Raw genomic sequence first — 57671 nt, forward strand, 5'->3', positions numbered from 1 at the left:
ACAAAACTGTAAGAATGCATGAATGTTTGTAAGAAAGTTCGATGTTTTCCTTTTTCCTTTTTTATTAAAGTGAAAAAGAAGAAAGCGATGTCATAAGAGGTTGATATTTTAGTTGAGTACAATAACTCAAATTATTCATGTAATGAAGGTATATGGCAAATAGTAAAACACCTTACTAAAAAGGAGGGATTTGAAAATGTCTTTTTCTCAATTCAATATTGATATTTTTCGAGCAATTAATGATTTAGGTAAACAATATTCTTTCCTAAACTCAGCCATGGTATTTTTGGCAGAATATATGGTATATATTTTGAGTTTAATTATTATAGCTTATTGGTTTACTGGGTCCAGAAAAAGTAGGATGATGGTTATTCAAGCGATGGTTGCTTTTGTAATTGCTGAGGTGATTGGAAAAATAGCAGGGGAATTTCATTTGAATTATCAACCGTTTGCAGTATTACCTCATGTTAATAAACTTGTCGACCATACTGTAGATAATTCATTTCCTAGTGACCATACGATTCTCTTTTTTTCGATTTGTTTTTCGTTTTGGCTTGTGCGTAATAAGACTAGATGGTTATGGCTTATACTTGCATTTTGTGTAGCGATCTCTCGTATTTGGGTAGGGGTTCATTATCCTTTCGATGTTGCAATAGGGGCTTTAATAGGATGTATTTCAGCGTTACTTTCGTATTGGTTAGTACCTAAATTTTCTTTTATCAAGCAATTGCTTACTCTATATGAAAGAGTAGAGAAACATGTTTTACCATCTAAAAACAAATCAAAGGGATTTTGAGTATAGCCCTTTCTCATCCTCATTACTATTCTCCACAAGTTGAATAGGTCGAGTCTTTTGAATTAACAAATAGCATTACTTTAAATCGTATTGGAGGTCATTTTAAAGGAAGAACTGTTTTACACTGAAAAGGTGGAAATCATAATAAAGGTATTTTGCTAACAAGTAATATCATTCAAGTGGTTTCCGACTGTCAGTGGGTTAGTTTCATGTACAGTTATCCAAATCTGATTCCACTTCCTGCTAGTGAAACCAGCATTACTGACACGTACAAGTTATCAACAATCTTTATGTTGTAAGAATCTTAGCATACGAATGTTGGTACTACTCCCTCACAATTTAAGGCATGTCATTGGGGAAGTTTTGGGAGTTCAATCGATTCTGAATAAAATTGATAGTATCAATTGCAATTTTTTTACGTTTAAGGACAATCCCAGCATGCCCACATGTATAAATATATCGCGTAGGTCTTTCCCAGGATTCCCACAAATAGTCCGTATCCTCAGAATGCACATATAGATCGTGCTTGCCTGAAATTAATAAAATATTTTCTTTTTTTACTTTTGGTAATGCTTGACTCGGTTCAGTGATTTTCCAATAAGCTATTAAATCATCATACGTAACACCATGATGTTCCAAGTCTTCTCTAATAAATTTACCTGGATTTGTCTTCCAAATTGAATAAGAGAGTCGATTCGCGTAGAAAATGGATGCTAACACATCAATTTCTGGTTCAACAAGAGATGTTAAGTTAGTAATAACTCCACCTAAACTGATTCCTATTAAAATCAAGGGACCATTTTTATTTGCTTTAATCCATTTGATCAAAGTTCGTAAATCAGCTACCGCTTGTCTAGTTGCTTCTACAGTTCGTTCAATATTGGCACTTACCATGTACTCTCCACTGAATAAGGATTGGTTGGGTTTTCTTTCAAAATGATAGGGTAGAGTGAAATAATACATATTCCACTTCAAGTTGGTCATATGGTCGTGAAATATTTTTTTTACACGTTCGTTAGAATCCATTCTCCAACCGTGAACAAAGATGACATGAGGTGCATCTGCATTTTTATGTAAAAATAATTCCCCAGTTACAGAGTCGTTGCGTGAATCACCAGATTGAACCGAGCTTTTATATTTGAATTGTCCCACCATGTATTCCTTTTCCTGCTTTGAATTCTTAATGTTAAAATGAATATTAGATGGTTGTACTTTATAAAAAAATTCTATGTCCTTTATATCTAGTGAGGTGTTAGAAAGAGAAGTATACTGAAACTCGACACTTCTTTTTTTGTGCAAATCATACAAGGCATATCGATCAATGAGCTTTGAAAAAATCAAATTAACCTCCTCCAAAATACATATTGTCTAAAAGATGGACAATATTTATGCTGTAAATTAATTGTAAAATATTCTCTTTTCCTAATAGTAGATGCTTGAATTATAAAACAGGTAAGGAATTTGTATATTATATTATAAAGCTATCAATAAAATAAAAATATAAATAATTTTTACTAAAATCTAAAAAGCAAGTTAATATTCTCATTCATAAAAGAGAACATTAACTTGCTTATTTTCGTATCAAAAGGTACACCTTTTGAAGTGACGTAATTTATATGAAAGACAATGTGTCAATTTGTATATTTAATACAGTGATAGTTACCATAATTTTCGAAGCCTATAGTTAATTTACCTTACAATATACGTCTTTTTGGTATATAAATAGCTATATTCATTAGAGAAAGAGTTTTAATCCTTCATGAGAATCTTTAAAACCTAATTTCTTATAAAATTGTAAAGCCTCTTGTCGTTCTTTATCTGTTGTTAACTGTACTAAATGACATCCCCGTAATTTAGCACGTTGAATAGCCCATTCAATAAGTTTACTTCCTATACCTTTACCACGTTTTGATGAGGCTGTCCGTACACCCTCGATTGTAGCTCTCCAACCCCCTTGACGTGCAATGTAAGGCGTAAATGTAATTTGTTGAAGACCAATAATCTCTGTCCCATCACATGCTACGATTAATTCGTTATTTGGATCACAATCAATAGCATGAAATGCTCTTATATAACTATCAGGAAGTGGTGTTTCATAGCGTTCTCTTTTATTTCCTAAAACATCATCAGCAAGCATTTGTACAATTTTATCTAAATCATCTACAGTTGCAACCCTAAATGTTATAGTTTCTGTCACTATCAAAAAACCTCCTTAACGTATGCACTTGTTACTTTTATTTTACCTGTTTAAATACAATAGGTTAAATTATAAAATATTATGAGTCTCTATAACTTTTTCTTATAGATAGCATAAAAGCCTAACTTATAAAATTATAAGTTAGGCTTTTTAACACAATATTATTATTAGAAAACCCGACCAACTTCAATAAAACTCCATATTCTTTAATGGATTTTTATATTTAACAAACACACATAGAATCATTCAAATAGGTTGCTTTTTATTTGTTGTATAGAAATTACGTAATAAGCATGGATTTGTATGCTCTCATTCAATGCTATCTAAAGCCATACCTCCTTGCCAAAATTCAAAAACGATTGCGTTTTTGAATTTGTGTTTCATTTTTTCTTGACCAGGTCATTGAATACACATAAACTCCTTATATCTCTAGATAAACTACCGATTAGCTCCATATAGACTCTAGATAACCTATATAGAATACAAGTTATCAAGGAGGTAAGAAAAAAATGAACTTTATGAAACGAGCAATTCTCAGTATGAAAAAAAGAGTAGGAACATCATTAATTTTGATGGCAGTCTTCCTAATTGTTACAAATTTAGTGTTGGCAGGATTTACAATCCAAAATGCATCAAAAAAAGCTGCGGATGCAGCAAGAAAAAAACTAGGTGCAGATGTTACTTTAAGTCTTGATTTTGACAAATTAGGTCAACAAGCTCGGGAAACTGGAGAGATGCCTAATCCACCAAAGCTCAACACGAAAGAAGCAGATCAATTAGCGAAGTCAGAGTATGTAAAAGACTATAATTACATAAGCAATACTTTCGGAATTTCTGATGGCCTTAAACTAGTAGGAGCTTCAGAAGGAGAAGAAGAAGGAAAAGGTAAAGCGGGAATGGCGGCTGTACGAGGCGGTTCAAGCTCCGGTACAGAAATAGATATGAATGCTTCTTTTATGATTGAGGGAGTTCGCAAGACTGCATTACAAGAAAGCTTTAAGAACGGAAAAAGTAAAATCATTGATGGGAAACCAATTACAGAACAGATGAAAGATCAGAATGTAGCTTTAATGGAAAAACGATTAGCGGAACTAAACAATTTAAAAGTAGGAGACAAAGTTAAAGTGCAATCAGGGGATAAGAAGGAAAACCTCGAGGTTGAAATTATCGGTATTTACGAAACGAATGAGCAAGCAATGGGTCAACAGGCCCCACCTATAATGGATCCAGCTAATAAACTTTATATGCCGCATTCAACTATGAAAAAACTAGAAGTAGATCAAGGTATAAGTAGCATTCAAGTCGTGTATTTCTTGAAAGATCCACAAAACATTGAAGCATTTAAAATAGAAGCGAAAAAATCTGATATTGATTTTAATTATTACAAATTAGATGCACATGATTCGTTGTACAAACAAATGATTGGGCCTATCGAAAATATCTCATCTACTTCTCAAATGATTATTTATATTGTATCAATTGCAGGTGCGATTATATTAGGGTTAATCATTATGTTATCGATTAAAACACGTCGTAAGGAAATGGGGATTCTATTGTCCATTGGAGAGAAAAAGTGGAAGCTGATGGCGCAGTTCGTAGTAGAAGTAGTATGTATCGCTATTTTAGCATTTGGATTATCCATAACAACAGGAACTAAAGTTTCTCAATATATAGGGGATAATTTACTTTCAAATGAAGTTGCTACAGCAAGCGAAGAAAGAGACACCCCGCAAAATGGTACTGTAATGATGTCTGGACCTGGTGGAACTGTACAAAATCAAAAAGAGGATCCGATTGATAAAATTGATGTAAGTGTAACAGGAGAAGATGTAGGGAAAATGGGGGGGATTGGACTAGCTATTGCTATATTAGCAACGCTTCTTCCAGCATTATCTATTCTACGCCTGAATCCAAAACAAATTCTTTTAAAAGATGAATAAGGAGGCTCGATATGGAGACGATTTTACAATTTAAAAACTTAGATTATTATTATGAAAGTAACGGAAAAAAAGTAGCGATACTAGAAAATGTTAACTTTTCTTTTCAAAAAGGACATTTCTACACGATTCTAGGACCATCCGGATCTGGTAAAACCACTACTCTTAGCTTAGGTTGCGGGCTAGATATACCTAAAAATGGTTATGTACTGTTTAATGGAAAGGATATTCGAAAAATTGGTTTGGATCGGTACCGTAATCAAAATGTATCGGTAATTTTCCAATCTTATAATTTGATTACCTATATGACTGCTCTTCAAAATGTCTTAACAGCAATGGAAATTACAGGTGTTAAAGTGCAAAATAAAACGGCAAGGGCGTTAGAATTATTAGAGAAAGTAGGACTTACAGAAGTAGAAGCGAAACGAAATGTTCTGCAACTTAGTGGCGGGCAACAGCAGCGTGTAGCAATCGCTCGAGCGTTATCTTGTAATGTTGATTTACTGATTGCGGATGAGCCGACAGGAAACCTCGACGAAGAAACGGCAATGGATATAATAGAACTGTTTCAAGAACTTGCACATAAAGAAAATAAATGTATTATTGTTGTGACGCACTCACAGGAAGTTGCTAAAAAATCAGATCGGACAGTTTATTTAAGTAAGAAGAAGTTGGTAGTAAACGAAATTTAATATAAACACCCTAGTTTTTTAATTCACAAAATTTTCGAAATCAGTTTCTTCAAATGGTTATATTTGATATACAATATAACCAAGTCATAATCAAAATGGTCTCCCTGTATTGAATGTTAAGATAGTTTGTTATTCCCTTTTTAACAATTTTTGAAAAAGAACTTGTAGTATATTCTACAGGTTCTTTTTGTTATGATCGGTTTACTATATCATTGAAGAATTGCATATAAAAAACGGGACAGTATCTAGATGTGTGATCTAAATACTGTCCCGTTTAACTGTTTATCTGTATAGTTATTGAAGAATTAAACCTACAATCATAATTAAACTAAATATTATCATCCAACCAAACGCACAATAGCCGAAAATTCTAATCCATTTAGGTAATTGATTCATGTTAACTTTATTTGTGGGAACTCCTTGCATAGAAAACATCATTTTTTGATCTTTATCTCTATTATTTTGTTGTTCATACATAATATCATCACCCTTCTAGAACGATTGGATTTATAGTATATCAGCCTGGAGATAACTAAGCACAGAATATTCGACAATTATAGTGAATTAATCTGTCTTCCAGTGCTGCATACTAAATTTCAAAAAAACTAAAATTTGATTACTCAAAAGCTATATATACTAAAGTATTTGCTCATTTAAAACATAGTAAACCTTTTAACAAGAGATGCTTATTATTTGGTATTGAATAATTTATTTAAATTCAATGATACTTTTTAGCGTTTAGATACGTATATGTCTTTCAGACTATATGTACCGTAAAGTAGGAGCAGCTTACATTCATGACTATTATTATTTATTCGTTACTTTTAAAGAATCTAACACTATTTTAGTTGCGTCTGCAATAAGCTTATCATCGTATTTCGCATCCTCTTTAGCATGATTAGAAAGTATCGCAAGAATAATTGGCTTTTTATTTGGTGGCCAAATGATTGCGATATCATTCCTTGTTCCATAAGACCCAGAGCCAGTCTTATCGGCTACTTCCCATTCTCCTGGAACTCCAGCACGAATTAAGTTGTCCCCCGTAGTATTTCTTTTCATCAAATCTATTAAAAAGTTCCGTTTCTCAATTGAAAGTATATCGCCTAGAGCGTAAGCTTGAAGACTAGTAGCTAATGCCTTTGGGGTACTAGTATCACGAGTGTCTCCTGGCTGCACTTCGTTTAATTCTGGTTCAAAACGTTCAGGGCTTGTAACAGTATCTCCTATGTCTCTCAGTGATTTTTTGAATTCACTTGGCCCACCTAATTGCTTAAGAATAAGATTTTGTGCAGTATTATCGCTATATCGAATGGAAGCATCCGCAAGCTCTTTCAAAGTCATACCTGTATCTACATATTTTTCAGTAATTGGATTGTAATTCACAAGATCTTTGCTAGTATACTTAATTCTTTGATCTAAATCTTCTATTGATTTCTTTTGTAACAGTGCTCCAACAGCAAGGGCTTTGTGGGTAGATGCGTATGCAAACCGTTCATCTGAACGATAAGTAACAGTTTGATTCGTACCTGTGTCCAATGCATAAATACCAAGTTTAGCATCATATTCTTTTTCAAGTGTAACAAAAGAATGATTACTTGTATTTTCTTGTTTGGTTTGTTTCGGTGGTTCGGATTGAATATTACTATTGGAACAGCCTATAAGCGTTACACATGAAAGTAATACTACAGGTAACATCTTTTTATAATGCGAAATGTGAAAAAACTTCTTTGAAACTATCATACATTTTCTACCTCTTTCAAGAATTTATGGATTTTGTTTAGGTATTTTACATACCGATACAACTAACAAATGTACCAGATAGCACTCCTCATGTGTTTCTTGCATTACAAAATGAGAGAACTACCAAAAGCACCTTTTTTATACGTAATAGACAATCTAAGTAACACATTTGTTCCATTTATGATTAAAGTTTTTAATATATCCATTAACTTTGTTTTTAAGCATCGCAAAATCCATTTTTTTGAACTTCACTTAATTTAATATGGATTTAGATTGAGTTTTCCTTGTAACGGGAATTCCAATTGGATAGCGCATATATAACAACCTCGTTTCGGATAGAATAAGTAATAACAACTACTGATTTCATTTTAAGTGAGGTGTTATACGATACATACGACAAAACAAAAAAGACTTGTGGTGCAAAGTATAACTACATTTAGTCTACTAATAACGACTATCTTTACACCCATGCTTATTTACATTCTTTATGGATTACAGATTTCGAAAGGCTTTGAGGGATACTGGCCATCAATCTTGTTTTATACAACTTATATGACGGGTGTGTTTATCTGGATACCTATTGTGAATAAGGCTGGGATTCACCGCTCCTTATATTGGACTGTTTCTATTCTGATAGTATCATTACTTAGTGTTACTTTTTTTGGATGGAGTTCAAGATGGCTAGAAATAAGTGCGTTAGTTTCTGGTTTTGCAGTTAGTACAATTTCTACCATGACGAGTACTTTATTGTTTCTACATGTGGAAGGCGGGGGAAAGGTTTATAATAAAAATCAACAAGCGATTATTATTGGTATCGTTTTTCTTTTACTAATAATCGTATTGTTAGCGATTAGTTTTCTATCGCCGCCGCTGATAACATGCATATATGGGATTTGTTTAATCAGCATCCTTTTTGCTATAAAAAAAATGCCGAAAATAGAGTTAGCCAAAGGGCTTTTACCTATCTCTATCGTATCGGTAGTAGGAAAGTTTCTTTTTGTCTCAATGCTTATTCTTTTGATACGAACAAGTCGTAACATAAATAATGAACAATATATTTTCTGTTTTTTTCTACTTTCTATAGCGCTTATTTGTTTCATGTTTTTGAGTTTGTTGAAAGGAAAGTTCTTTCATAAACTTTCATCTTCTTTACCAATTCGCTTAAAGGCAGAATCATTTTTACTTGGATTAGGAAATGGATATTTATTTTTGATAGGTATTTTTTATAGTTTTACTTTCTATAACATGTTAACCTGTATTTTCATTGTAGTTGGACCATACCTATTAGGGATTTTGATGTCCATATTTTTAGATATCAAAGCTGCTAAGAAAGTTAATCCAATCCATTTGTTTTTAGTAAGTACTTTAATCATGATATTCGGGTTTTATTCTCCAATATTTATAGTCCTTAGCGTTACATTTGGGAGCTATGCCATTAATAGTATCTCTTCTCAAAATAATATGAAAGTATATATGGTGAATGCTACACATAGAGAGCTTTCTTTACTCATTTACACAACATGGAGAAATATGGGGAATATATTTTTACAATTTTTTATATTGATTGTGATTGTGGGAGTAGGGGTATTTTACGATGTCGAATGGTCGCAACTTTTCCAAACAATTGTTGGGAAGAGTCAAATGCAGATTGAAGGGTTATCCGTACAACGATTGATGTTTATGTTAGCAATTTGCTGTTGGCTTGGCATGGTGGGCTTAGGTATGTGGATTGGTAAAAAAGCTAATCACAATATTGCTTAAAAAGTAACTCGAAAAATATCAATACTAAAACTACAACAAACAAACTCGTCCTACTAAGAGGGGAGTTTGTTTGTTTTTTGTTTAGATAATGGAATGTTCATGCAAAATTGTACATTATGTTCCATATTATTTATAGAATATTTTATATCTAGCGTTTCAAGAATTTGTTTAACAATATATAGCCCCAAACCACTTCCTCCAGTATTTCGATTCCTTGATTTTTCAATTCGATAAAATGGTTTGAAAATTTGTTGTATATCCTCTTCTTTAATATTGACACCTGTATTCATAATTTGCATTTTGATTTGACCTTGTTTAGAATCCTCACTTAACTTTATATAGACTTTTTCATTATGTGGTGAATACATAACCGCATTATGGATAATATTTTTACATGCTTTTTCAAAAAGAACACGATCTGTATAAACAGAAAGATTAGAATCAATTTCTTTTGTTATTTGGATGCTTTTTTGAGAAGCAAAAAATTCGAGATCTTTTGTGATTGTATCTATTAATTTCGAAAGATTAACTTCTTCTACTTTTAGTTTAAAGGTGTGTTGTTCTAATTTCGACATGCTTAAAATTTCACGAACTAATTGTTCCATACTTTCAATAATTTGATGATTTTTCTTTAAATATTGATCACGATTTTGATAAGGGCCAATATTGTATATCATCCCTTCTAAGTATCCTTTCATTACAGTAAGAGGGGTCTTTAATTCATGTGCTACAATCGCAAAAAACTCTCTGCGTTTTGTTTCTATTTCTCGTTCTTTTTCAATATCATTTTTTAATTGTTGATTTGCTTTTTGTAAATCAAACATAGCTTGTTGTAAGTTAATAGACATGTCATTCAAACTATTAGATAATTCTCCTAACTCATCTGTAGAGCGAACCTCAATTTTTTCGGAGAAATCTAAATTTGCCATCTTTTGTGCACCTTCATTAATATAAATAAGTGGTTTTGTAATAAACCTGGAATAGAAATAAGCACTCCCTACACCAATTACGAGTACAATGATACTAATATAGGGGAGAAAGCGTACTAAAACCTGTGAAGCTTCATCAATTGGTTGAAATGTAGCAAATACTATAAGCGTTAAACTACCATCTTGGAATTGAATTGGTTGCGTAACGTTATATGAATTGCTAAGGGTACCTGCATTATCGAACCGTGTCGCTCTAGTAACTACTGTTGTTTGCGAACCATTTTGAGTAAAAGAAAATGAAGGAGAGTATTTAATTATTCCCTCATTATTTTGAAGATAAAGCATCGCATTATTTTTTTTGGCATATTCATCAAAAAGTGGTATCGCATCTTGAAACGTAAGATCTTTAGACTTATCAATGATTTCTTTTATCCCTGTTTGAAGTTGATCTGTTTTGTATTGCTCATAAAACGTAGGGAGAAAGAAGTATAAAGTTAAATAAATCAATACTGCAAAGGATAACAAAATGAGAGAGGTAGTCATAAAGAGTTTATAAGTAATTTGCTTCATCTTCATGATTTTTACAATTCTATTCATCAATTTTATAACCAATACCCTTTATTGTTTTAATGTAAGGGATAGCTAATTTTTTACGTAAGTTTTTAATATGTGTATCAATTATTCGTGTTTCTCCAAAATAATCGTATCCCCAAACTTTTTCTACGATATTTTCTCTTGTAAGTACTTTTCTCTCATTTTGAAATAGTAGTTGTAGAATTTCAAACTCTTTTGTCGTTAATAAAATTTCAACGTCATTTACATACACTTTATATGCATCAACATCGACACGCACTTCTTTAAAAACCAAATGATTATTTACATTGTTATCATAACTTCTTCTCAGTACAGCTTCGACTCGTCTAATCAAAACATGAAATGAAAAGGGTTTTGTAATATAATCATCGATTCCAAGATCAAAACCTTTCATTTGATCTTCCTCTTCTTCCAATGCAGTTAGCATAATAATTGGTACGTTTGACTGACTTCGAATCATCTTGGAAACTTCAAATCCATTAAGATTGGGCATCATCACATCTAGAAGGATTAAATCAAAGGATTGCTTATTAAACTGTGTCATACCCTCTAATCCATCTGATGCAACTACAACTGTATACTGTTGTGTCATTAAAAATTGTTTAATTAATTCCTGAATTTCTTGATCGTCCTCTACCACGAGAATATGATAGTTCCTCATAATATCACCTCTGGTAGTCATTATAGCCTTACTATCTGGAGTTTATGTGGAGATGAATTAGGAGACTTCACAGGACGGTTATTGTGTTAGCTCCACGTTCAATAAGATGAACGATTAATATTTAAGAAAAACTAATGTATAATAATGTAAATCGGGTGTGATTTCTTAAATTGTATGAAAATATACTTTTACTTCTTTACCAAGAGGGGAAAAGGAAATGAATTTCAATATAAAAGAAGCTACTGGAATTCTAAAGCGTGTGCCACAAACTTTGGAGTTTTTTTATCTAGTTTATCCGGCTAATGGCTACATTGTAGTAAAGAGGAAGGAACTTGAAATACATTCGAAGTAGTTGAGCATTTAATTGATCCGGAGAAAAACAACTGGATTCTAAAGCTAGAATTAATTCTCCGGGAAGGTGAAAATAAATCCTTTACTCTGTTTGATCGTTATTCTCACCTAAATAACAACTCTCTTGGTAAACCAAAAGTTTAAAGATATGAATTAGGGATTATTTATATAATGCGAGAAAGGTTGTGAAATTATTTGAGGGGTTATAAAGCGATGCTATTTGATTTAGATGATACGTTACTTGATAGGGATAAGGCAGTAGATAAATTGTTTTTCATTATTTTAGAGAAGTTTTATGGGGATGTTAAACAACATGCAGTAAGAAACGAAATGTTACAGAAATTTAAGGAATATGATAAAAAAAGCTATGGTCATAGTGATAAAGTAAAGGTTTTGGAATCGTTTTTTGATGAATTCCCACCGAAATATAGATTACCACGCAATTACATTCAAGACTTTTGGAATAATAATTTCCCAAAATGTTTTTCTATAAACCAAAAAACTATTAATATCATAAATACTATAAAGGCACATATTAAAGTTGGAATTATAACAAATGGCTCAACTCAGAGGCAAAAAGCAAAAATAATTAACACGAATTTGAATCGTTATTTTGATACAATCATTATTTCTGAAGAAGCGGGATTTAGTAAACCTGACAAACGCATATTTGAATTAGCATTAAATAAGCTAAATGTACAATCAGAAGATGTACTATTTGTTGGAGATGACTTAGAAAAAGATATTGCTGGTTGTCAAAATGCAAATATAAAGGGCATATGGTTCAATCCTAATATGATTAAGAATAATACCGACACTAAACCATATGCCGAGATTACTTCTTTTGATAATTTATTAAGTTATTGTGGAGAGATAAATTTTCAAAAATAGTAAAAAAATAGATTACCCTTAATTTCATTGACCGTATGAGAAGTTTTGAAACAATATTTATTTACGATGAAATAGAGGTTATTGAGCCAGGGGCAAATCATTTATGTGTGTTAATGAAGATCTACACAGCATGTTTAATATATACTTTATAAATTATAGAGGGGTGAGACTATGGAAATAAAGAAAGTAGTAATTGGCGGAATAAATATTGCCGTCGTCAGAAACGATACAGTATTAATATCCGACGTTCAATCTGCATTAGATCTCATGGCAACAGTTCAATATGAAGCGGATTCAAAGCGGATTGCTATCAATAAATCATTAATAAGTGAAAGTTTCTTTGACTTAAAAACACGTCTTGCGGGTGATATTCTTCAAAAGTTTATTAATTACAGCGTGAAAATTGCTATTATCGGGGATTTTTCTATGCACAATAGTAAAAGCCTAAAAGATTTCATTTATGAATGTAATAAAGGTAAGGATATTTTTTTCTTAGCAACTGAGCAACAAGCAATTGAAAAATTAAGCTCATTGAAATAAAGATATAAAATGTAATTCGAAAGAGGCATCCGTGATGGTGCCTCTTATTTGTATTTTTATATAAAAATGTTTTTCAAATTTAAATTTTGTACCGGTACAGTAACTGCAAATGTACATTGTTACAATATCCCTTCAAATTTACAATCAGCATATATTATTTTAACTTATAACTTATTAAGGGGTGCTGAATATGACAAAGTTACAAGATCAACTCTTTACAAGATTAAACCTTGAAAAACGTACTGAAATAAAATTTGAAGAATTAAGTACAATACTCTTTGTATTTGCCCACACAATCCCGTTTGAGAATTTAGATGTAATAGCAAGTACTGCGAATACAATTTCTATGAAAAACTTACAAGAGAAAATTTTAACTAGTTCTCGAGGTGGGCTTTGTTATGAATTAAATACTCTTTTTTACTATTTTTTAAAAGATAGTGGTTATGATGTACAACTCGCACTAGGTACCGTATATAAAAATGATATAAACGCTTGGGCACTTGAAGATGGGCATATAACAATTATTTTAAATTACGAAAACGTAAGGTACTTAATTGATGTAGGTATTGCTTCATTAGTACCTCTTGTGCCAGTACCGTTTACTGGCGAACTAATTTCTTCTAAAAACGGTTCGTATCGAGTAAGACAAAAAGATACGAGTAAAGGAAACTATGTTCTAGAAAGAATAGATGTTGATGGAGAATGGAAAGTTTGTCATGCTTTTTATAAACATATTATTGATGAGACAGTAGTAAACGATGTTCAAAGAAGAGTGATAGAAGATGAGAAATCTATTTTCAATAAAGGACCCATTGCAGTAAAATTGACGAACTTTGGCCATGTCTCATTAACGAATACTAGTTTAACTGAAATTATTTATGGAGAAAAAACGAAGCGTGAAATTACAGAAAATCAATATAAAGAGCTTTTATATACTTTATTTGCTATTGAGTTGTGAATATAAAAATAGCCGGTTCTTATTCAGAAGCGGCTATTTTTATTATTTTTGGTTTAAATGGTTTTCGTCTAATATGTTTCGGAAACTGCGGTATAGTTAACGTTTTTAACGTTTCCTCAGCTTCTTCATATGTATGAAAGACTGGCTCTTTTCCATTATCTCCTTGCAAAACTAGCCCTTCATCTCGGATTACATACGGCATAAAACCACTCCTTATAGTAAAAACTTATGGTCTATTGAAACAGAATGATACGATTTCAAGTTTAATTTTCTTAATAGATATAATACACTAGAACAGTATAAAAAATATATAAAATGAATATTGAATGTAAAGGAAGATTATCATGTCAGTTATTGATAAATTAAAACTTAATAAGTATACGAATATGGTGGTTATTAACGAACCAAACGATTATGAAGTATTTGGAGATAAACCAACTACATTTTCTAAAGAGCATGATGCTGTTTTTATTTTTGTAGAAACGCTTGATGAGATGGTAGAGCATACAAATTTCATTATTAAAAATGAAGAGTTGTTACTTGAGAAAGGTTATGTATTTTTTGCGTATCCGAAAAAAGGTAATTCTCGTTATAGTACTTTTATTCATCGTGATGAAATGTTTCCAGCTTTAAATGTTGGAGAAGATGGGTATGTAGGAAAGAGCGATATTAAATTTGCGCGAATGGTAAGTATGGATGACGTCTTCACTGTTGTAGGCTTAAAGCGTGAGAAGAAAAAAGCGACGAAAACACCTGCAATGAGCCAATGTGTAGCTGATTATGCAGATCGAATTCAAGATGTTGAAGCTTTATTAGCTAATCATCCAAATGAACTTACGTTTTATCAAAGTTTAACACCTGGATACCAAAAAGATTGGGCGCGTAATTTATTTTCTGTAAAACAAGAAAAAACACGTGAAAAACGTCTTGAGAAAATGATTGAAATCCTTTCACAAGGATATAAAACAATTGAATTATTCCGTAAGAAAAAAAATAATGATTAGGAACGTCACAATGATGCAACAATTAATTGCGATGAGTACATTGAAAAAAGTATTCCTTCCATTATACTAAGGAATGTTCTTATATTTATATAATTAGTAAAAAAGAAAAGGTGTTTAAAATGAAATCGTATATTGTAGTTGGAGCTGGAATTTTAGGAGCATCTACTGCTTATCATCTTGCTAAGGCTGGCGCGAACGTTACTATCGTGGATCGTCAACAAGTAGGTCAAGCAACAGATGCCGCAGCAGGTATTGTCTGTCCATGGCTTTCGCAACGTCGTAATAAAGCATGGTATAAAATCGTTAAAGGCGGTGCACGTTACTATTCTTCGTTAATTCAGCAATTAGAAGAAGAAGGTGAAACGGATACAGGTTACAACCGTGTAGGTGCAATTAGTTTACATACTGATGAGAAAAAACTAGATCAAATGGAAGAGCGAGCGTATAAACGCCGTGAAGATGCACCAGAGATTGGTGAAATTACGCGTTTATCAGCTGAAGAAACGAAAAAATTATTCCCGGCATTATCAGAAGAATATAGTTCTGTTCATATTAGTGGCGCTGCACGAGTAAATGGAAGATTATTACGCAACGCATTAATAAGCGCTGCGAAAAAGCATGGTGCAACTTTCATAAAAGGTGATGCAGTATTAGTCCGTGAAGGGAATCATATTACGGGCGTTAAAGTAAATGATGAAACAATTGTAGCGGAAAAGGTAATGGTAACTGCAGGCGCATGGGCGAACGAAATATTAAATCCATTAGGTGTTAATTTCTTAGTTACGTTCCAAAAAGGACAAATTGTTCATTTACAAATGGAAAATACAGCAACAGAAAATATGCCAGTTGTTATGCCGCCGAACGATCAATATATTTTAACATTTGACAATGGCCATGTCGTAATTGGTGCAACGCATGAGAATGATACTGGTTTCGATCACCGTGTAACAGCTGGTGGTTTACATGAAGTATTCCATAAAGCGTTAACAGTAGCGCCTGGTTTAGAAGATGGTACAATGGTTGAAACAAGAGTTGGCTTTAGACCGTTTACACCAGGGTTCTTACCTGTTATTGGACCACTACCTAATTTTGAAGGCATACTCATTGCGAACGGATTAGGTGCTTCAGGATTAACAGCAGGTCCATACTTAGGATCAGAACTTGCGAAACTTGCGTTAGGGCAACCGATTGAATTAGATTTAAATGATTATGATGTTGCTGGGGCAATGGAATAGTAATAAACAAAAAGATTAGGAGTGATTTCCTAATCTTTTTGTTATGTTATTTGGGCGTAACTAAGTATTTTGAGAGGTAGGAGTTCTTTTAAACAAGGTGTACCACTACATCGCAATCAAGCTAAGAAAATAGATAACCCACAAAACGAAAAATTTTTGCCTTTTATAGCAACGAAGTGCATTTTTATCGTTTGAGGTATTAGAGAAGAAAGGTGGATTCGTTCAATATAGAGGCGAAAATACATATCAGAAATATAAACAATAGCCTCAAAAACTGGAGGCTATTCAATTTCACAATCTATTATGAGCAATTACAATAGTTAAGCTCTTTAAAGTCTGTCCCATCGCTGTATTCGTAAAATGATGAATAACACCAAAAACCTCAATTTGATGGATATTAACGAACTGTATCACAAATGAAATTAAAGCGATAGGCGGGATCCAAATTAAAGTTTTTTAAACCTAATTGGACTTACCATTAAGAAAGCGAGGATCAATGTAATCCATGCATTACTATATGAAAACAACCCCATACCAGCCAATGGTAATCCAGCAGCTGGAATAGGTAATCCCTTAAAATATCCAATGGTTGGTTTTATACTAAATTTAGCTAATCTTAAAGCACCCATTGTTGGGAAAAGGATAAATGCCAAAGAAGTTAAAATAGATGGTGTTGCTATCGAATGAAATAAAAGTGCAGGAGCAACTCCGAAACTAACAATATCCGCTAAGGAATCTAATTGTACACCAAACTCACTGTTCACTTTTAATTTTCTCGCAATTCTTCCATCAAGGAGATCTAAAACAGCTGAAAAGAAAATAAAAATGGAGGCTACTTCCAAATAGTCACTCATATTCATGGTAATTGAAAAAACACCGCACAATAAATTTCCAATCGTAAATAAATTGGGTACAGCTTTTACTATCTGATTGAACAAGATTGTCCCCCCTAAGTTGATCACACTTCACATTTATGTAGCATTTTCTATATATTCTTCCGTTATTCTTGAAAATATATGACCACTGTATGAAAGCCGATTTCCTGTACGTTATGTGGGTTTATAAACATGTTTGATCAAAGGTAAGTCTATTACTGCTGATTTGCCTAATATAAAAAGCCCGTTTTTGAAAAAAAGAGTTATCAAAATAATCAAACATATTTTATGGAATCGCTTTTTATAAAATATGTTTGATTATTTTCGGTACGCGTTGTTGAACATTAGCACCCGATAGTTGAAGTGCCGAGTAGTCAAGAATTTTCCTCTGGTTGGTGGATAAGACCAACCACTCCTGTTTTAAATGTATTGGTTTTATAAGTTTAAGATTGATCTTGTCCGTAATTTATTTAAATAAAGGTAGTCCACTGCCTAAGACTATAGGGAACATATTAATCCGATATTCATCAATCAAGTCAAGTAGTTTACGAAATTTTGGTTTTCCGCTAGAAAAGATTGGTTAGATATTTTAATTATATAGTGGAACAAGATCATCGTTTTATCAAGAAACATGTGCGTTCTATTTTGGGGATTTAAGTCCTATAAAACAACATCTACATCCTAAAAGTGGCATCATATCTTCATATAGTCATAAAATTAATCTGTGGGCAAAAATACGTAAAGAGCTGCTGTAATGAATTACTGAGAATGCGAAGAATAAAGGAGAGAAACGGAGTAAAAACTAAAAAAAGTAGATAAGGAAAATGGAGAGATGAATTAAATGTTAAAGATTATTAAACATTTAAAACCATTTGTTGCTTCCATCATTGCAGTTGTATGTCTTTTAACTGTACAGGCAGTATGCGATCTATCACTGCCAGACTATATGTCAAACATTGTCAATGTAGGTATTCAACAAAAAGGTGTAGAAAATGCAGTACCTGAGGTTATTCGTAAAAGTGAAATGGATAAACTTACGCTCTTTATGAATGAAAATGAAAAGAAAAAAGTAGCTGACAACTATGCGCTTTTAGATAAGAACAACTTCTCTCAAAGTGAACTGAAAAATGACTTAAAAGATTATCCGCATCTTGATAAAGAGCCACTTTATAAGCTACATACAGAAGATAAAAAAATAATTAATGAACTTAACAATGTCTTTGGGAAACCAATGTTAATTACACAAGGAATTGAAAAAGGCGGCGCATCTGCTTTCCCTCCTGCTGCGACAGGTGACAACAAAACACTAGCGAATATTCCGCCAAATACAGATCCTTTTGCAGTCATTGCGAAACTTCCTCAAGATCAAATCAATGCAATGAAAGAAAAGGCAGATGAAAAGTTTAAGAATATGCCAGGCAGCATGGTAACACAATCAGCCGTTTCATTCATTGAGAATGAGTATAAAAAGATCGGTATCAATGTAGATAAGCTTCAATCTAATTTTATTTTTACTTCCGGTGGGAAAATGCTGCTTTTATCCTTAGTAAGTATGGCAGCTACCGTTATCGTGAGTTTACTTGCTGCAAAAGTAGCTGCTGGACTCGGCAGAGACCTTAGAAAGAAAGTATTTCGGAAAGTTACAAACTTTTCGAATGCGGAGTTTGATAAGTTTTCCACTGCATCTCTAATCACAAGAAGTACAAATGATATCCAGCAAGTTCAAACACTTATGGTTATGATGCTTCGCATTGTATTCTATGCACCAATATTAGGTATCGGCGGCATTATTAAAGTACTTACTACAGACCTTTCAATGGGATGGATTATCGCAGTTGCGGTAATCGCGATTTTAAGCTTAGTCATTGGTTTATTTAGCATCGCGATTCCTAAGTTTAAGCGTATCCAAAAGTTAGTAGATAAAATTAACTTAATCACTCGTGAATCTTTAACAGGTATGCTCGTCATTCGTGCTTTTAATAATCAAAAACATGAAGAAAAGAAATTTGAAAAAGGAAACCAAGATTTAACAAACACAAATTTATTTGTAAGCCGTTTAATGTCATTTATGATGCCAATGATGATGTTTATCATGAATGCCGTTACTGTACTTATTATTTGGGTTGGATCACACCAAGTGGATATGGGACATATGCAAGTTGGTGATTTGATGGCATTTATGCAATATACAATGCAAATCATCATGGCCTTCTTAATGATTTCAATGGTATCTATTATGGTTCCACGTGCTTCAGTTTCCGCACAACGTATCGCAGAAGTTTTAGATACTGACGTTACCATTAGTGATGTAAAAGAGCCGAAAACATTTGCTTCAGACAAGAAAGGTTACGTTGAATTTAAAAATGTTGGCTTTAGATATCCGGGTGCAGAAGAAGATGTGCTTTCCAATATCACCTTTATTGCAAAACCTGGTGAAACGACAGCTTTCATTGGAAGTACAGGTAGTGGTAAATCAACATTAATCAACTTAATTCCACGCTTTTACGATGTCACAAGCGGCCAAATATTAATAGATGGCACGGATATTAGAGAAGTATCTCAGAAGGAATTAAGAGAGAAAATTGGTTATGTACCGCAAAAAGGAGTTCTCTTCTCAGGTACGATCGAGAGTAATTTGAAATACGGTAAGAAAGAAGCAACTGAAGAAGAACTCGAAAAAGCAGCAGAAATCGCGCAAGCTATGGAATTTATTAACGCGAAACCTGAAAGCTTCCGTACAGAAATATCACAAGGTGGTACGAACGTTTCTGGTGGTCAAAAACAAAGACTTTCTATTGCGCGTGCTCTTACGAAAAAATCGGAAATCTTCATATTCGATGATAGTTTCTCAGCTCTTGACTTTAAGACAGACGCAGCATTGCGCAGAGCTTTAAACAATGAGATTACAGGAAGTACTGTTTTACTTATTGCCCAAAGAATCAGCACAATCATGAATGCCGATAAGATTATTGTACTTGACGAAGGAAAAATAGTTGGAACTGGTACTCATGAAGAGCTTATGGAAAACTGTGAAGTTTATAAGCAAATTGCTTTATCACAACTTTCAAGAGAGGAGTTGTCATCATGAGTGATAGAAAAATAGAAAATAGAAAACAAGGCGGTCCTGGTCCTGGCGGTGGCGGTCCTATGGGCGGCGGCATGAGAAAGATTGAGAAGGCAAAAAACTTCAAAGGAACGATGAATAAACTCCTTCAATACTTGAATCCCTATAAAGTATCAATCTTAGTCGTTATCCTTTTCGCAATCGGTAGTGCAGCCTTTACAATCGTTGGTCCAAAAATTTTAGGAAATGCGACAACAAAACTTTTCGAAGGACTCGTAAGCAAAGTATCAGGAGCACCCGGTGCGGCCATTGACTTTACCTATATCGGAAACATTGTCATTTTACTTCTTGGATTATATATACTGAGCACTGTGTTTGGTATTATCCAGGGGTACATTATTTCTGGAGTAGCTCAAAAAGTATCTTATAACTTCAGAAAAGAAATCGACGAAAAAATTAATCGTATGCCGCTGAATTACTTTGATAAAACAACGCACGGCGAAGTATTATCGAGAATTACAAATGACGTAGATACGGTGAGCCAAACGTTAAACCAAAGTATGTCGCAAATCATCACATCCGTTATTACAATCATCGGTGTACTTTTCATGATGTTATCAATCAGCTGGCAAATGACATTAGTGGCGCTTTTAATATTGCCAGTATCGATGATTCTCATTATGGCAGTCGTAAAACGATCACAAAAATACTTCAAATCCCAGCAAGAATATTTAGGACACGTAAACGGTCAGGTCGAAGAAATTTATAGTGGTCACAATATCGTAAAAGCCTTTAACAAAGAAGAAGAAGAAGTAAAAAAATTCGAAGAGGTAAATGATACCCTTTACCACTCCGCATGGAAATCTCAATTTTTATCTGGAATGATGATGCCGATTATGACATTTATCGGTAATATCGGTTACGTCGCTGTATCTATTTTAGGCGGATGGCTTGCCGTAAAGAGAACTATCGCAGTTGGAGACATTTTAGCCTTTGTGCAATATGTTAGAAGCTTTACGCAACCAATCGCTCAAGTAGCACAAATCGCGAACGTACTTCAATCCACTGCAGCTGCTGCAGAAAGAGTCTTCGAATTTTTAGAAGAAGAAGAGGAAGTGCCGGAAGCAGAAAATCCAGTGAAGCTGCAAAAAGTTCAAGGAGAAGTTACCTTCCAAGATGTTCAATTTGGATACAATCCAGATAAGATTATCATCAATAATTTCTCATCTAACATTAAACCTGGACAAAAAGTAGCAATCGTCGGACCAACCGGAGCTGGTAAAACAACGATTGTAAAACTGTTAATGCGTTTCTATGATATAAATAGCGGTGCAATATGTATCGACGGTCACGATATAAAAGACTTCACGCGAGAAGACCTGCGCAACATGTTTGGTATGGTACTGCAAGACACTTGGCTATTTAACGGCTCCATCATGGAAAATATACGTTACGGTAGACTCGATGCTACAGACGAAGAAGTAATTGAAGCAGCGAAAGCAGCTCACGTTCACAGCTTCGTAAAAACATTACCAAATAAATATCAAATGGAACTAAACGAAGAAGCAAGCAACGTATCCCAAGGTCAAAAGCAACTACTAACAATTGCACGCGCCCTTATTGCGGATCCGAAAATATTAATACTCGATGAAGCAACAAGCTCCATTGACACTCGTACAGAAGTACTGATTCAAAAAGCGATGGAAAACCTTATGGAAGGTAGAACAAGCTTCATTATCGCTCATAGATTATCAACAATACGTGATGCAGATTTAATCCTTGTCATGAAAGATGGGGATATTGTAGAACAAGGTAATCATGAAGAGTTATTGAAAGCTGATGGTTTCTATGCTTCACTTTACAATAGTCAGTTTGAAGGTGCGGATGCTTCTTGAGTTAGGTGTCCCGAAAGTCCGTTTAAATGATAAAAACCCATGGTGAAAATTCATTTTCTTCGTGGGTTTTTATCATTTTTAAGGTTCTGTTACAAAGTTTTTAAAAGTAAGCTAGACTTTTGCAAAAAAGAGTGAGGAGCATGATAAATGGGATATTTTAAAGGGAAACAATTTAAAAAGAACATTAGAATATTAATTAATACATTCTTTTGACCAGAGGTGATTTCACCGATGTAAGGAATCTTGTCCAGGTAATGTCTTAGTGTTTCGCCTCCTTCTCCTGTTTTATGACTTTCTCCAGAGATAAGGAGCAATTCTTCCCCATTAATTGTTGCATAACGGATAACCGATTTAATTAAAGGGCATTATCAAAAAGGGTAGTACTATTAAAAAGAAATGGATAAGGAGTGAGCAAGCGATGGACAACATGATTAATACGGGTAACTTTGGTTTACAAAGGGAACCTGCTCAAAAAACGGTTGGCCAGTATTTGTTCGATTGCCTGAAACTGGAGGGCATTACCGAAATTTTTGGTGTCGCAGGGGATTATAATTTTACACTTCTTGATTCTTTGGAGTGTTATAACGGCATCCGTTTTATAGAAGGACGAAACGAACTAAACTCGGGCTACGCTGCAGATGGCTATGCAAGAATCAAAGGAATATCAGCTCTTATTACGACATTTGGGGTCGGGGAGCTCAGCGCCTGCAATGCGATAGCGGGAGCAAACAGCGAGCATGTACCAATAATACACATTGTGGGTGCGCCTCCTGAGAAGGATCAAAAAGAGCATAAGCTGATGCATCACACCTTAATGGATGGGAATTTTGACGTCTTTCGCAAGGTGTATGAGCAGATTACGGCATATACCGCGGTGCTTACGCCGGAAAATGCCAAGATTGAAATTCAGACTGCGATTCGCATTGCTAAGGAAAAGAAAAAGCCAGTATACCTGGTTGTGGCTAATGATTTAGTGACCAAGCCAATTAAATTCTGGGCAGAGCCAATACCACCACGTCCAACATCCAACCCGAATACCCTTCAGGCTGCAGTGAATCATGTCCGTCCGCTTTTGGAACGTGCCCACCGACCGGTTATCCTGGTGGATGTGAAAACGATGCGTTTCGGTCTTCAGACAGCAACTCGGCAGCTAGCCGATGCAATGAATGTGCCTGTTGTAACGACGCTGTACGGGAAGGGGGGATTCGACGAGACCCATCCAAATTATATCGGAATGTATCTAGGCTCTTTCGGGATGACTGAAGTCCAAAGTACGGTGGAGAATGCAGATTGTATCATTGCGATTGGCATGGTATGGGCGGACACAAACACCGCAAGTTTTACCGCAAAGCTAAACCCACTGATAACTGTCAATATTCAACCAGATATGGTTAAAATCGCTGAGGCGGAATATCCGAATGTTCTTGCAGCCGACATGCTACTTGCCGTGCAGAAGTTGAGTTATACAGGCAAAGGTTTGACAAAAAAATTGTCATTCCCTTATGAGCAATTCACAACTACTGCTGACGGACCTCTAATGGCTGACGGCTATTATCCGCGTTTGCAGCGTATGCTGAAAGAGGGTGATATTGTAATCGCCGAGACCGGAACGTTTTATAGTGGAATGGGAGAGGTAAGACTGCCGGGCAATGTAACATATATTGGGCAAGGTGGATGGCAGTCCATCGGTTACGCAATCCCTTCGGCGTTCGGTGCTATTATGGCCGCGCCGGAACGCCGAGTATTGCTGTTTACAGGTGACGGTGCCCTACAGCTAACAGCACAGGAAATCAGTTCTATGCTCTATTACGACTGCAAGCCCATAATCTTTGTCTTGAACAACGATGGTTATACAATTGAGAAATATTTAAATGTCAAAACAGAGGATCAAAAGTACAACCAAATCCCTCGATGGTCTTACACCAAGCTCCCCGAAGTTTTTGGAGGTAACGCGTTTACCGTTACGGTCCGGACCTATGGAGAGCTTGATCAGGCTATAATCCATGCTGAAAAGGAAAGCGCCGAAAGACTCTGTATAATTGAAATGATCGCAGGGAATTCGATGGACGCACCTGAATATATGCGACGGATGCGTAGTTATATGGAGAATCAGGAAATGCAGCGCAGTCAGAAATAGTATCCAATTCCCTAGTCCCTAATTGAATACTAATCGAACAGTTCTAATCATACTCTTTTAATAAAACGCAATTAAAGGGGTGTAAAGTCAGTTGACAAAAGTTAAGGTTAGTTTACGACCCATTGCAAGTAAGTTAAATTTACCTACTGTTTTGAAAACGACTATACTACCAGGTGACTCAATTGAAAGGTTATTTATTGCAACCCAGGTAGGAGAAATCTTTTACATAGGAGACGGAGTTATAAGGACTTTTTTAGATATTCGCCCGCGAATCATAAAATTAGGTAAGTCTGAAGAAGGTATTGCTGGTACTGGATATGATGAACGAGGATTGCTAGGACTAGCGTTTCATCCACAATTTTATCAAAACGGTTTATTTTACCTTCATTATTCAGTAGCTGGCACTCAAGGTCCAGGTGCCCTTTCTGAATCTTTTAAACCTAATCCATGTGATCCGAAAACTTTAAACTTAAAGTGGGTAAATAGAGATACTCAATATGATCATATTGATACGGTTGAGGAATGGATTTTACAACCACATAGTCAACCTCAAAAACGACGGACATTACTTAACATAAGAAGGCCCTTTTTTAATCATAACGGAGTCAATAGTTTAACCTTTTCACCTGAGACTGGAAAACTTGTTTTTACAAATGGAGATGGTGGATCGGGTTATGATCCATTTAATTTAAGTCAGGATGATTTAGAAATAGCGGGTAAAATAATTGAAATTGATGTAAGTAAAAATACATTAATGAATAACCCTCCAGTAGTTACGCGCTTTAATGAACTTCCTTTATCTATACAAGAAACACTTATAGTAATTGCGAAAGGGGTTCGGAATATAACAGGTATTTCATTTCAAAGGTTTTATAATCAGTATATCAAATATGCTGGAAATGTCGGGCAGGATATTGTAGAGTCTATTTTTTCGTTTGTTCATTATAAACCCATACCGGTTACCGAACTTGTTCAAGCGCATTTAATGAGATCTACTCCTGATCAAGATGGATTTATTAACTTTGGTTGGCGAGGATGGGAAGGCGATTTACCTACTTCTTTTATACGGCACTGTTCCGAGAATCAGACTTTGGATGAGAGAACGATGGCTTATTATGATGAAACAATTCAAACGTCAGTGAAACGTATTCAGCCTCTAATTAGTTATTTTCATAAAGATTCCAGACCGGATAAATTTAGAGGAACTGCACTTACAGGAGTCCAGTCATATATGGGAACTGGAATCCCTAATTTAACCGGTAGCGTCGTGTTTACCGATCTTGCCAAGAAAGAAGAATCTCAATCTCCAGTAAAGGGAGTGTTAGCTTATACCAGAGCAAGTATAGACGGTAAACGTAATGACTTTAATGTTATTGAAACCAATTATGATTTCGGTACTCAAGCAGCTTATTATGTTAGTTTAGGAGCAAATTTAGATCAAACTAGATTATATTTAGGAGTTTATGGTTCTATGAAAGTAACTGATTTTAACAAAGGTACTATTTATGAAATTGTCCCTTGATTTATAATTATAAAATTCGGTGGACTTAAATTTTTATACGTTTTATTAATCAAAGAATCATATAGTAAGGTTAACATGTGTAGTTTTAATCAAATTTTTTTATAGAAACCAATCTTTTTTTCTAAATGGATTCTTTTTGGTGCTCACTATATAAGGATGTTTAAAACATTTCTAGTCAAACTTTATTTCAAACCAACAGATTCTTCTTCAAAGTGCACGACATATGATCCAGATAAAAAAACTTCTATGTATAAACGACTAGCCAAAAGTAACACATAAACTATAAGTGTATGGATACTATAGAAAATGATGAATTAGGTAAATTTAGGGGGATTTTGATGAATCGCTTTAGAGGCTATTGGTATCAATGGATGATAGAGCAGGGTGCGAATTTTGTTCATAAAAGAAAGGTTACTCCTGCAAGTAGGTTAGTCATTACAGCGTTACTCGGTTCATTTGCTGCTATTTTTCAATCTGCGGGGAACTTAATCCCAGGAATAGGGTTATTTATTAGTCCTTTCGCGACGCTACCGATTTTTCTAGCTATTTGTTATTCTATTCGTGAGGGAGTACTCTCGTATATTCTTACTATTTTCCTATTATTCATTATTGAGCCAAGTGAACTAATTGTCTTTCCTTTTACTACAGGATTATTAGGTATAGCGTTAGGAATATCCTTTTTACAATTCAAGAGGAGGATTTGGGTAATTTCTTTTTCAGCGATATGTCTACTTATAGGAATTATGATCATTCTCGATATCTTCCGTTTTCCTGTACTTGGTCCTACTATTCATACAACTATGGATATAAAAGTGATTACATTAATATTTATACTGAGTTTTCTATACTGCTGGATCTATGCAGAGCTGTGTAGAATAATAATGAATAGAGTATATAAAGTATGGTCTTAACAATTGTATAAAATCTTTTTGAACGAATACACTTTCTCATATATTTTCAAAGATTGGAGATCTAAGTCATGTATAACGTTGAAATTAGAAGGCCGAATTCGGATGATCTAGATGAACTATACTTGTTTTTCCGTATAGTTATTACGAATACATATAAAAATGAAGGGTTATCCCAATTATTAGATGACATAGAAAATGAAATTAACTCGAAAAAGCAATATTTGAAAAACGATTTTGATAGTAATGGAGAAAGTCGTTACTTTTTATTAGCAATAGATACAAATAACGATAAAATCATTGGAACGATTGAAATCGGTCCAGCAAGTACATTAATTAATAGTTGTACAGGCGGTGTACTTAAGGATTTGTATGAAATAGGAACTGTATTTATACTTCCGGAGTATCAAAGAAAAGGTATAGGGAGTTTGCTGTTAAATGCAATGTTTCTTACTTTACTAGGTAAAGGAATAACAGACTTTTGTTTGGATAGTGGATATAAAAACGCACAAAAAATATGGAAGAAGAAATTCGGAGAGCCTATTTATGCACTGAAGGATTATTGGGGCGAGTCAAGTGATCATATGATTTGGAAAAAAAGTTTACATGATATACCTATAATATTTGAATTATAAAATGAAATATGTCTCTGAACATAGCTTTTCTTACATACTTATGCTATTATTTATCTTTATAATAAAAGAGGACGTGAATGAACTTGATTAAAATTAATATTCCTGAAGCTGATGTTTCAATTACTGAACGTAAACAAGTTATTAAAGGAGACGAGCCATTAATTACTCCAATTAACGGTTTTATCGATTTCCACTTGTTCCCTAGAGATAAAGGCGGCATTTTTATGTTTTACAATATTAATGACGAACTTCTTTTCGTAGGTAAAGCTCGTAAAATTAGACAACGTATTAAAAAGCATTTTGAAGATAATGTTTCACCAATCAAAAATTATCGTGATGAAGTATATCGCATCGATGCATGTATCGTAGAAGATCCGACAGAAAGAGAAATTTACGAAACTTACATCATTAATGAATACAAAGCGAAATATAACGTTGATAAAGTGTTTTATAAATAAACAACATTAGCGAAATGAAACAATCCTAGTACATACACTAGGATTGTTTTTATTTATATAGCTTTGTAATTTTTGTCCGTAATGATTTTCCTCGCATTTGTTCCTCCTTATAAGGGAATATATTATTTAATCGGCAGAATTTTTTCGTATTTTCAAGCAATGGGCGGCAATTAAACAAAGTACCCCTATAAATAACATAATAATTCCAAGAGTTTTATGCTTTCCTTCGAAGAAAGGTATGTCTGTAATTACATTTGTCATACATAAGCCTAAGAACACAAGAATAGGTCCAATCCAAAGTAATATGTTTCCTAATTTTGTGTGTTTCTCCATATAAACCCTCCTTTATTTTTACATATATATCCATCTGTGTTACAATCCATAACTTTTAAATAAAGGTTAAAGTAAATCCCCAAGAGAAATATATTTTCTTTCATAACAAAAATTAAAGCATCATATATTGGTACAAGCAAACGAGAAAGGAGATCATCATGAATTGGCTAGAAGCTTTTATTTTAGGAATTATTCAAGGATTGACAGAGTTTTTACCTATAAGTAGTACAGGGCATCTTTATTTAGGGAGACATCTTTTTCAATTAGATGAAGCAGGTTTATTTTTAGATACGATGTTGCATATCGGAACGTTACTTGCGGTGTTTATTTATTATAAGAAAGAATTTATATATTTAATTAAAAATCCGTTTTCAAAGCTTATGTTTTTACTTATTGTCGGGACGATACCTGCGGTTGTAATCGGTTTATTATTTAAAGACTTTTTTGAAGATATTTCAAAAACAGGTATCACAATAGGTTGGGAGTTTTTAGTGACGGGTTTATTTCTTTATATGGCCGATAAACAAAAAAACGGTCGTAAAAAAATGAATGATATTACATATAAAGATGCATTCATAATTGGTTCATTTCAAGCAGTAGCTATATTTCCAGCAATTTCTCGTTCTGGAATGACAATTGTCGCTGCATTATGGAGAAAGTTAGACCGCGAAACAGCAGCGTACTTTTCATTTTTATTATCAACACCAGCTATTGTCGGAGCTATCATCTTGCAATTTGCAGATGTTTTCCAAGGGAAAGCAGAATCTATTTCTAGTACATCATTAATTGTCGGAACATTATCAGCAGCGTTCTTTGGTTACATAGCAGTTTCATGGATGATTCAATATTTAAAACGTCATTCTTTAAAAGTATTCGCGTATTACGTATGGGGATTAGGTATTTTAATTTTAACGTTGCAATTCACACAGGTGTTTTAAATATAATTATCAAGGAATTATTAGTTAAGATCCTGTTCCATTCATACACGACAGGATCTTTTTTCATTAAGGGGGAAGAAATGTTTACTAAGGCTATCATTATCGGTGGAAGTATAGCAGGGAAACTCACAGCAAAGGCTTTATCTGATAATTTTGAAGAAGTACTCATTTTAGAAGCAGGAGAAAGATGGGATGGAAAATGTCCGCGAAAAAGAGTTCCGCAAAGTAATCATCCGCATGTGTTATTAAAAGGCGGCGAAGAAGCACTTGAGGAGTTGTTTCCTAACATTACTAATGAATTAATTGAAGCAGGTAGCATCGTAAATAACTTTACTCGCGATTTAAAATGGCATCAATTCGGCCTATGGAAGCAGCCTTTCAAAGGCGAGATAAATATGATTCAACAAAGTCGTCTTCTGTTAGAATCGCATATTCAAAAACGAATTGAACAAGTTTCAAATGTTACTACGAAGTATGAAATGTTGGTTGAAGGATTACTAGTAGATAACAAACTTAATAAAGTCTATGGAATAAGAGCTAAATGCTTGAAAACAGGAATGAAAGAAGAATTTCATGCAGATCTTGTTGTTGATGCAAGTGGATTTGGTTCGAAAAGTATAGATTGGTTACAAGAATACAATTTCGAAGTACAAGAAGAGAAAGTAAGAATTGATTTGTTTTACGCAACTAGAATGTTTAGGCTCAAAGAAAAAGAGAAATTAGACTGCTGTAATATACTTATGTCTCCAAGTTTTCCTGAGAATCCGTATGGTGTTCTAATTCAAACGATTGAAGATGATCGTTATTTTGTTACTTTTAGTGGATATGCAAATGAAAAAGCACCGCAAACAGATGATGAATTTTATGATTTTGCTGAAAACCTATCAATCCCTAATGTTACAGAGTTTCTAAACAAATCTGAGGTGATTACCGATATAAAAACGTACAAAATTCCATATCAAGTACGCAGGCGATTTGATCTAGTTAATAATTTACCTGAAGGATTGTTAGTAGTTGGAGATGCACATTGTCGTTTTGATCCAGTTTTCGGACAAGGTGTTTCAGTTGCAGCTATGGAGGCTCACCAATTGCAATTAATTCTTCAAGGGAGAAAAAGGCTTGATAAAACATTAACTCGAGAGTTTTATATGAAGTCTGCTATGATCATCAAAACACCTTGGGAAATGACCACAACGGAGATAGCACGTCATCCTAAGTTACAGAAAGAATTAACTACGAAACAAAAATTTCAGCAATGGTATACGAAACAAATATATCAACTTTCTGCAAGTGATTCTGATATTTATATTCGGTTAGTCAGAGTTATGAACTTAATTCGTAGTCCATTTCATCTTTTTCATCCTAGAGTATTACTTACTGTATTACTCAGACGAAAGAAATAGCAGGAAAATTATCGTTTAAAAAAGAATGTATAACAGTTAGTAAATCAAGAAGAGGTAAACGGGATGGAAATATACATAGAACAATTAAAGAATCAAGACGCTGAAGATTTATTTAATTTTGAACTCACGAACAAATCATTTTTTGAAACAATGGTACCAAGTCGGGGCTCTAATTATTACGTGTATGAATACTTTCAAAAGCAACTTGACGAACTATTAAAAGAACAAACCGAGGGGATTTCTTATTTTCATCTCATACGTAATACAGAAAAAGAAATTGTAGGACGTATAAATTTAGTTGATTTAGATAAGGAAAAACGAATTGGGTCGTTAGGCTACCGAGTTGGAGAGAAGTTTACTAAAAAAGGAATTGCAGCAGCATCTGTAAAATTGATTTTGGCTCAAGCAAGAGTCTATGAAATTAATGAAATACATGCTATGACAACAACAAATAACATAGCTTCACAAATTGTATTAGAAAAGAGCGGATTTTCTCGTGAAAAGGAAGCGGATACAACTACTGTAGATTTAAACGGGGAAAACGTAAATTTCGTACATTATATTTGGAGGACTACTAAGGATTAAAAATAATAGGGGGACATGTACATGAAGGATTTACGTTATCCAATAGGCCAATTTACTTATGTAGGCACTATTACAGAAGAAATAATTGATAAATGGATTCAAGAAATTGAGGATTTACCTAATGAATTAGCAAGAGCGATAAAAGATTTAGATCAGAAGCAGTTAGATACACCGTATCGCGTTGGTGGATGGACTGTCCGTCAAGTCGTTCATCATGTTGTTGATAGTCATATGAATAGCTACATACGCTTTAAATTAGCACTGACAGAAAAGAACCCAACTATTAAACCGTACAAAGAAGAAAAATGGGCAGAGCTACCTGACTCAAAATTACCAGTAGATGTTTCACTTGTAATGCTAGATTCATTACATAAAAGATGGGTTAACTTATTATATTCTTTAGAACCGGCAGATTTAGAAAAGACATTTAATCATCCTGAATCAGGAGAAAAAAAACTTGCTGCTGCAATTGGACTATATGCATGGCACGGTCGTCATCATACAGCTCATATTACTTCTTTAAGAGAGCGTTTAAATTGGTAACATTAGAGAAGGCGACAGAAATTGATGCAGAGATTATATTTCAAATGCAAGTAGAATCATTTAGTTCATCATTAGAAAAGTATAAGGATTATGAAACAAGTCCGGCAAATGAACTTATTGAAAGAACGATTTCAAGAATAAATAATCTGGACGGTGGATTTTATAAAATTTTCGTAAATACAAATCTTGTAGGAGCCATATGTATATCACGTAAAGAAGAGGCATCTAAATTTTGGATAAGCCCGATGTTTATTATTCCAAACTATCAAGGGAACGGAATTGCTCAAAAAGTATTAATTTTAATTGAGGAGATGTTTCCGGAAGCAATGACTTGGGAGCTTGCTACAATTTTAGAGGAAGAACGAAATTGTTTTCTATACGAAAAGATGGGATATATAAGAACGGAATTTAAAAATAAATTAAATGATAAAGCAACTTTAATTTATTATAAAAAAGAAAGGTAAAGCACATTTTTAATGCTTTACCTTTTTGCACCGTTTTAGATTAAATATACAAATTTAATGTATATTCTTCCAAAAAATCCGGGTTAGTAATTTGAAATTTGAATAAATATACAGAAATGAACTATTTTGTCGTATATGTTACTAACGCTTTTTGAATACTTAATATGTTATCATCGTCTTTAAATTCTTTCGTAATTGGCGCGCTCAAACTAGACACCCATATTTTAAGTTCTGCATCTAAATCAAAATGCCCAGCTGTTTCAATACTAAATTGTGTAATACTTTTATAAGGGATAGAATGGTATTCTGTTTTTTTACCAGTTACTCCTTGTTTGTCTACTAAAATAAGACGGCGATTTGTAAATACGATTAAATCACGAATTAATTTATAAGCATGCTCAACTTTCTCATCATCCAGCATAATCTTTTCTAAATCACGTTCAACGCTTTCTGTACTCGCACTTGATGCATTTCCTAAAATACCACTAAATAAACCCATATGAAATTCCTCCTTTATAATATGTGGAATGAGTTTCTTATATTGTACCATGCTATTGGATAAGACATTATGACATAAGTTCAATAGTTTTTCGTTATTGTTGCAATTAATTTATATAACCTCATCCTAAAATCTTGTGCTAACATGTAATTAAGAAAACAGAAGCAGAGGGATTGAGCATGAAGAATATCGGTTTAGTATTAGAAGGCGGCGGAATGAAAGGGTTATATACTGCGGGAGTACTCGAATATTTTATGGAAAGGGACTTATTCTTTCCGTATGTAGTCGGTGTATCCGCTGGAGCGTGTATGGGAGCAACCTATTTATCACGCCAAAAAGGAAGAAATAAGAAAGTAAATACAGAGCTAGTAGCAGATCACAGATATATATCTTATCGAAACTTAATTCGAAAACGTGAATTATTTGGAATGGATTTTTTATTCGATGAAGTACCAAACAAAATTGTACCGTTTGATTTTCAAACTTTCCTAAATTCAAATGAACAGTTTGTAATTGGAACGACTGATTGCGAATCAGGACAGGCAGTTTATTATAATAAAACAGAACATGGAAATGATATTTTAAAAATCATTCGTGCATCAAGCTCTGTACCGTTTATAGCACCTGCTGTAGAATATGATAATCGAAAATTGTTAGATGGAGGGATTATAGATCCTATTCCAGTTTTTAAAGCACAAAATGATGGTTATTTAAAAAACGTTGTTATTATGACAAAGCCAGAAGGATACGAGAAGCAGCGTAATAAATTTTCTGGACTAGCTAAAATTTTATATAGAAAGTATCCGAAAATTGCAGAGCATTTAGTAAAACATTATCGTTTTTATAATGAAACTGTATCTTATATGAATCACAACGAACAAAAAGATAATTTTTATGTAATTCAGCCAAGCAAACAGCTTCCTATAAGCGGAATAGAAAGAAATAAAGAAAAGCTCGTTAATTTATATAATCTTGGGTATAAGGATGCTCATAATCATTATGAAAACTTATTGAATTGGATGGGAAAATAAAGGGGTGGAACGTTGATATTAGGAAAAGAAGTTATTTTTAATGAATTGCAGAAAATGCATAGCCCACTACATAAACCGTTTCCTTATCGTGCTACAGAAAAATTGCAGCGAGATTTAAAAAGTAAATTTACCGAAGATGACTGTATAAACGCTGATTTTAATCATTATTGGATGCATACAGCAGGAACTTTAAGTTCTGTACTAAATGAAAACGAAGAGAATATTACGTTCCAACAAATACAGTGGCTACGAAAATCGTTTTTTGAATGGTTTCCGCAATATATTTTTCTAGAAACGGAAATTGTGAAATACCCCATTTTATATAGAGATTTCATGAATTATGAAAAGGCTCGGAAACTGTTACTTTACTACCTTACTGAATAAAGACGAAAACGCACAGGTTAAATAGCTTGTGCGTTTTTTTAGTTCATAAAATATACAATATTATCAACTTGTTTATATAGGAATTCTAATTATAAGAAAGAAGTACATATAGAATACTGTAGAGGAGGGAAGCGGAGTTTAGTTTAGCGGTCATTTTCTTTTAAATCATTATTCATCATGCAAATGTTAAATGACAAAAAAGTTGTTTAATTCTTATTGGACTATCAGGCAGGTTAGTTAACTTGTGTTTAACAATTGTGTCGGATTCTTGAGAATTACTTTCAAACATCGTTAGTTATTTATGTTAAAATATTCCGAGTGAAATCAGCTTCTTATCAATGTTATCAAGTATCAAAATAATTCAGAAACGAAGAAGGGACAGCACCAACATGGAAAACGTATCAAATATAGATAAATTGGAATCATTAAAATCTTTACAATCGACAATCCGTAAACTCGAAAATGCTTTGTCACAGATGACTCAGAAAGGAGCAAATACTACTTTAGTAAAAAAACGACTGAAAGCTGTTTGCATCGGCTTAGCAATGCTAGAAAACGTTTGGAATCAAAGAACCCATAATTATACCCAGCAAGATATAGCAGAAGCTTACAATATTCTTACTGGTTTGCTTCCGTCAATTGAGAGGGCGTATGATAAATCAAAGGCTGGTAGTCCTCAAAGAACGCTTTTAGAAAGAAGAATAAACGCGTTGGAACAAGCTATTCAAGCAATTGATAATTTTTCTAATAAATAACTGATCTAAAAGGATGCGTTAGTTCAATAAGAATTAAATAACTTTAAAGAGCCTTATTACAAATAAAATGTAGCAAGGCTCAAATATTCTTCATATCAAAATTAATATTCTCGCACTTCACACCTTCAAGAAGTTCTTATTACATCGGCTAACCAGTATACATTTCATCTTCAAATTCATACGAAATCAGGAAAACTTGAAAATGAACCTCTTTTAACGGCAAATAGACGTCTCTATAAAGATTTAAAAGAAAAAAGATACAAAACCATTTATGAAGATTTTAAAGGCGGTCACGATGGCATTTGGCGGCGTAAAAAGCTACCGGATGGATTGAGAGCATTAAAACACTCGAAAATAACACTATAAAAATAAAATGAAAAGAGGAATGAATCTATGAATCAAGATGATCTAGATAAAAAGCTAAAAAAACAAGAAATTTTAGTGAAAGATGAGAAAGTTTGGTCATTCACGTATGAGGATCACATTAGTTCTATCGTTAAACAGGCAGAAAAGAAAGGCGCTTTTAATGATTTACCTGGTAAAGGGAAACCTCTTAATCTTGATAAAGATCTTGCGTACAATCCTGAAAAGCAACTTTATAGAACTTTGAAAAATAATCATGTTTTGCCTAGGTGGATTGAACTTTCAAAGGAAATAGATCATCTAAAAGAGAAATTAAAAGAACTAACGGATACTGCAGAAGCAGCTACGTTAATTACAACTATTAATAAAAAGGTCTCAGAACATAATTTACTTTGTCCGCCAAGTGCGCAAAAAATGAGGGTTAAAACGGATTTTTAGCTTTTTTTAATGAAACCATCTTTTGCTATATAATTAAGTTAGGTGTTTTCAATTCATTACTAAAGGGAGGGAAAAGCTGTGAAAAATACGTATCAACTTCAAATTCCGAAAGAACTAGAACAGTATCGTAGTATTTTAGAAGAAAGTGTGAAACCGTATATTAAAGCGTCTGGAACGCAAGCAGAAACAACACTTTTTGAGAGCAAGTTTGGCGGGTATCCGTATGTACCTATAAATCAAGAGCATCCTAAAGACTCAAACGGACAACCTATGATGCTACTTGCGCAGTTAAAATTTGAAGAAATGCCGCATATTGAATATATGCCTCAAAATGGAATGTTACAATTTTTCGTAAGTGCTAATGATGAACTTTTTGGAGCAGATTTTGATCATCCAACAAGCCAAAAAGACTTTCGAATTATTTACCATTCTACAATTACAGAAGAATTAACTAAGGTTATTACTGATTTTAGCTATTTAAACACTTTAGAATTAGAGCATTTCATCATACCTGAAGCAGCTAAACTAAAGTTTGAATTGGATTATCAACCAGTAACATCAAGAGATTATCGATTTGAAAAGATTTTTAATGAAAACATTGATTGGGAAGAAATTGTTGATGAAGAAAATAAAACAGAATTAGGCGAACTGTATGATGATCTATGCCAAGATCAAGGGCATAAAATTGGCGGTTATCCATTTTTTACACAGACAGATCCGAGGGAATGGGAAGAAAAATACCAACAGCATGATATATTATTGTTGCAAATCGATACAGACGATTCATTAAATATTATGTGGGGAGATTCTGGTGTTGCTAATTTCTTTATACGCAAGGAAGATTTGTTGAACCTAGATTTTTCCAATGTTATTTACAATTGGGATTGCTATTAAAATAACAATTTAGAGCATTACTTATGTTTAAATAGGGAAAAGGACTCAATTTATTGGTGTATATATGTTTAAGTGCTAAAAAATCATCCTAACAGTTAGGGTGATTTTTGTTTTAACAATATTTAATTTTGTTAACTAAATTAAAAGATAGCAATCATAATAAAAGTCAAGCGATGATATGAAATAAATAAAAATAATGTAACATGTAGCAAATCATATATGTAGCTAAAAATGATAAATTAATCATTGGAAAATTCATTAGTAATAAAAACACTTTAATCGATTTTTAATTTTTATTTTAAATGTATCGTTACGTAAAATTTTTTTGTGTTTGTAAATAGAACGATTCATGAATTTTAAGTTCGGATTTGCTATAAACGGATTAAATATAAATTTAGTAATAAAAACGTAAAAAATCATTTAAGTTTGATTTAGTATAAATCTCATTAAAAATCTCCGTTCCGTCTCATTAAGTATAGTTTACTTGGTTTTTGATACAGAGAAACACTTACTCTATACAACTTTGTATAATATATATTATGTTAACTAGTAAAAAGTAATAAACTTATTAAATATTAGTTTTGGTTGTTAAACTTCCCTTTTCAATAGATTGTTTGGTTATTGGTTTTTTGAGTTGTTTTATGTGATTAATTACAATGTTTCCGTATAGAAAGTTATATTTAAGATAATAAAAAACATAATTCGTTTAAATCACAAATTTTAAACGAATTATGTTTATAGGATTAAAAATACGTTTTTAAAATTAGTTTGCTACAGCGATTGCTTCAATTTCAATTAATAAATTATCGTTAATTAACTTTCTAACTTCTACAGCTGAACTTGCTGGTGGATTCTCAGTATCGATGTATTGATCTCGAATATCTCTGACAATGGCCATTTGAGAAATATCCGTTAAGAAAAATGTTAACTTTACTACATCATTAAAATTTAATTCTGAAGTTTCTAATGCGCTTTTAATATTTTCAAATACTTGTTGCGTTTGGGTAGCTAAATCACCCATGCCAACTATGTGACCATCAGTATTAAGTGCTACTTGTCCAGATATGTAAATTGTTCGTTTAGCGTTACTAACTTCGACTACATGTGAGTATCCAAAAGTTGTGGGCATAGTTTCCGGATTTATAAATTTCTTTTGCAAGGTCCCTCGCTCCTTTTTGTATCGTATTTTCCCTATATAAAACTTAAGGGAATTATCTATATACCCTTCTGCTACATATGTGAAGTTATAATATGTTGCTTATATTTATAAAATTAGGTATTTAACAGATTATATATGTTTGATTTTCTTGAATGCCGATTTTAATTATGTCTTGTTTTATTAGTTCTTCAGTTACTTTTGTATAGAAAAAGTGATACCACCAAATGAAAAATTCTTCGTAAGTTATTTCTTTTGAGTATCTGCTGCTTGCAAAGTATTCTTTTAAAGGTTTCTCATTTTCTTTAAATAATAAGATCAAATCCTCACTGATCGTTTTCGCGATTTCGCTAAGTATAGATAAGTCTGTGGCTTTAAACACTGGGATAACAGGTTGTGAATTTTGATATAAGCCTAATTTTTCGTATAATACATTTAAATTTAAGTCTACTTGTCTATCTACTGCTACAAAATTTTCAACTAATTGCTTTTTCGTATAATTAATATCGGTAATAGCATCGTGAAAATATTCTTCAAACGTTTCTTTATTCGCAGTTATTAAATTCAAAGTTGTATATCGAGTGTTTCCATAAAGTCCAATTTGATATTCTTCTAAATCCAAATACGTATTACCATACATTCCAAAGGCCTCTTTGTCTGTTTGTTCTTGTTCTTGAATCGCATAATAATATCTTTTATTGTTTCTCAAAGGCCGTTCCGTTTCTAAATAGTTTTCTTCAATGGTATTTATTTGTCCGAAATCTAATAACACACCACTATAAAGTAAAAGACTATACGATTCTTTAGATAAATGACTCAATGTCTCGATTCTTTTAGAAATAGCATCAATTTGATTATAATACTTTTCAATTATGTTAAGTGTAGGTTTAATTAGAGGCTCACATAGGTTATACAATTTTTCTCCTTCATAAGCTGTTATAACCATACACGTTGGATAGTAACTCCCTCCTGTCTTTTTCAATAAACCTTCTAGTTCTAGTGCATGCATTTGTTTTTCGAATTCTTCGTCAGTCCAATTTAGCTTCGTTTTTATAGCATTTGATTCTATGCCCAGATGAAGCATTACAAGTAAATATTGAAGATTTGTTCCACTTATTTTTATAGATGGAGAGTTGTCTCCAGATGAAATCATTTTAGTCTCATAAGCTGTTTGTAGCATTTCCTCTGGCGTATTAGTATCAAGTATCATTGAATCCCTCTTTTTTAATTAAGTTAATTGTAAAATCTATGTATTAATTACGTTCTATAAATAAAAATAAGTATCCTCTAATAATCTCAAATTAAAAACCTTAGTATAGCTATACCAGGGTTTTTAAAATTTTTATAATGAATTTTCTGAGGTGCTCTTCCCTTCTGTATAAAGCTGAATCATTTCAGATTTTGATAGTTTACATTTTGACTTCTTTTTTCTTTCTTCCAGCATTTATCGACTCTCCGTCCTTTGGATAATTAGTTGCATACCTGCTTCTATAACATATAACGAAACGTACGTTCTTTGTTGTTTATGAGAAAGAATTTACTTAAACAAAATAATTTACAAATACATAATATTAGTTTTAGTTGCTGCTAAATGAATTCTATTTTATATATAAAAATAATAAATTTGAAGAATTTATTAAATGTACTGCATTAAAGATGAAAGGTAAAACGATATAGTTTACACTAATAACAGCTAGAATAACAACATACGTATATTGTTAAACGTAAAAAGGAGAACTAATGAAAAAGAAATATATAAATCAAATTCATACCGATGTAAGTTTTAAATCGAAAGATATTATAGGTTTAATGACTGATTACTTTAAAATGAAAACAAAGCTGCGTCCTATAAAGAATTTACCTATTGTGTTACCGAATTTGCATAATGAATCTATAGATAGTGTTACATGGTTTGGTCATTCTGCTTCTCTTTTAAAAATAGAAGGTAAAAAGCTGTTATTAGATCCTATGTTTGGCGACGCCTCTTCCCCGTTTCCTGTTTTTAATAGTAAACGTTATAGTGGTGCTTTTTCTTTAGAACGTGAAGATCTTCAAGAAATTGATGCGATTATCATTTCGCATAATCACTATGACCATTTAAATTACAAAAGTATTATGCAGTTAAAAGATCGTGTAAAGCACTTTTATGTTCCGACTGAAGTTGCACGTTATCTTATTAAATGGGGTGTTTCACCTAGTAAAATTAGTGAGCATAATTGGTGGGATGAAATTACGTTTGATAATATTAAATTAGTTTGTACACCTGCAAGGCATTTTTCTGGACGAAGTATGACAGATAGAGATAGTTCGTTATGGTGTTCATGGGTTATCCTTGGTCAAGAAACGAAAGTCTTCTTTAGTGGTGATAGTGGATATGCTCCGCACTTTAAGGAGATTGGTAATAAATATGGTCCATTCGATCTTACTTTAATGGAATGTGGACAATATGATGCGAGATGGTCTGCTATTCATATGATGCCAGAAGAAACAGTGCAAGCTCATATTGACGTTAAAGGAGAATTGCTTGTCCCTATTCATTGGGGTGCTTTTACGTTAGCATTACATGAATGGAGTGATCCTATTGAACGTGTTACGAAAGAAGCAAATCGTTTAGGGGTTAATATTGCAACGCCACAAATCGGTGAAGCTATTACGTTAAAATCTAAAGGTTACCCTACGTCAACTTGGTGGAGAGAAGTATAATTATAATAAAAAGCGAACCGATTTAATATGGATGGTTCGCTTTTTATTCGTACATGACTCATCTATTAAAATTCTTTGTTTTATCTACTGGAATTGCATTTTTCATCTTTTCTGTTGTCCAATATCCTGTAGGGTCTTCCATATTGCTTGAATCTTGAATAGCAGATGGGATATTGGGAGCTTTTTTCACTTGAGTAAGAATGTTTTTTTCGCTAGAGGCTGCCAATGCTAAGTAAATAATTAAGGGTATTATAATAATACTAGTTATATATACCCAAAATAAGTGATTTCCTTTTTTCATGAGCTCCTCCTTCTATTACATACTAATCTCCCCTAATTACTACTTTACTATATTTGCCTTCCCGTTATCTAAAATTCTACTTGTCGGCACAGAGGTAATATCAATGACTGTATTCATGCTCTTATCAGTTAGTTCAATGAGTTCGTTTTCGTGATTAATTTTATTTAAATCCCACACCATTCCATTGAACTCGTTATGCTGTCCACTTACCCTTAAAATGTTTTTTGTTTTACTTGACGGTTGTATTTGTAGATTTGTAAATTGATTCCCGCTAATCTCATTTGGTGTAGTTAAATTACTATCCATATAAATCATATTCACACAATCCTCTAGAGAGAAGTTCATAAAACGGTTGGCATTTATCCAGGCATGTCCAGATTTCGGTTTTTTCGCTACTAATTTTAACCCTGTTTCCATTCCTGCTACTTTAATGTTATCGAAGTTAATAAAGGAGATTTCATTTTCTTTTCCACCAGTGAATAAAGAAATTCCTGTTCCTTTATTTGTTTCGGCCCAATTTATAATATTTATATCTTTTATTTGTGTTTTGTTCCAAGTGTTATAATACTTATTTTTACCATCTAAATATATAACTTCAGAATTGAATTTAGGGTCATCGATGGCTATGTATGCTCCTTCAATCGAAGCATTTTTTTCTAGTTCCAATACCCTAAAGTTTCCCTCTACAACAAATTGTGTTCCATAACCGAATAATAGTTTTACACCTTGTTTAACGATGATTGGTGAAGTGATTTTATACTTTTTATCATCGAGCAAAACTGTTTTAATTTTACTTGATTCTGCTTTATTAATGGCTGCTTGAATTTTATTTGAATCATTTTTACCTTTAAAGTTTTCAACAAACAGTTTATCATTTTGAACTAAACTTTCTTTATTGTAATGAAAAAAAGCAAAAGTAATTAGAACAATACCTAAGAGTAAAGCGATTATTTTCTTCATAATACTCACCCTCGCGTTAAATTTTATCTTTAATAACACTTCGATTACATTGGCTATTTTTTGTTCATGTTTGCACTGCTTTATGTATTAAATCTATTGGGCTGGTCTGCTTAGCTAGTTCTTTATTCTTATACTCTACTAATTTATGATTTAGTAAAATGCAAGAGTGCTCTAATATTAATTCATTATAAAGTACTTCAGTTAAAAATTTAGGTATCATCTCTCCTACGCCGTAATTATAGTCACTTAGAATCCAAGATACCTCTTTCCAATCTAGAATTCCTTCTGAGACTTTTTTTGGAGTGTGATATGTAAATTCATTAAGTAGCTCTACTAAATAGACATACATGCCACCAGAATATGAGGAATCCTCCCATTTAATAATGCCTTTAAATTGAATTTGATTTTGTTCAACATCTATATTTGTTTCTTCTTTTATTTCACGAATTGCATTTTCTAACGGTGTTTCTCCTTTTTCTATCTTCCCTCCTACACCGTTCCATAATCCTTTTACAGGATCATATTCTCTATTTAGCATAAGTATTTCTTCATTTCTTTTTATAAAACATAAAGTGTGCTTGTACATAATTTAATTCCTTCCTTTGTTCTTAATAAGTTCTAACGGGTGATATTAAATATACTGCTGCAGATTGCTCTCCTGCTTCAATTAATATCGGCCTCATAGAACCACTAAAGCTTAAAGTAACTATATCTTCTTTTATTGCTTTTAAAGCATCGACCATAAATCGTCCATCGAAAGATATATTTAATTGCTTTTCACCGTGAATAGCATCTATTTGTTGTGTCTCGGATATTTTACCAATCTGAGAAGCGTTAGAAGAGATTTGTATTGTGGATTCGTCGATGATTTCTAAGTTAACGTTGTTGTTTGCCCATTCACTAGCTAATAAACTTGACCGATCTACACCTTGTAAAATCTGTTTTCTATCTATATTAATAACCGTTTGGGATTCATTTGGAATTAGGGCGGATATATTAGGGTATTTCCCTTCAATTAGTCTTGAATATAAAGTAGTTGTTCCAAATTTAAAAATAATATGACTCTCTGAAAGATAGATATATACGAATTCTGAATTACTGTTTATTAATTTTAGAAGTTCACTAATGGTTGAACTTGGTACAATGCAATTTGCTTTCGAATTTGAAGAAATTAGTGTTTCGCGTACAGCAAGTCTATGTGAGTCAGTTGCAGCACAAATTAACTTATTATTATTTAACGCGATATGTACGCCAGTAAGAACTGGTCTAGATTCATTTTTAGCCACTGCAAAGACAGTTTGTTTAAACACTTCAATCAATTGTCCTGTTTCTATTTGTATTTCTACACGATCGTCTAGTAGTGGTACATTTGGAAATTCATTTGCTGGAAATCCATTTAAATTTAATGTGATTTCTTTTGATTGTATGGTAAGTATGTGTTCATTTTTACTTTGTATTAATATATCACTTGGCATTTTCTTTATAATTTCAATAAAATATTTTGCAGGTACAACAATACTTCCTGCTTTTAAGACGGTTATAATTTGTTCGTCTTCGATGAAACTAGGGATAAATTTTTCGATAAAAATATTCGAATTACTTGCGATTAAAGTAATTCCAAATTGATCTGCTGTTATTTTTATTCCGGATAATATAGGAATTAAAGTTTTTGTTGAGATAGCTTTACTTACTTCTGAAAGAGCTTGTGTAAATTGTTTGTGATTAACGATAAACTCCATTTTTCCCCCGCCTTAAATGAAATACTATCTTTATGAAGATTGATGAATAATAGTTCCATTAAAAATATAAGGAACTGTTTCTTTCTTTTGTAAAAGGCTTTTTAAGTGTTCGGGTATACGTAAATAAGGTTCTGCTGAATCTAATTCCATCCAGGTAATCTCTTCAATCTCTTTTGGCCGTGATATACAGATTTCCCCTCCGATTATTTCTCCTAAAAAATTAAAGAAGATTGCATGATGTCCTCTCTCCTCAAAAAAGGCTTCACTAATGGAACAAACCCCTTTTACGGATATATCTAGCCCTGTTTCTTCTTTTACTTCACGAATTGCTGCCTCTTCTAACGTTTCCCCGAATTTAACTGCTCCACCTGGTAAAGTGTAATAAGAACCATTTTTCCCTTTGTTTTTAACCATTAATAGCTTTTCATGAGTTTCATCATATAGAAGTGCGTATGTAACATTTACTTTTTTCATATGTAACCCCCTTGAATGGTAAAAATTTTCTGTCTTTATTTTATTCTATCATTAAATTGTTTGGATTCATAAAAAGTAATTTGAGTAAATAACTAATACGAAACGATATCGTGTTCATAGACACACAAAAGAAAAGAGCATATTTTGAAAAAGATTAATCATAATACACTCTTTAATGATTCATTTATAACCTTTTTTCTAAATAGTAATGATTATGTCCTTTAGGATGATCTTCACTTACCCCTATCACTTTATACCCATGCTTCTTATAAAAATTAGGGGCTTGAAAACTAAAAGTATCTAATTTGATTAGCCTACATTCTTTTTTAATTGCAAATTCTTCAATAAGATTCATTAAATTGCTTCCGTAACCTTCGTGCCTGTATTCTTCAGAAACCCATAGGAAGTCAACATGTACATGGTGCCAAAATGTGATTGCCGTTATCCCTCCTACTATTTCTTCTTTTTCATTTTTCACTATAAAACTAATCTTTTCTGAAGGTGTTTTTTCTTCATTTGAAAGTTGTTTTTGGTTATATTCAATTACTTTTTCTCTTATGTAATCACTATCTTCTTGTACCCATTGCTTTACTATTTGCATTTTAACTATCACGCCCCTTTACATTATTTATTCAATTTAACAATCGGAATGTCCTATCTTCTTTAATGTTAGATTATGAAATAAGTACAAGGATAAAATTAGATTTTTTGAATGTCATCCATTGTTTATACATTTTTTTGTAAAGCAAAAGAGCCCTAGTATAAGGACTCTTTTTTAAAATTAAGCTATTTTTCGATTTAACGATTTGATTTCCTTCTTCTTTTCTGCATTTGGAGGGCGGATTACTATAGAGATAACGAAAGATATAACAGATAGAATACCGATTGTAATGAAGGTTGGTTGAAATCCTCCAAGTAGTGCTCCAATGAATGATCCTGCAAGTGCACCAAAACCGAAACCTTGGTAAACAATCCCGTAGTTTGTACTATGGTTTTTTAATCCGAAGAAATCCCCGACAATGGCTGGGAATATTGTGATATTACCACCAAAGCAAAAGGCAACACTTGCTACACAAGCAAAATATATCCCGTAATTTAGTGGAATGAAACTTAAAGTAAAGACGGACAATCCAATAATAATAAACGTTGCAGAGACAATTTTTAATCGACCTATTTTATCTGATAATGTGCCGAGAATGATTCTACCAATCGTATTAAAAACTGCAATCATTGCAACGGCGTTAGCGGCAGTCGCTGCACTAAGACCAACGAGCTGCACCCCAATGTCTTTTACCATACCGATTAAATATAAACCACCCATACACGATGTAAATAGCATGAAAAACAAGAAATATACTTGTTTCGTTCTCATCATTTCACGAGGCGTATAATCATTGTGTAATGTTTCCGTTACCGTGTTACTTACAATTGCTTCACGTAAGAAGAACGATCCGATTAATACTAAAAGTAAGACGATAATACCCCAATATAAAAATGCTTGTGATACACCAAGACTATCGATAAGATTTCCGTTTACATATCTAAAGATTAAGCTCCCCATTCCATATGCTGAAACAGATATACCAGAAATAAGCCCTTTACGGTTTGGAAACCATTTAATTAAATTAGATAGTGATGTAATATATGCTGTTCCATCAGCATATCCAACGACAACACCGGCTAATAAATAAAGTAATGGTAATGAGGAAACTTGTGAACTAAGTATTAAACCGAGTCCTAAAACAATTCCTGCAGTAGCGATAAGTTTACGAAGTCCAAATTTTTGTTGTAGCTTTCCTGCAAATAGAGTTGAGAATGATAAAGAAAAACTCGTAATTGAGAAAGTAATCGCGACTGAATTGAGGTTCCATCCAAACTTACTTACAAGGGGTTGATTAAATAAACTCCATGTGTAAATTGTTCCTAGGCCAATTTGAACAATGATTGTACCTAGAACAATTAACAACGGATTTATAGATGTTGTTTGTTTCATGCTAACTGTCCCCTTCTTTTATCATGACATGAATTTTCACAGTTAGTATATCCATAATAAATTGCAAGATACTGTACGGAAAATGGAAATTAAGTTAGCTTACACAAAAAAGACACTTCATCAAGAAGTGCCTTTTTGTAGGTTATATACAGCATTTAAAGAAAGCTTTGTTAAGATAAGACATTTTCGAATGCTTATGTACATATGTTACCAAATAATTTGCTAAAAGTGATGAGACTTAAGACGTATTTTTCTTTCATAAATAAGCCGGAGAGAAAATTAATATTCAATTTCCTCGAAATCTTTCGGCTGCGGTACAGTTTGCATATTCGCTGCATCTTTCGGATCGCTATAAATCGCGTTTTGTTCTGTGTTTACATCCTTTATATTTTGCTTTTTATTTTTATTCACTTCATTTTTCATTAAAGCTCACTCCTTTTTATTATAGGAGTAGTTATGCCCTAACCGTATTATTTTTACTGCTACTAAATGTATCAGCGACTAAATTGCTAAATTCACGTAAATAATATAAATAATTATCCCCACCATAGTTGTATCTTTTATTGTACATTTTAGCAACGACGACATTATATTCTGGAATGACTAATATCGTGGGTCCTGTAATTCCTAATATTTGATAGGAACCTTTAGGAATTCGCTCACCAAGTTCGCTACATAAAGCAGGTTCATTTTGAACGAACCAAAACAATCCATTTTGTGGTAGTTCTTTATTTTTATACTCTGGATTTTGCAAACTCGTAGCAAGTGCTATAACTTCTTTTGGCACAATCTGTTTACCATTTAGGAACCCGTTATTTAAATGCAGATTTCCCCAGTATGCAAATTCTCTCGCAGAAACAAACAAATTTTTCTCGGAGCCGTCATCTACTGCACCAACACTATTTATGGCATCTTCATTTGGATTTACAACAACCTTAACTAATTTTTCATCTTGCTTTATTCTCCATCCAGTTTCTTTGAAGTCAGCAGGTATGAATACACGTTCCTTTAATAGTTCAGGAAAACTTTTGTTATACAAGTGATAAATAAGCTGTGTCATCATTCTTACATTAATATCTCTATACGCCCAAGCTTGTCCTGGCTCAAATTCACGATAAATTATCCCATCATCGGTTTCATTTAAACCATGTGAATGAGTTACTAAATGTCTTATCGTTGTCTTACCAAGTAATGAAGGATCATATTCTTTAAAATAATTTACAGCCTCGTCATCCAGAGATTTTATTTTCCCCTCATAAAGTGCATAAGCTACCATTAATCCTAAATAGCTTTTTCTAGCAGAAGCAACATTGAACTGTGAAGTTGCTGTTATCTTTTTACTATTCAATGTGTTTGAATGCTTTCCACTATAATGCTCTAGTACAATCTTATTGTCTTTCATAATACAAAGTGCTGCCGCAGAACTTTGATTTGTCTCTTTAATATTTTCTACCCATGAAATTAATTTCTCGTATTTGTACAAATAAATTCCCCCTAAAATGAAAACGAAAAAATGACAGCATGAAAGAAAAGTGTCAATACATTATAACTTTGCATCTGCACTTTTCTTTCATGTGAAATATTATTGATCTATAGTACTTAAATAATCCACCAGCTCCAGCAATTAAAGCAGCTGAAACAACCTACACAACCTACGCAACCACCACAACGTCCGCCGCCGCAACCACCGCATCTACCGCCACATCCACCACAACGTCCGCCGCAACCACCGCAGCCGCCGCAGCGACGTGCATCATCTTGGATGTAATAATATGGATATTGATTTTGTTGCTGATCCCAATACACAACATTACCAGGTTGATAATCATTAAGGTTTAATGTTTGCAGTTCTTGTTGAAACTCATTCATTAGAAAACCCTCCATTTATAAATATAAATTCCGTCCTAATTTTTAAGTATATTTACTTTTGTAAATAAAGTAGAAATAAGGCTATAGAATAAATGCGTACATCAACAAAATATGACTTTACATTAGGTGATGTACCTTGTTTATAAGCCTATTTTCTTTATATCTTTTCAGTGGACGTAATTTATATAGATAGAGACATTTAAAAGTTACTAATCCAGCAAGTTAATAGTTCATCATTTAATTTTCTTTCTAGTAATTCATTTACTGAAGGTGTCGGCATTATTGTATAAGATTTTATATTCTCTTTATTGAAATCAATCCAGTGAAATGCTAAATGGGACTCTTTAGATATCGGAGTAAAATCGGATTTCAACTCATTTGAATCTATTTCAAAAACGTGGTTAATTTCATGATGAAGCGTTTCTTTGTCTTGCCATTGATTTTCTATAACTCCTAAAAATTGTTTTATACTGCAATTTACTCCAAGTTCTTCTCGCAACTCTCTTATTAGTGCATTCTCTGCTGATTCCCCAATTTCAACATGGCCACCAGGTAAAAAATAGTGATATCCTATGTATTCAGCAACTAGTAATTTTTCATCTTTTATCATGATAGCTCGTACAATATGATGGAATTTACTTTTCATTGGGTATTCCTCCTAGAGTCATTCAATCTATAATCTCTCAAAAATTTTCATTTAAAAGCTGGATAATATAAATCATAGGTGTTTCATACGCATGAATTACATTTATGACTGCAAAAATGCCTTTTTCAAGTTCTTGCAGTCATTTTATCCCAATTTAAATTTCGCGCCTTTACTTAATAAATGTTAAACCAATAAACGATATACTTGCTCGCCATCATACTCTTGTCCTAATGGTTGAAAACCGTAACATTCATATAGTTTCTTTGCAGAAATATTATCTTTATGTACAGTTAATCTAATTTCTTTGCACTCTTTAAATCTATTTTTTATTAAATTAATAATTTCCTGTAATGCTGCTTTACCATAGCCATTTCCTTGCTGCTTTTGATCAATGATAAATCCGTTTATCCAATACATATCTGATGTCTCTCTTACAAAAGCATGCATAATAAAACCAACTATAAGATCGCCATCATATATAGCAAATGGTATATACTCTACATTCTCACCATCTGGTTTTATATATACTTTAGCAAGCGAAACTGCTACAGCCGGGACAAATTTTATTTGATTTTCTCTAACTTGTAACTTTAATGCGTCTTCCCAATTTTCTCTCGTAACAACCTTTAACTGGACATTCAATATTTTAAGCTCCTTTATAAAGAGGATGTATTTTTATATTCAACAGAATGAAATAATTCCCTTTTTCGACAACACCTCATAACGTGCTTTTTATAAAATCCTGATTGAATTTTAATAAGTGAGTACTTGATATTTAGAGATGTGTTGAAATCGTAGTTTATATATAAAGGAAAACGCTAGAAATATGAATGAAGCGATTAACAAGCGTAGTAAAGTAAGATGTTCAGGTGTGTAAGATTCAAGCCCTATACGAATTGCTGGAAAAGCAGTTCCCAATATTAGAATCGTAAAAGCGTGAACACATATGATTCGAAAATCCCATTTTTTATTAAGCATGTTTCGCTTTTAAATAAAGTCACGGAGTTTATTTAAAAGTCGCGATGTTTTGCCCCTTTGGATCTGTTTATCTAGAAGTGGGGGTATAGTGAAAAGAAGATCTGAACTGAAAGGAGAATTAAGGAACTGTTGAGTAGCAATAAAGTTACTCAGCTAAAGGGCCAATTCGTGGAATAACACCTTTAAAGAAAATTGGATATCTATGTTTAAGTAAAAATCCCAAATCCAATAAAGGATACGGGATTTTTGTTTTTAAATATTGTGTATTACTGTCTAATACGGAACTTAGATTCCAGCCCACACATCTTTTCCGTATCGCCCTTCACGTTGCAATTGGTCTAACCAATTTCTTGCCTCTTGTTCACTTACCCCATGATTTCGCTGATAAGCTTGACAAAGAGTATCCTCTACATCTGGAGCCATTCGACTTCCATCACCGCATATATAAAGATGAGCGCTGTTATCTAATAAAGAAATTAACTTGTCTCCATCTTGTTGCATTAAATGCTGTACATATGTTTTTGGATGTCCTTCCAGACGCGAAAAAGCTGTGTGTAAGGATAATATGCCATCCTTTTCATCTTTTTTTAATTCTGTACGATAGAGATAATCCTGTTCAGGATGACGACAACCGAAATATAGGCGAGCTTCTCCTAACTTTATGCCTTGCTGTTTCTGGATGCGACGTGATTGTAAAAACCCTCGGAATGGTGCAATCCCAGTTCCTGGTCCAACCATGATAATTGGCGTTTCAGGATTTTTTGGCAACTGAAAACCGGATTGTGGAGTACGAATAAAACAAGCAATATTGTCTTCGTTGTGACATTGAGCTAAATAGTTAGAAGCGACCCCTTTATATTCGCCTTGTCCACTCCGTGCAGGTCCGCTTACAACACCAACTGTAATACTCAGGCGATCCTGGGTAACGAGTGGTGAGCTTGAAATAGAATAGTAACGTGGTTTGAGTGCAGGAAGAAGTTCTAAAAACCGCTCAAACGGCATTTCACATGCTTCGTACTTTTCGAGAAGATCTAACATGGAAATACGTTTCTTTAATATTTGCTCTTGGTAAATTCCCTCTTCCACCAAAGTTTCCAATTCTCGTTTGTGCGGAGGGCAAACCGTAAAAGATGCCAGTTCCCGTATTTGTGCTCTGGTTGCTGCTTCCTGCACTTCCACACTATAGCTAAGAAGATCACGTAAACTAATAGGCATATCAAGTGGCAGATGAGCTGCGTTTCGTCCACTTGCTGTCAGTACTATTTTATCATTTCCATTCAAATTATACCTACGGAGAACGCGGCTGACATTTTCCTCACTGTTGTGTGGAAGCACTCCGAGATGGTCTCCTTCTTGATAAGTAACTCCTTGCGGTAAGGCCACCTCGATATGCCGAGTGCTCCGATCACTGCCAGCTGATTGGAGTTCGCGATTTTCCACAATAGTTGCATTCATTGCTTCGTATGAACGAGCAAGAGGAGATCCTCCAAGGCCACTGACAAACTGAAGGCTTAGGGTACTGCGTTCTTTTTCTACATTTTCATTGAACTCCAATCCAAAAGCTTTCATCGCATCCGACCACATGCTTTGTTTCCATTGATTGAGCTGTTCCTCAAAGTCTCCACTCGCATCTCCCTCTCCACGTGTTGAGAACCTTGTGGCTCCCTGTTGAGCCATCTGCTCGTCAATATATCTTGGGACATTTTGATAGGTACTGGCCCAGTTATGATCTCCACAACCAAACACCGCATAATGAACACCTTGTAGCTCACCATGTTGTAGTTCTTCAAGCCATTGTACGAATTGTCCAGCATTGCTCGGTGGCTTTCCGTTATAAGAAGAAGTAACAATGAGAATGGCTCCTTCTTTCGGTAAGTTACCAATTCGGTCATTTAAAGGCGATACTTCAGTCCGTACGCCATGCAAACTCGCTGTATCCGCAAGTTCCCGTGCTACACCCTCAGCAGTTCCAGTATCAGAGCCGTAAAGAACAAGAAGCGGACGATTATTGAGTCCTTGGAGAGAAGCTGTATTCTGAACTTGCTTTTCCGTTTTGTGGTCCTCCGGCGTCTCTGCTACAGGTGTTAGGACAGACGGACGGATGGCAGCTTGATTTCGGGATTGAACCTTTATCTTAAAATCACCTGGCTTTAACGTTAATGTTTGTTTAATGTCCAGCTCATAATTCGCATAATCGATGAATTCAAAATGCTGAAGAAGCATTCCCAGTACGAGAGTGGCCTCATGAAGGGCAAACTGCATACCGATACATGCCCGCTGGCCATTTCCAAATGGCTTATAAGCATGATGAGGAACTTTATCTGGATCTTCAAACCGTTCGGGATGGAATTCTTCTGCATTGTCCCCCCATGCATCTTTATCTCGATGCAGCTGTGGAATAAGAACCATAATCCGATTTTCTTTTTTCTTTACCGGATATTTTCCGCCAATCACCGTGTCTTCTTTTGCATAAAGGCTGAATGCTGGTGCGGTAGGCCATAGACGCAGCGATTCATTTAAAATCATTCGGATATACTTAAGCTGCAGAACTTGTTGATATGTCGGAGTGGGCCCTGTTAATACCCGATCTACTTCTTCATAAGCTTTTCTCAATTTATCCGGATTTTTTAATAAGTAATAGATCGCAAAGGATAACAATCCACTTGTTGTCTCGTGCCCGGCTATTAAAAAGGTGATGATTTGGAAACGAATATTTTCATCATCCAGTGTTTCGCCCGTTTCCGGATCCTTCACATTTAACATACGGGAAAGCAAATCATTTCCTTCCTGGTTTCCATTGGCCTTACGTTCGGCAATAATATTATCCACTAAAGAAAACATGGCTTGGATATCATGCTGAAATTGACGTTTAGTTCTCACCATGAGTTTGTCCTGTATATCTAATCGTTGTGTTTGATGCATCGCTTCATCTAGAGCACGGACCATGCTGGTGATAAAAGGATGAGGAGTCTCACGATAATAACTGTTAAATCGGTAATTAAAACCGCATAAACCAATCGTGTCCAATGTAAGACGGGTCATATCCTCTGGGACATCCACCTCTTCATTCGGATTAAGCCGTGCCCATTTTTGAACGAGCTGTACGGCAATATCGACCATCATGGCATGGTAATCCTTCATTGCCCGCTGACTGAATGTAGGCGTCAGAATATTATGGGCTTTTCTCCAGTTAGGCTCGTGCGTTCCACTTGTAAATAACCCGTCTCCAGCAAATGGACGAACCTTTGCTAAAGGACCTTCTACACTTTTATCGAACCGTGATTGGTCACAGACTTCTTCTACCAATTCATGCCCAGAAACGATAATGGCAGTACCTCCTGGAGTTTGAAGCTGAAAAATGGGACCGTACTCTTCCGCCAGCTTGATAAACGATAGGAGCGGTTTATCTTTATCAAGTAGAGGTACATTACCTAATGGACCAAACGTTTTAGGTTGGGGAATATCATTAAGCTTTTTCATTAAAAACATCCTTTCAAAAGAGCATGTTATTTTAGTGATTATTCTTGCTTGAAAAATTTTACCTATCTGCACTACTTTAAAAAGTTTACTTTTAAGCTGTGTTTGATAACTTGTTTCCATCTCTCTCTGTCTTTTGTTCCAGTTGTAAAGTTCCCGAAAACATGAGGGGTGGCCTGTTGATATGCAACGGATGATAACAACATGACAACGAGTTCCTCCGGATGCTAGTCTGCAAGAACATCCAATTCGATCCCTTTTACAATAAAAGGATAAGTTTGGTTGTGAAAAGGCTTGGGATTAAAAGTTAATCATATAGGATCGTTTAGCTTCATTTCTATACTTTACCAATATGCTTATGATTATGATGCTAGGATCGAGTTCTTTATCTCAAGGAGTTGCTGCGGAATGTTTATGTAAAGGATATTATGAGGAACATGTAGCGAACGTAAGAATTCACTTGAAAGAACGAAGACGAATGATGGTACAAACTTTAAATAAGTATTGTGCAGACATTGCAACGTGGGATATTCCTAGTGGCGGATTTTTTTATATGGCTAAAGATTGTACCTAACATTCCGATGGAAAAACTATTTTCAAAGGCACTATCAAAAGGTGTTCTTTTAAATCCGGGATGTATTTATGAAGAAGAATCAAATCAGTACATACGTTTATCATATGGATATGCTTCCCCGGAACAAATTACTCACGAGGTTAAATTGCTCAGTGCATTAATCTGTGAGTTAATGGCATGATAAAGATCCTCTTTTACTTATAAGAGGATCTTTTTACGTATCTTATTTACCACAATCTCATTTCCTGCCCCAATAAAATAAGCTCTTCATAAGGATCTCCGTCAATTTTTAATACTTGAGCAAATGCCGGTTCAGTTTTTAAACCTTGCTCTTTTAAGCGAATAACTTCTTTCCTTATATGTGGATGCTGCATTAATAGCATGTGCTCTACAATCATATGTTTATATGCATTTTGGCTACGAACTGGCTTAGATTGACCAAATAATTCAAATTCAAAACCTTCAAATTTAAAACTCACCTTTATCGTTTCAGTATTTTTTATATTTTTCTTTTTTAGCTCGAATCCTTCATATGAACCATATAAGAATCTCATTTCTTGTTCAAAAGCATTATAATTATGTACTTCCATTACAATATCTAAGTCAGAATGAAGAGTATCAATTCTAATAGGGATTGTTCCGCATAGAACTGGACTATATAAAGCTAAATCCTCCATTATGTTTAGTTTATTCATAACTTCGTAAACTTTTTGCTGTTTATCATTCCCAGATTGTAAATATGTGATAGATGTAAACATAGAAGCCTCTCCTTCATTTAACGTAATAATCGTCACACTAAATTTGAGAAAAATTTAAATCAATTCATTTTGTTCTAGGAGTAACTTTATTTCAATATATTAAGCCGAACTAACTATATTTTTCAACTTTTCTCCTATACTGCAATACTATAAAAATAAAAAGGAGAAATTATTATGAGCATTTTCAACATTCTTTTGACCATACACATATTATTTGGAACAATATGTTTAGTCACTGGTATTTTAGCGATGGTTGCTCAAAAAAAGAAAGGAAAGCATACGGAATGGGGCGAAATATACCATGCATCTTATGTTGTAATTACCATTACTGCAATAATATTGTCCATAATAAACTGGGATAAAATCGCATATTTATTTTATGTAGCAATTTTCTCTTATGCATTTGCGATTTATGGTTACCTTGCAAGAAAAAAGCGTTGGAAAAATTGGCTCCATCACCATATTCGAGGTATGTTAGGTTCTTATATAGGTGCCGTAACTGCACTTTTAGTAAACGTCGGAATTCATATTCCCATTATTAATTTACTGCCGCCAATATGGTTTTGGTTTTTACCTACCTTAATTGGTATTCCTCTCGTAGTCAGTGTATCAAAAAAATATAAAAAACAAAGGGGAAATTAATTGTATTTTGGTTACTTTCTAATTTGTTTTGTGAAAATGGTATTATATGTATTGAATGGCACATCTTATTAATATAAGTCTGGAAAAGAAAATAAAAAGAATCCAAGTGTTATTGGATTCTTTTTATTTATGAGTTTTTAAAGATGATATTGAATGTAAACGATCCGGATAATTAGTAAACATCCCATCAACACCCCAAGTAAGTAACTTTTTCATATCTTTTTCATTATCTACTGTAAATGGATGAACTTCTAATCCGAATTTCTGTATTGTTTTTACATAGGCTTCATCAATATATTTGTAATTCATACCAAGACCTATGCAGTATGTTTTATACTTTTCTATTTCTAATCCTGTTAATTGAACTGCTTTTTTATATGATAATAATTGTACTAGCGGTATATTGGCATTTAAATTATGAATCTTTCGCAGACTTTCCTCACTAAATGATTGAATAATAACTTTATTATTTATTTGGTAGTGATTAATAATTTCTAATAGTTTTTCTTCCATTCCAGGATATTCATCTGGTGATTTTGTTTCTATATAATAGTTAGCATTTTGTCCAAACGTTTCAATGATCTCTTCTAGTGTTGGAACTGTAGCATCTTCAAATTCTTTCTTTGCTAAATTTGGATGCTTTTTATTGAAAAAAGAACCTGCATTCAGTTGCTTTATATCTATTAATGAATGTTCTTTTACTAACCCAGTACCATTTGTTGTACGGTTTAATGTTTCATCATGCATAGCTATTAAATGTCCATCTTTTGTCATTTGGAGATCTATTTCTATGTAATCACCCTTTAATTGTTGCCCTAATTTATAAGCTGCTATTGTATGTTCTGGTGCATATGCAGAAGCACCTCTATGCGCGATGTTTTTTATATGATTTGATTGATTAGTAGCTTTTATATAAGTATGCTCATTTACTTGTTGAAAAACAAAGATGCTTATTACTATGAAGAAACAAGCGATTGTAATTAGAGATATTTTTTTCATAACGGTATGTTAACTCCTATATTTAAAACAATTTGACTTGGATGAATATGAATTTTTATATGTAAAGTTATCTATTAGTAACTGTTTATATTTCATTAATTTTTCTCCCTGCATAAAAATTAGTATTCGAATCCTTCTATGTTAAATATAACATAGAATAAAGTTTCCTTTTTCTATAAAAATACTTCTTAAAATCACGCGGTATAGCTTAAAAGAATTAAAAATGATATTACGTTGTCGGAATGAAAAAAGTGGTATATAATAAATATTAACATTACTAGTAATTATTTTAGGTATTCCTAGAATAAAGGAGCGATACATATGAAAATTACTATTTATTTCGGAAGTCATGAAGATCAAGATGTTCGTACTATGGACTGTCATTTAGATGTAGAAGATACAGAAGAGATTGTTTCTGTATCATAATATAAATAATCGGGATGAACCCTATTCCCTACAGCGTTTAAGACACCTTTTATAGGTGTCTTTTTTATTGTTTTTTTTCATCAAAAACCTTTACTTTATAGCGTTTTAATAGTAAAATATAAATATACGAACAAATGTTCTTTTTAATTTTTTTGTACATGAAGGGATGATTTTAACAATGGCTCAAGCAAAGCGCAGAGGAAGAAAAAAGCAAACACCTATTATTTCAAATACAGGCTTTATCGGCTCTGTCTTTATTGATACATTGGAATTACAAAAGAAATCCTATTATTTCGCTCGTAAAAAACTTCAAATTGTTCATCACGTACTAGATGGTCTATCTGGAGCAATGAGTGCATTATTTAAAGAACATAATATCTCCGCATACATGTCATGTGTGTATTTACATAAACAAAAGAAGATCGGCTTTGTTCTTTCAACAAAACCGTTTGAACAAAGTGATGGCGTTGCTTACTTTATAAATTATTTAATCGAAAAGAATTTTTACGGTAACGAAGAAGTGGAATATCAAGAAGTGTTTAATACAGGTTTTATTGGTGTAGCATTCGCGGATTTATCTAGTATAGATCGCTTTAATTTTGAGTTTGAAATGGGTATGTTAACGAAATTAATGAAAGATATGATTATTCCGGTTAAAGAGCTCTTTTTACGCCACAATGTACCGGCTTACATCTCAACTTCTCATTTAGAGGAGCAAAATAAATTAGGTTTCGTTCTGTCTGTAAAGCCATATGATGAACGTGCAGAAGCAGATTTATACTTCGAAACATACTTAAAAGAGCGCGGACTATTTATTGGTGATGAAGAAGATGATATTGATAAAATAGTTATTAGAAAGACAGCTGAATTAAGATAGAAAAGTGTGTAATGATAATAAAGTTATTTAATTTTGATATAAAAACATAAGAGCCTTTCTACAATAAAATGTAGAAAGGTTTTTTAAAGTTGTTTGATTTTCTTCCATTTAAATGTGTTTGTACTCAAAAATCAATAAGAAAGTTGTTTAATTCTTACTAAAGATACTAATGTAGCTTTAAAATAAAGTTTAATCGAAATAATGCCATTAACCTTAATAGACGAACAAAAGAAAAGAGCGTATTTTAAAAAAGAGCGATCAAAACATGCTCTTCTTGTGTTAATTTGAATGATTCTTTTAGAAAAAAGTGTAAGCGTTTTGTACCACTTATTCAACAGAAGCACTCCACTTAACAAGATTGTGTTAACAAGTTTTGTTAAGTGCTTTATTTTTCTATTACTCTTAAAAATTAACTACTGAATATTTTTATTGACCTCTAATTGATTTTGAATTCCTGACCTATCAATTTGAATCCAGTACTCTGAAATTTTCCCATCTTCTATTCTATACACCGCACTTGCCATTTGAATTATTGGGAGTCCTGTAGGTTGATATCCATCGATTTCTCCTAGGTGTGTACCTACTTGTTTCCAACGTACATATACTTTACTTCCTTGTACTAAAAATTCTTGAATTTCTAAAGAAAAATTACCATATACTTCAATCATCTCTCTTACATGTTCAGCATA

The 57671-nt window shown here is 33.3% G+C and carries 57 protein-coding genes and 6 pseudogenes (1 of these 63 cut by a window edge); 32 read left to right on the forward strand and 31 right to left on the reverse strand.

The features are described 5' to 3' along the window. Positions 1 to 196: 196 nt before the first annotated feature. Both QUF93_RS14770 and QUF93_RS14775 read left to right on the forward strand, forming a co-directional pair. Positions 197 to 796: an undecaprenyl-diphosphatase gene (locus QUF93_RS14770; protein ID WP_289375572.1), complete on the forward strand. Its 600-nt coding sequence runs from the start codon at positions 197 to 199 to the stop codon at positions 794 to 796. Then, positions 775 to 1095, forward strand: a pseudogene (locus QUF93_RS14775) (MBL fold metallo-hydrolase); the annotation flags it as partial. The gene QUF93_RS14770 and the pseudogene QUF93_RS14775, both read left to right, overlap by 22 nt. A gap of 40 nt (positions 1096 to 1135) precedes the next feature. Here the strand turns inward: QUF93_RS14775 and QUF93_RS14780 are convergent. After that, positions 1136 to 2137 (reverse strand): alpha/beta hydrolase, encoded by a 1002-nt coding sequence (locus tag QUF93_RS14780; protein ID WP_289375574.1) that lies wholly within the window; start codon positions 2135 to 2137, stop codon positions 1136 to 1138. A gap of 394 nt (positions 2138 to 2531) precedes the next feature. After that, positions 2532 to 2993: a GNAT family N-acetyltransferase gene (locus QUF93_RS14785; protein WP_289359251.1), complete on the reverse strand. Its 462-nt coding sequence runs from the start codon at positions 2991 to 2993 to the stop codon at positions 2532 to 2534. Positions 2994 to 3502: 509 nt separating this feature from the next. Between QUF93_RS14785 and QUF93_RS14790 the strand changes: the two genes are divergently transcribed. After that, entirely contained in the window at positions 3503 to 4933 is a 1431-nt protein-coding gene (locus QUF93_RS14790) for an ABC transporter permease (RefSeq protein ID WP_289359252.1), read from the forward strand. A gap of 11 nt (positions 4934 to 4944) precedes the next feature. Continuing rightward, a complete protein-coding gene (locus QUF93_RS14795; RefSeq protein ID WP_289375576.1) occupies positions 4945 to 5622 on the forward strand; it encodes an ABC transporter ATP-binding protein in 678 nt (225 codons plus the stop codon). 294 nt (positions 5623 to 5916) lie between these two features. On the opposite strand, the gene QUF93_RS14800 is transcribed toward QUF93_RS14795, so the two are convergent. Both QUF93_RS14800 and bla read right to left on the reverse strand, forming a co-directional pair. Then, positions 5917 to 6099: a hypothetical protein gene (locus QUF93_RS14800; RefSeq protein ID WP_289359254.1), complete on the reverse strand. Its 183-nt coding sequence runs from the start codon at positions 6097 to 6099 to the stop codon at positions 5917 to 5919. Between the two features lie 330 nt (positions 6100 to 6429). Further along, entirely contained in the window at positions 6430 to 7362 is a 933-nt protein-coding gene (bla, locus tag QUF93_RS14805; RefSeq protein ID WP_289359255.1) for a class A beta-lactamase, read from the reverse strand. A gap of 468 nt (positions 7363 to 7830) precedes the next feature. Between bla and QUF93_RS14810 the strand changes: the two genes are divergently transcribed. Beyond that, positions 7831 to 9123, forward strand: coding sequence for a hypothetical protein (locus QUF93_RS14810; protein WP_289375578.1), 1293 nt, complete (start codon positions 7831 to 7833; stop codon positions 9121 to 9123). A 53-nt stretch (positions 9124 to 9176) separates the two neighbouring features. Here the strand turns inward: QUF93_RS14810 and QUF93_RS14815 are convergent, their stop codons facing one another. After that, positions 9177 to 10649 (reverse strand): sensor histidine kinase, encoded by a 1473-nt coding sequence (locus QUF93_RS14815; RefSeq protein WP_289375580.1) that lies wholly within the window; start codon positions 10647 to 10649, stop codon positions 9177 to 9179. After that, positions 10642 to 11307 (reverse strand): response regulator transcription factor, encoded by a 666-nt coding sequence (locus QUF93_RS14820; RefSeq protein WP_289359258.1) that lies wholly within the window; start codon positions 11305 to 11307, stop codon positions 10642 to 10644. Before QUF93_RS14820 ends, QUF93_RS14815 begins: the two co-directional genes overlap by 8 nt. A gap of 564 nt (positions 11308 to 11871) precedes the next feature. Here QUF93_RS14820 and QUF93_RS14825 point away from each other — a divergent pair. The 3 genes from QUF93_RS14825 to QUF93_RS14835 all read left to right on the forward strand — a co-directional run bounded on the left by QUF93_RS14825 (position 11872) and on the right by QUF93_RS14835 (position 14047). Next, on the forward strand, positions 11872 to 12549 hold the full coding sequence (locus QUF93_RS14825) for an HAD family hydrolase (protein WP_289375582.1): 678 nt from the start codon (positions 11872 to 11874) through the stop codon (positions 12547 to 12549). Between the two features lie 171 nt (positions 12550 to 12720). Continuing rightward, complete coding sequence (locus tag QUF93_RS14830; protein ID WP_289375584.1) at positions 12721 to 13089, forward strand: DUF4180 domain-containing protein; 369 nt, start codon at positions 12721 to 12723, stop codon at positions 13087 to 13089. Positions 13090 to 13279: 190 nt separating this feature from the next. Beyond that, entirely contained in the window at positions 13280 to 14047 is a 768-nt protein-coding gene (locus tag QUF93_RS14835; protein ID WP_289359261.1) for an arylamine N-acetyltransferase family protein, read from the forward strand. A 19-nt stretch (positions 14048 to 14066) separates the two neighbouring features. Here QUF93_RS14835 and QUF93_RS14840 read toward each other — a convergent pair whose 3' ends face one another. Then, positions 14067 to 14249 carry a hypothetical protein gene (locus tag QUF93_RS14840; RefSeq protein WP_289359262.1) on the reverse strand — a complete coding sequence of 61 codons (183 nt, stop codon included), beginning with the start codon at positions 14247 to 14249 and terminating at the stop codon, positions 14067 to 14069. 142 nt (positions 14250 to 14391) lie between these two features. Here QUF93_RS14840 and QUF93_RS14845 point away from each other — a divergent pair, with 142 nt between their 5' ends. Together QUF93_RS14845 and QUF93_RS14850 are read left to right on the forward strand one after the other, a co-directional pair. After that, positions 14392 to 15051, forward strand: a complete 660-nt coding sequence (locus tag QUF93_RS14845) for a YdeI/OmpD-associated family protein (protein ID WP_289375585.1) — start codon at positions 14392 to 14394, stop codon at positions 15049 to 15051. 119 nt (positions 15052 to 15170) lie between these two features. Then, positions 15171 to 16286 carry an NAD(P)/FAD-dependent oxidoreductase gene (locus QUF93_RS14850; protein ID WP_289375587.1) on the forward strand — a complete coding sequence of 372 codons (1116 nt, stop codon included), beginning with the start codon at positions 15171 to 15173 and terminating at the stop codon, positions 16284 to 16286. 446 nt (positions 16287 to 16732) lie between these two features. Here the strand turns inward: QUF93_RS14850 and pssA are convergent, their stop codons facing one another. Next, positions 16733 to 17224 (reverse strand): CDP-diacylglycerol--serine O-phosphatidyltransferase, encoded by a 492-nt coding sequence (gene pssA / locus QUF93_RS14855; RefSeq protein ID WP_088059017.1) that lies wholly within the window; start codon positions 17222 to 17224, stop codon positions 16733 to 16735. A gap of 510 nt (positions 17225 to 17734) precedes the next feature. On the opposite strand from pssA, the pseudogene QUF93_RS14860 reads away from it, so the two are divergent. The 3 genes and pseudogenes from QUF93_RS14860 to QUF93_RS14870 form a co-directional block, all read left to right on the forward strand. Continuing rightward, a pseudogene (locus QUF93_RS14860) lies at positions 17735 to 17812 on the forward strand (IS6 family transposase); the annotation flags it as partial. 190 nt (positions 17813 to 18002) lie between these two features. Continuing rightward, the gene (locus QUF93_RS14865; RefSeq protein ID WP_289359265.1) at positions 18003 to 20249 is read left to right on the forward strand and encodes an ABC transporter ATP-binding protein; all 2247 of its coding nucleotides are present in this window, start codon (positions 18003 to 18005) and stop codon (positions 20247 to 20249) included. Next, entirely contained in the window at positions 20246 to 22120 is a 1875-nt protein-coding gene (locus tag QUF93_RS14870) for an ABC transporter ATP-binding protein (protein ID WP_289375589.1), read from the forward strand. The genes QUF93_RS14865 and QUF93_RS14870 overlap by 4 nt, the downstream gene beginning before the upstream one ends. Before the next feature lie 194 nt (positions 22121 to 22314). On the opposite strand, the pseudogene QUF93_RS14875 reads toward QUF93_RS14870, so the two are convergent. Further along, positions 22315 to 22464 (reverse strand): annotated as a pseudogene (locus QUF93_RS14875) (FAD-dependent oxidoreductase); the annotation flags it as partial. A 74-nt stretch (positions 22465 to 22538) separates the two neighbouring features. Here QUF93_RS14875 and QUF93_RS14880 point away from each other — a divergent pair. The 5 genes from QUF93_RS14880 to QUF93_RS14900 all read left to right on the forward strand — a co-directional run bounded on the left by QUF93_RS14880 (position 22539) and on the right by QUF93_RS14900 (position 27780). Next, positions 22539 to 24257 carry an alpha-keto acid decarboxylase family protein gene (locus tag QUF93_RS14880; RefSeq protein WP_289375591.1) on the forward strand — a complete coding sequence of 573 codons (1719 nt, stop codon included), beginning with the start codon at positions 22539 to 22541 and terminating at the stop codon, positions 24255 to 24257. 91 nt (positions 24258 to 24348) lie between these two features. Further along, complete coding sequence (locus QUF93_RS14885) at positions 24349 to 25779, forward strand: PQQ-dependent sugar dehydrogenase (RefSeq protein ID WP_289375593.1); 1431 nt, start codon at positions 24349 to 24351, stop codon at positions 25777 to 25779. Positions 25780 to 26117: 338 nt separating this feature from the next. Next, on the forward strand, positions 26118 to 26690 hold the full coding sequence (locus QUF93_RS14890; RefSeq protein WP_289375594.1) for a YybS family protein: 573 nt from the start codon (positions 26118 to 26120) through the stop codon (positions 26688 to 26690). A gap of 68 nt (positions 26691 to 26758) precedes the next feature. Then, positions 26759 to 27322, forward strand: coding sequence for a GNAT family N-acetyltransferase (locus QUF93_RS14895; protein ID WP_289375596.1), 564 nt, complete (start codon positions 26759 to 26761; stop codon positions 27320 to 27322). A 77-nt stretch (positions 27323 to 27399) separates the two neighbouring features. Further along, a complete protein-coding gene (locus QUF93_RS14900) occupies positions 27400 to 27780 on the forward strand; it encodes a nucleotide excision repair endonuclease (RefSeq protein WP_002119702.1) in 381 nt (126 codons plus the stop codon). A 126-nt stretch (positions 27781 to 27906) separates the two neighbouring features. On the opposite strand, the gene QUF93_RS14905 is transcribed toward QUF93_RS14900, so the two are convergent. Further along, the gene (locus QUF93_RS14905; RefSeq protein ID WP_002119705.1) at positions 27907 to 28113 is read right to left on the reverse strand and encodes a hypothetical protein; all 207 of its coding nucleotides are present in this window, start codon (positions 28111 to 28113) and stop codon (positions 27907 to 27909) included. Between the two features lie 158 nt (positions 28114 to 28271). Between QUF93_RS14905 and QUF93_RS14910 the strand changes: the two genes are divergently transcribed. The 5 genes from QUF93_RS14910 (at position 28272) to QUF93_RS14930 (ending at position 32046) form a co-directional block, all read left to right on the forward strand. After that, a complete protein-coding gene (locus QUF93_RS14910; protein WP_002119708.1) occupies positions 28272 to 29051 on the forward strand; it encodes an undecaprenyl-diphosphate phosphatase in 780 nt (259 codons plus the stop codon). An 80-nt stretch (positions 29052 to 29131) separates the two neighbouring features. Next, the gene (locus QUF93_RS14915; RefSeq protein WP_289375598.1) at positions 29132 to 30454 is read left to right on the forward strand and encodes an FAD-dependent oxidoreductase; all 1323 of its coding nucleotides are present in this window, start codon (positions 29132 to 29134) and stop codon (positions 30452 to 30454) included. Positions 30455 to 30517: 63 nt separating this feature from the next. Continuing rightward, on the forward strand, positions 30518 to 31039 hold the full coding sequence (locus QUF93_RS14920) for a GNAT family N-acetyltransferase (protein ID WP_289359273.1): 522 nt from the start codon (positions 30518 to 30520) through the stop codon (positions 31037 to 31039). Between the two features lie 21 nt (positions 31040 to 31060). Further along, a complete protein-coding gene (locus tag QUF93_RS14925; RefSeq protein WP_002119716.1) occupies positions 31061 to 31582 on the forward strand; it encodes a YfiT family bacillithiol transferase in 522 nt (173 codons plus the stop codon). Beyond that, positions 31522 to 32046, forward strand: coding sequence for a GNAT family N-acetyltransferase (locus QUF93_RS14930; RefSeq protein WP_289359274.1), 525 nt, complete (start codon positions 31522 to 31524; stop codon positions 32044 to 32046). The genes QUF93_RS14925 and QUF93_RS14930 overlap by 61 nt, the downstream gene beginning before the upstream one ends. A 121-nt stretch (positions 32047 to 32167) precedes the next feature. Here QUF93_RS14930 and QUF93_RS14935 read toward each other — a convergent pair whose 3' ends face one another. Continuing rightward, positions 32168 to 32545: a PH domain-containing protein gene (locus QUF93_RS14935; RefSeq protein WP_002119722.1), complete on the reverse strand. Its 378-nt coding sequence runs from the start codon at positions 32543 to 32545 to the stop codon at positions 32168 to 32170. 179 nt (positions 32546 to 32724) lie between these two features. Between QUF93_RS14935 and QUF93_RS14940 the strand changes: the two genes are divergently transcribed. From QUF93_RS14940 to QUF93_RS14960, 5 genes are all read left to right on the forward strand, one after another. Then, a complete protein-coding gene (locus QUF93_RS14940; RefSeq protein WP_289359275.1) occupies positions 32725 to 33576 on the forward strand; it encodes a patatin-like phospholipase family protein in 852 nt (283 codons plus the stop codon). Between the two features lie 12 nt (positions 33577 to 33588). Continuing rightward, positions 33589 to 33960 (forward strand): YxiJ-like family protein, encoded by a 372-nt coding sequence (locus tag QUF93_RS14945; protein ID WP_289359276.1) that lies wholly within the window; start codon positions 33589 to 33591, stop codon positions 33958 to 33960. Between the two features lie 389 nt (positions 33961 to 34349). Further along, positions 34350 to 34715, forward strand: coding sequence for a hypothetical protein (locus tag QUF93_RS14950; RefSeq protein WP_289375600.1), 366 nt, complete (start codon positions 34350 to 34352; stop codon positions 34713 to 34715). Between the two features lie 393 nt (positions 34716 to 35108). Next, a complete protein-coding gene (locus QUF93_RS14955; protein WP_289375602.1) occupies positions 35109 to 35516 on the forward strand; it encodes a DnaJ family domain-containing protein in 408 nt (135 codons plus the stop codon). Between the two features lie 78 nt (positions 35517 to 35594). Further along, positions 35595 to 36410, forward strand: a complete 816-nt coding sequence (locus QUF93_RS14960) for a YwqG family protein (protein WP_289375604.1) — start codon at positions 35595 to 35597, stop codon at positions 36408 to 36410. A 763-nt stretch (positions 36411 to 37173) separates the two neighbouring features. Here QUF93_RS14960 and QUF93_RS14965 read toward each other — a convergent pair. The 3 genes and pseudogenes from QUF93_RS14965 to QUF93_RS14975 form a co-directional block, all read right to left on the reverse strand. After that, complete coding sequence (locus QUF93_RS14965) at positions 37174 to 37569, reverse strand: RidA family protein (protein WP_289359280.1); 396 nt, start codon at positions 37567 to 37569, stop codon at positions 37174 to 37176. Positions 37570 to 37690: 121 nt separating this feature from the next. After that, on the reverse strand, positions 37691 to 38776 hold the full coding sequence (locus QUF93_RS14970) for a hypothetical protein (RefSeq protein ID WP_434476082.1): 1086 nt from the start codon (positions 38774 to 38776) through the stop codon (positions 37691 to 37693). A 144-nt stretch (positions 38777 to 38920) separates the two neighbouring features. Continuing rightward, positions 38921 to 39010 (reverse strand): annotated as a pseudogene (locus QUF93_RS14975) (endonuclease); the annotation flags it as partial. A 296-nt stretch (positions 39011 to 39306) separates the two neighbouring features. On the opposite strand from QUF93_RS14975, the gene QUF93_RS14980 reads away from it, so the two are divergent. Beyond that, positions 39307 to 40269, forward strand: a complete 963-nt coding sequence (locus QUF93_RS14980) for an MBL fold metallo-hydrolase (protein WP_289375606.1) — start codon at positions 39307 to 39309, stop codon at positions 40267 to 40269. Positions 40270 to 40327: 58 nt separating this feature from the next. Here the strand turns inward: QUF93_RS14980 and QUF93_RS14985 are convergent, their stop codons facing one another. The 14 genes and pseudogenes from QUF93_RS14985 to QUF93_RS15050 form a co-directional block, all read right to left on the reverse strand. Beyond that, positions 40328 to 40570: a hypothetical protein gene (locus tag QUF93_RS14985; protein ID WP_289359282.1), complete on the reverse strand. Its 243-nt coding sequence runs from the start codon at positions 40568 to 40570 to the stop codon at positions 40328 to 40330. A gap of 39 nt (positions 40571 to 40609) precedes the next feature. Further along, positions 40610 to 41530, reverse strand: a complete 921-nt coding sequence (locus QUF93_RS14990; protein ID WP_289375608.1) for a hypothetical protein — start codon at positions 41528 to 41530, stop codon at positions 40610 to 40612. Positions 41531 to 41594: 64 nt separating this feature from the next. Continuing rightward, positions 41595 to 42116, reverse strand: a complete 522-nt coding sequence (locus QUF93_RS14995; RefSeq protein ID WP_002119746.1) for an NUDIX hydrolase — start codon at positions 42114 to 42116, stop codon at positions 41595 to 41597. Between the two features lie 22 nt (positions 42117 to 42138). Beyond that, on the reverse strand, positions 42139 to 43269 hold the full coding sequence (gene dnaN / locus QUF93_RS15000; protein WP_289375609.1) for a DNA polymerase III subunit beta: 1131 nt from the start codon (positions 43267 to 43269) through the stop codon (positions 42139 to 42141). A 30-nt stretch (positions 43270 to 43299) separates the two neighbouring features. Beyond that, on the reverse strand, positions 43300 to 43743 hold the full coding sequence (locus QUF93_RS15005; protein WP_002147574.1) for an NUDIX hydrolase: 444 nt from the start codon (positions 43741 to 43743) through the stop codon (positions 43300 to 43302). 184 nt (positions 43744 to 43927) lie between these two features. Continuing rightward, positions 43928 to 44344, reverse strand: coding sequence for a GNAT family N-acetyltransferase (locus tag QUF93_RS15010; protein ID WP_016104977.1), 417 nt, complete (start codon positions 44342 to 44344; stop codon positions 43928 to 43930). Positions 44345 to 44524: 180 nt separating this feature from the next. Then, entirely contained in the window at positions 44525 to 45736 is a 1212-nt protein-coding gene (locus QUF93_RS15015) for an L-lactate MFS transporter (protein WP_289375612.1), read from the reverse strand. A 279-nt stretch (positions 45737 to 46015) separates the two neighbouring features. Then, positions 46016 to 46159: a hypothetical protein gene (locus QUF93_RS15020; RefSeq protein ID WP_002013225.1), complete on the reverse strand. Its 144-nt coding sequence runs from the start codon at positions 46157 to 46159 to the stop codon at positions 46016 to 46018. Between the two features lie 31 nt (positions 46160 to 46190). Beyond that, on the reverse strand, positions 46191 to 47219 hold the full coding sequence (locus tag QUF93_RS15025; RefSeq protein ID WP_289375614.1) for a serine hydrolase domain-containing protein: 1029 nt from the start codon (positions 47217 to 47219) through the stop codon (positions 46191 to 46193). Positions 47220 to 47335: 116 nt separating this feature from the next. Next, on the reverse strand, positions 47336 to 47605 hold the full coding sequence (locus tag QUF93_RS15030) for a heterocycloanthracin/sonorensin family bacteriocin (RefSeq protein WP_002119756.1): 270 nt from the start codon (positions 47603 to 47605) through the stop codon (positions 47336 to 47338). 199 nt (positions 47606 to 47804) lie between these two features. Beyond that, positions 47805 to 48251 carry an NUDIX domain-containing protein gene (locus QUF93_RS15035; protein WP_002119758.1) on the reverse strand — a complete coding sequence of 149 codons (447 nt, stop codon included), beginning with the start codon at positions 48249 to 48251 and terminating at the stop codon, positions 47805 to 47807. A 183-nt stretch (positions 48252 to 48434) separates the two neighbouring features. Beyond that, positions 48435 to 48893 (reverse strand): GNAT family N-acetyltransferase, encoded by a 459-nt coding sequence (locus QUF93_RS15040; RefSeq protein ID WP_002119760.1) that lies wholly within the window; start codon positions 48891 to 48893, stop codon positions 48435 to 48437. 150 nt (positions 48894 to 49043) lie between these two features. Continuing rightward, a pseudogene (locus QUF93_RS15045) lies at positions 49044 to 49229 on the reverse strand (EamA family transporter); the annotation flags it as partial. 285 nt (positions 49230 to 49514) lie between these two features. Beyond that, positions 49515 to 52709, reverse strand: coding sequence for a bifunctional cytochrome P450/NADPH--P450 reductase (locus QUF93_RS15050; protein ID WP_289375973.1), 3195 nt, complete (start codon positions 52707 to 52709; stop codon positions 49515 to 49517). Positions 52710 to 53079: 370 nt separating this feature from the next. Between QUF93_RS15050 and QUF93_RS15055 the strand changes: the two are divergent. After that, positions 53080 to 53461 (forward strand): annotated as a pseudogene (locus QUF93_RS15055) (aminotransferase class I/II-fold pyridoxal phosphate-dependent enzyme); the annotation flags it as partial. A gap of 46 nt (positions 53462 to 53507) precedes the next feature. On the opposite strand, the gene QUF93_RS15060 reads toward QUF93_RS15055, so the two are convergent. After that, positions 53508 to 54038 (reverse strand): DUF4269 domain-containing protein, encoded by a 531-nt coding sequence (locus tag QUF93_RS15060; RefSeq protein ID WP_289375974.1) that lies wholly within the window; start codon positions 54036 to 54038, stop codon positions 53508 to 53510. A gap of 174 nt (positions 54039 to 54212) precedes the next feature. Between QUF93_RS15060 and QUF93_RS15065 the strand changes: the two genes are divergently transcribed. After that, entirely contained in the window at positions 54213 to 54680 is a 468-nt protein-coding gene (locus QUF93_RS15065; protein ID WP_289359289.1) for a DUF2306 domain-containing protein, read from the forward strand. A 123-nt stretch (positions 54681 to 54803) separates the two neighbouring features. Here the strand turns inward: QUF93_RS15065 and QUF93_RS15070 are convergent, their stop codons facing one another. Further along, positions 54804 to 55679 carry a glycerophosphodiester phosphodiesterase gene (locus QUF93_RS15070; protein WP_289375615.1) on the reverse strand — a complete coding sequence of 292 codons (876 nt, stop codon included), beginning with the start codon at positions 55677 to 55679 and terminating at the stop codon, positions 54804 to 54806. A 604-nt stretch (positions 55680 to 56283) separates the two neighbouring features. On the opposite strand from QUF93_RS15070, the gene QUF93_RS15075 reads away from it, so the two are divergent. Further along, the gene (locus QUF93_RS15075) at positions 56284 to 56982 is read left to right on the forward strand and encodes a hypothetical protein (protein ID WP_289359291.1); all 699 of its coding nucleotides are present in this window, start codon (positions 56284 to 56286) and stop codon (positions 56980 to 56982) included. 413 nt (positions 56983 to 57395) lie between these two features. Here the strand turns inward: QUF93_RS15075 and QUF93_RS15080 are convergent, their stop codons facing one another. Then, positions 57396 to 57671, reverse strand: partial view of an ester cyclase gene (locus QUF93_RS15080; protein ID WP_289359292.1) — the 3' portion only. It continues 150 nt past the right edge of the window; the window shows 276 of its 426 coding nt (coding positions 151–426); its start codon lies off the right edge, out of view — the gene reads right to left on this strand; its stop codon occupies positions 57396 to 57398.

The organism is Bacillus hominis, assembly GCF_030348325.1.
GTDB classification, from domain to species: Bacteria; Bacillota; Bacilli; order Bacillales; family Bacillaceae_G; genus Bacillus_A; species Bacillus_A hominis.

Bases quoted from the DNA above. Each gene is read 5' to 3' on its own strand.
- QUF93_RS15060 (WP_289375974.1), bottom strand. From the start codon at position 54,038: ATGTTTACATCTATCACATATTTACAATCTGGGAATGATAAACAGCAA.
- QUF93_RS14930 (WP_289359274.1), top strand. From the start codon at position 31,522: ATGGCACGGTCGTCATCATACAGCTCATATTACTTCTTTAAGAGAGCG.
- QUF93_RS14990 (WP_289375608.1), bottom strand. From the start codon at position 41,530: ATGAAGAAAATAATCGCTTTACTCTTAGGTATTGTTCTAATTACTTTT.
- QUF93_RS14800 (WP_289359254.1), bottom strand. From the start codon at position 6,099: ATGTATGAACAACAAAATAATAGAGATAAAGATCAAAAAATGATGTTT.
- QUF93_RS14830 (WP_289375584.1), top strand. From the start codon at position 12,721: ATGGAAATAAAGAAAGTAGTAATTGGCGGAATAAATATTGCCGTCGTC.
- QUF93_RS14970 (WP_434476082.1), bottom strand. From the start codon at position 38,776: ATGATACTTGATACTAATACGCCAGAGGAAATGCTACAAACAGCTTAT.
- QUF93_RS15015 (WP_289375612.1), bottom strand. From the start codon at position 45,736: ATGAAACAAACAACATCTATAAATCCGTTGTTAATTGTTCTAGGTACA.
- QUF93_RS14810 (WP_289375578.1), top strand. From the start codon at position 7,831: ATGCTTATTTACATTCTTTATGGATTACAGATTTCGAAAGGCTTTGAG.
- QUF93_RS14905 (WP_002119705.1), bottom strand. From the start codon at position 28,113: ATGGAGAAACACACAAAATTAGGAAACATATTACTTTGGATTGGACCT.
- QUF93_RS15035 (WP_002119758.1), bottom strand. From the start codon at position 48,251: ATGAAAAGTAAATTCCATCATATTGTACGAGCTATCATGATAAAAGAT.
- QUF93_RS15070 (WP_289375615.1), bottom strand. From the start codon at position 55,679: ATGAAAAAAATATCTCTAATTACAATCGCTTGTTTCTTCATAGTAATA.
- QUF93_RS14815 (WP_289375580.1), bottom strand. From the start codon at position 10,649: ATGAATAGAATTGTAAAAATCATGAAGATGAAGCAAATTACTTATAAA.
- QUF93_RS14865 (WP_289359265.1), top strand. From the start codon at position 18,003: ATGTTAAAGATTATTAAACATTTAAAACCATTTGTTGCTTCCATCATT.
- QUF93_RS14825 (WP_289375582.1), top strand. From the start codon at position 11,872: ATGCTATTTGATTTAGATGATACGTTACTTGATAGGGATAAGGCAGTA.
- QUF93_RS14920 (WP_289359273.1), top strand. From the start codon at position 30,518: ATGGAAATATACATAGAACAATTAAAGAATCAAGACGCTGAAGATTTA.
- QUF93_RS14895 (WP_289375596.1), top strand. From the start codon at position 26,759: ATGTATAACGTTGAAATTAGAAGGCCGAATTCGGATGATCTAGATGAA.
- QUF93_RS14790 (WP_289359252.1), top strand. From the start codon at position 3,503: ATGAACTTTATGAAACGAGCAATTCTCAGTATGAAAAAAAGAGTAGGA.
- QUF93_RS14995 (WP_002119746.1), bottom strand. From the start codon at position 42,116: ATGTACAAGCACACTTTATGTTTTATAAAAAGAAATGAAGAAATACTT.
- QUF93_RS15075 (WP_289359291.1), top strand. From the start codon at position 56,284: ATGGCTCAAGCAAAGCGCAGAGGAAGAAAAAAGCAAACACCTATTATT.
- QUF93_RS14880 (WP_289375591.1), top strand. From the start codon at position 22,539: ATGGACAACATGATTAATACGGGTAACTTTGGTTTACAAAGGGAACCT.
- QUF93_RS14845 (WP_289375585.1), top strand. From the start codon at position 14,392: ATGTCAGTTATTGATAAATTAAAACTTAATAAGTATACGAATATGGTG.
- QUF93_RS14870 (WP_289375589.1), top strand. From the start codon at position 20,246: ATGAGTGATAGAAAAATAGAAAATAGAAAACAAGGCGGTCCTGGTCCT.
- QUF93_RS14840 (WP_289359262.1), bottom strand. From the start codon at position 14,249: ATGCCGTATGTAATCCGAGATGAAGGGCTAGTTTTGCAAGGAGATAAT.
- QUF93_RS15050 (WP_289375973.1), bottom strand. From the start codon at position 52,709: ATGAAAAAGCTTAATGATATTCCCCAACCTAAAACGTTTGGTCCATTA.
- QUF93_RS14925 (WP_002119716.1), top strand. From the start codon at position 31,061: ATGAAGGATTTACGTTATCCAATAGGCCAATTTACTTATGTAGGCACT.
- QUF93_RS14820 (WP_289359258.1), bottom strand. From the start codon at position 11,307: ATGAGGAACTATCATATTCTCGTGGTAGAGGACGATCAAGAAATTCAG.
- QUF93_RS14850 (WP_289375587.1), top strand. From the start codon at position 15,171: ATGAAATCGTATATTGTAGTTGGAGCTGGAATTTTAGGAGCATCTACT.
- QUF93_RS15030 (WP_002119756.1), bottom strand. From the start codon at position 47,605: ATGAATGAGTTTCAACAAGAACTGCAAACATTAAACCTTAATGATTAT.
- QUF93_RS14985 (WP_289359282.1), bottom strand. From the start codon at position 40,570: ATGAAAAAAGGAAATCACTTATTTTGGGTATATATAACTAGTATTATT.
- QUF93_RS14770 (WP_289375572.1), top strand. From the start codon at position 197: ATGTCTTTTTCTCAATTCAATATTGATATTTTTCGAGCAATTAATGAT.
- QUF93_RS14835 (WP_289359261.1), top strand. From the start codon at position 13,280: ATGACAAAGTTACAAGATCAACTCTTTACAAGATTAAACCTTGAAAAA.
- QUF93_RS15010 (WP_016104977.1), bottom strand. From the start codon at position 44,344: ATGCAAATAGTAAAGCAATGGGTACAAGAAGATAGTGATTACATAAGA.
- QUF93_RS14940 (WP_289359275.1), top strand. From the start codon at position 32,725: ATGAAGAATATCGGTTTAGTATTAGAAGGCGGCGGAATGAAAGGGTTA.
- QUF93_RS14890 (WP_289375594.1), top strand. From the start codon at position 26,118: ATGAATCGCTTTAGAGGCTATTGGTATCAATGGATGATAGAGCAGGGT.
- QUF93_RS14980 (WP_289375606.1), top strand. From the start codon at position 39,307: ATGAAAAAGAAATATATAAATCAAATTCATACCGATGTAAGTTTTAAA.
- QUF93_RS15005 (WP_002147574.1), bottom strand. From the start codon at position 43,743: ATGAAAAAAGTAAATGTTACATACGCACTTCTATATGATGAAACTCAT.
- bla (WP_289359255.1), bottom strand. From the start codon at position 7,362: ATGATAGTTTCAAAGAAGTTTTTTCACATTTCGCATTATAAAAAGATG.
- QUF93_RS14950 (WP_289375600.1), top strand. From the start codon at position 34,350: ATGGAAAACGTATCAAATATAGATAAATTGGAATCATTAAAATCTTTA.
- QUF93_RS14935 (WP_002119722.1), bottom strand. From the start codon at position 32,545: ATGGGTTTATTTAGTGGTATTTTAGGAAATGCATCAAGTGCGAGTACA.
- QUF93_RS14795 (WP_289375576.1), top strand. From the start codon at position 4,945: ATGGAGACGATTTTACAATTTAAAAACTTAGATTATTATTATGAAAGT.
- QUF93_RS14910 (WP_002119708.1), top strand. From the start codon at position 28,272: ATGAATTGGCTAGAAGCTTTTATTTTAGGAATTATTCAAGGATTGACA.
- dnaN (WP_289375609.1), bottom strand. From the start codon at position 43,269: ATGGAGTTTATCGTTAATCACAAACAATTTACACAAGCTCTTTCAGAA.
- QUF93_RS14955 (WP_289375602.1), top strand. From the start codon at position 35,109: ATGAATCAAGATGATCTAGATAAAAAGCTAAAAAAACAAGAAATTTTA.
- QUF93_RS14900 (WP_002119702.1), top strand. From the start codon at position 27,400: ATGAACTTGATTAAAATTAATATTCCTGAAGCTGATGTTTCAATTACT.
- QUF93_RS15020 (WP_002013225.1), bottom strand. From the start codon at position 46,159: ATGAAAAATGAAGTGAATAAAAATAAAAAGCAAAATATAAAGGATGTA.
- QUF93_RS14915 (WP_289375598.1), top strand. From the start codon at position 29,132: ATGTTTACTAAGGCTATCATTATCGGTGGAAGTATAGCAGGGAAACTC.
- QUF93_RS15065 (WP_289359289.1), top strand. From the start codon at position 54,213: ATGAGCATTTTCAACATTCTTTTGACCATACACATATTATTTGGAACA.